The following is a 41,083-nucleotide window of genomic DNA, read 5'->3' on the forward strand; positions in this document are numbered from 1 at the left end:
CCACCGCCCACCGGCACCGCGGCAGATCCCTCCGGCGCCCTCCACACCAGTGGGGCCTAGTGTGCTTGCGTATGGTTCGGCGCGTCGGCTCGTTGTCTGGCCAGGCCCTGCCGCCGCCCATGGGCACCCCAGCCGCGCCCTCCGGTCCTTCTAACGTGGTCTGCTTCGTCGTGCTGAGATTTGGGGATGCCCCGATGCGTGTTGTTACAAACGTCGTCAATCGGAGGTGTTTTTCGTGTGGATTTCTGATCCGTTGTTACAAACGTCGTCAATCCGATGGCTTTTTCGCCGAAAATCAAGGTTTTTGGACGCAGATTGCCGACGTTTGTAACATGAGCACTCGCAAGGGGGTTCAAATTGCTTCGGTTTGACGACGTTTGTAACGCTGGCTGCCCACCGGTCGCTCAGTCAGGCAGGCATGCCTCCTCCACATTCATGAAAGTCCTTGTTACGGCGAGACCTACACCCGATCGGGAAGATTCAACCCCTTCTGATCGGGTTGAATCCTCCCGATGAGGTTGAACCTTCCGAACCTCTGCCGATCTCGATGCCAGTGGTGGGGGTTTTGCACTACACGAAGCCTTCTGGGCCCGTGTCATCGGCGTGTCGGAGCCTCATGTAGTGCAATTCCCCCCGTTTGGTGGCGATGAGGTTGTGACGTGAATCGGTGTGCTCGCCAAACTGCAGACCCATTGGGTGAAAACAGCCGAAAATCGGTCAATTTGAGGCAATGGGTCTGCACTTTGGCGGATTCGGTGTCAATCTCGGCGCGCTGCTCGCACGCGAACCCCTGAACATGCGCGTTAACCCTTTGATACGCACGCAAACCCCTAGACATGCGCCTGGGCGGCGGTGCCCAGGTGCATGTCATCGGGCCCGCGTGCGGGTCATCAGGCCAACGTGCGCAGGATGCGTTCACAGAACCAGAAGAGGGCCTGACAGCTCGCAGGTGTCCCGGCGCCCCCATGGCTCCTCGGAGACGACAGAGGCGGGACCCCGAAGGATCCCGACCCTCGTTGCGTGCGGCGGCCTCGCCGTCGGCACCGAAAAGTCACGCTACCAGCAACACGTAGAGTCCTATGACCCGCGATGTGAGCGTCTCCGCTGTCCGTGCCCCGGCCTCGTGCCAAGGAGAAGGCGCGGGCGCGGTAGGCTTAGTGCAGTCGTATGACCCACTGAACGGAGAGACTATGCCCAGGATGTTCGGCACGGACGGCGTGCGAGGACTGGCGAACGTTGACATCACTGCGGACCTCGCGCTGCAGCTCGGCGAGGCGGCAGCCCGCCAGTTCGGCGGCTCCCTGCGTGCGGACGGCTCTAAGCCCCGCGCGATCATCGGCCGCGACACCCGTATTTCGGGCGAGTTCCTCGACCACGCTCTTGCGGCGGGCCTGGCGAGCGCCGGCATGGATGTGACCCGCATCGGCGTCGTCACCACCCCCACGGTCGCGCATTTGACGGCCACCGAGGACACCGTTGACCTCGGCGTCATGATTTCCGCGTCGCACAACCCGATGCCCGACAACGGCATCAAGTTTTTTGCGCACGGCGGCTACAAGCTGGCCGACTCTGTGGAGGACCAGATCGAGGCGCTTGTCAACACCGAGTGGGATCGTCCCACCGGCGACGCCGTCGGCGAGATCAACGCCGACCACGCGTGGGCGAAGGACTCCTACATTGCGCACCTCGTCGAGGCAATCGGCACCGATCTGCGCGGCATGAAGATCGCGATCGACTGCGCGAATGGCGCGGCTTCCGAGCTGGGTCCGGCCGTGTTCCGGGAGCTTGGTGCGGATATCACCGTCATCAACGCGTCCCCGGATGGGCGCAACATCAACCTGAACGCGGGTTCCACGCACCCCGAGTCCCTGCAGGCCGCCGTCGTTGAGGCCGGCTGCGACTTCGGCGTCGCTTATGACGGAGACGCGGATCGCTGCCTCGCCGTCGACCACGAGGGTAACCTCATCGATGGTGACAAGATCATGGGCTCTCTGGCCGTCAACGCGCAGCAGCGCGGCACTCTCGCCAAGGACACCCTCGTCGTGACCGTCATGAGCAACCTGGGCCTGCTGATCGCCATGCGCGAGGCCGGCATCAAGACTGTGCAGACCGGCGTGGGCGACCGCTACGTGCTTGAGGAGATGCTGGCGTCCGGCTACTCGCTCGGTGGCGAGCAGTCCGGCCACATCATCGCCCGCGACCACGCGACCACCGGCGACGGGATCCTGTCCTCACTTCTGATTTCGCGCATGGTCAAGGAGTCCGGCCGTTCGCTGGCCGACCTCACGTCCTTCATTCAGAGGCTGCCGCAGACCCTCATCAACGTGGGTGGCGTGGACCGCGCGGCCGCCGCGACGAACGAGGCCGTCGCCGATGCCGTGGCAGCCTCCGAGGCTCGCCTGGGCGATACCGGCCGTGTGCTCCTGCGTCCCTCGGGCACGGAGCCGCTCGTGCGCGTCATGGTCGAGGCCGCCACGCAGGAAGAGGCCGATTCCGTCGCCGCTTCGCTGGCGGACGTCGTCAAGGAGAACCTGGCGCTGTGAGCGTCTGAGAGACATACGCAGAGGGCGGGTACCGGCCGGTGCCCGCCCTCTGCGTATGCGTGGTCAACGGACGAGGCCGCCTGTCGCCCTCCTGTGTGGAGTGTGCGGCAGGCGGCCTCGTGCTGGTGTACGACGAGTCGTCAGATCTTGGCGGCCTCGATCCACTCAAGTGGGATGCGGCTGAAGTACAGGCCCTGCATCTCGCGCTCCCACAGCAAGCCCAGTGTGCCATCGGGGAGGATCGTCATGCACTGGTAGACGTAGTGGGCGGGATTGAACGTGCGCGATGCGATCCAGGTGCGGCCACCGTCCTCGGACAGGCGCAGAACGCCGCGTCCGCGGTAGGGACGCATCTGCGAGGCGTTCGCGAACACCACGCGCTCGGGGCAATCCTCCGTCGGCCAGGGAACCGCGTTCGGCTGGCAGAAGATTTCGGTGATCTCCTCGGCGAAGAATACGTCGCTCCAGGTCTCGCCTCCGTCGGTGCTGACGGTCGCTGCCACCTTGCCGCTGGGATGCTGGTTGCGCATGAGCATCAGGAGCGAACCGTCGGCGCGCTCGATGAGCGTGGCCTCGTGCGTCGCGGCTGCTTCGGTGTCGAGCGTGCGCGAGTCGATCTCGCGACCCTCAAAGATTCGCCCGTCGTTGGGAGATTTGCCGCGCTTCCACGTCGCACCGCCGTCATCGGAGTACACGACGGACGCTGAGAAGTGACGCTTGTGGTCCCCGTTGTAGTAGATCGGGATGACGAGGCGTCCGCTGCGCAGCTGAACGCCCGTGCCCGGGGAGGTCCCGCAGAAGGACATCCATTCTTCCTTCACGTCCTGATTGAGGTTGAAGGGGCCGGACCAGGTCTCGCCGTCGTCGTCGGAGTAGATCATCTGCAGGAAGCAGGTGCGGGCCGTCAGCAGAGTCTGGTGGGGATCCACGCCATCGGCGAGGAATACGTTTCCGCCGGGCGATTCGTGCCCGTCCTCGGTGACGGTGACGTCGCCGCGCTCAGAGATCGTGAACGGAGCGGCGTTGCCGTTGGCGTCCGTGACGCTGCCATCCTCGTTCCACGTGTAGGTGGCGCCGTTGGCATCGTGCAGGATGTAGCGGCCCTTCTCATCGACGCCGAGGCCGGCCTCGGCGTTCGGCTGTCCGATGCCGCCCGGGAAGTGGTCGATGAGGATGACGAGACGTCCGTTGCGGCGGTCCTGCACGACACACGAGTCGATGACGGACGCTCCCTTTGCCCCGTGCCCGGGGTAGGTGAGGACCGTCTGGAGGTCACCCCACGTGTGTCCTCCGTCGAACGAGCGGCGGACCGTGAAGTTGATCGAGTTGGGCGAGTCATTTGCGATGGTCTCGCGCTGGTCGGCGCCCGCCACGACCACTCCGGATTCCAGGGTGATCAGTGAGGGGATGCGGTAGCTGATCGAGTCGTGAAACCCGGCATCGAACAGGCATTGCGTGTCGACCGGAGCGATCGAGGAGAGCTTCTTGATCTGCGAATCGTTGAGGACCGACGAGTAGAGTGCTGCGTTGCGGACCTCGCCAAAGAGGCGCGAGCCCGAGGTGTCCTGACCGATGACGACCTCGTCGAGGGAATCGACGGCTGCGAAGAATGCCTGTCCGGGCAGGTGAGCCTCAAGGTAGCCGTCCACGTAGATCTGTACTGCGCCGTGCCCGACGCGAACGACGACGTCGTGCCAGTGTCCCTGGTCCCAGTGCCCGTGGGCCGTAAACGTACGCCACTCGCCCCGTCGCCCGAGGACCTTGTACTCGATGCCTTCTTCCGTCACGGACAGGTTGAGCTGCTCGGTGCCGCCACCGCCCGCCGCGAGGATCGTGCCGTGCTGGCCCGGTCCGCGGACGCGGTAGCGGGCGAAGATCGTGCCCGCGGTGAGCTCAGAGAGTTCGGCGACGTCGTAATCCGACAGGTGAGCGGCAGCGAACTCGATGAGTGGGGTGGGGGCGGGCGAGAGCGCGAGGATCTCTGCGGGGGAGAGAACGGCGTCATGCTCTGTGAAGGATCGAATGTCGATACCGGCTCCCGGCGTGAGTTCGAGAGTAGCCTCGGGGCCGCTGGCAGCGGGGGAGAGGTCTGCGGTCGTGGAGAAGCACTGGTAGCCGTCGAGGAAGATCTTGGAGCCCGCGCTGGTGGCCGTGATCGCGAGAGAATGCCAGGTTCCATCCGTGACGGAAGCGGTGTCTTCCATGTCCAGGGCGAAGGACATCGCGTTTGTTGATCCCTCAAGGAAGAGGGCGCTGGAGCGGATGAACAGTCTCCAGCCTGTGCCATCCGTGCTGTGGAGCTCGATCAGTGCTCCATCGATGCGTGCTCGGAACTGTAAGGTCCAGGAGATTCCCGTGTGACCTGCGTCGATGCTCATGCTTGACACCTTTCTGTTAGTTGCTAATTTCGCCTCGCATCATTGCGAAGCTGAGCGTGTGATCAGTCACAATGCTGAAGTTGTCAGACAGATTAGCACTGCGATCTTTCGTTGGCAATATGCAGAATGAGCCGAAATTTCATCTTGACTCTAGAATGAGAGAGAGCTAACATTACCGCAAGTTGTCTGACAACTTGCTAGTTAGACATCTGGACTCAAAGCCCCTCGTTATTCGACGATGAAATTTCAGGAAGGCACTCATCATGAGTACGTCCCCCGCACAGGCGCTTCCGAAAAAGCCCTGGTATCAATACCTGACCAAAGAAGATCGCAAGGCCTTCTTCGCCGCATGGATCGGCGTGCTGCTGGACGGCTACGACTTCGTTCTGATCTCCTTCGCGCTCCCCGCGATCAAGGAGGCGTTCAGTCTGACGCTGGTCCAGAGCGCATCCCTGATTTCGGCCGCCTTCATCAGCCGCTGGATCGGTGGCCTCGTGCTCGGAGCTATCGGTGACCGCTACGGCCGTAAACCCGCAATGGTGCTGTCGATCTTCATGTTCGCCTTCGGCTCCATTGCCTGCGCTCTCGCACCGAACTTCTGGATTCTGTTCATTCTGCGCCTCATCATCGGCTTCGCGATGGCCGGTGAGTACTCGGCATCTGCAGCCTACGTCATCGAGTCGTGGCCCAAGCACATGCGCAACAAGGCCTCGGGCTTCCTGCTCTCCGGCTACGCCTTCGGCGTTATCGCCGCTGCTCAGGTCGACAAGTACTTCGTGACCTGGGTCGATTCGGTTCACCCCGGTTGGGGCTGGCGAGCCCTCTTCCTCACGGGCATCGTCCCGATCGTCGTCGCCATCTACATGCGGCGCACCCTGCCCGAGGCCGCGGACTGGAGCGAGGCCAAAGAGAAGGGCGATGGGGAGAAGAACGATATGCTCGCCGTCCTCTTCGGTGGGCAGCGTAAGATCCTCAACTACGTAGTCGTTGTCATCGCCTTCGTTGGTTTGATGCTGATCTTCACTCAGCAGGTGGGTGGCATTGTTGCGGTCAGCCTGATCGGTGTCGTGTGCGCGATCGTCTTCATCTACCTGATCATCCAGTTCGACTCGAATCGCTGGATCATCGGCATCGCGATCATGCTGACCATCTTCGCTTCCTTCATGTACACCTGGCCGATCCAGGGCCTTCTGCCGACCTACCTGCACGGTGTTGGTATGGATCAGAAGGTCGTCGCGAACGTCGTGTCTTTCGCCGGCCTCGGCAACGCCGCTGGCTACATCATCGCCGGATTCGCGGGCGACAAGTTCGGCATGCGTCGCTGGTACGTCATCTCCCTGCTGCTGTCGCAGATCATCGTCTTCCCGCTGTTCACGCAGGATGGGAAGTATGTTGCTCTCGTTGCGGGTCTGCTCTTCTTCCAGCAGATGTTCGGCCAAGGTGTTTCGGGTCTGCTGCCCAAGTGGGTGTCCTCCTACTTCCCGGTCGACAAGCGCGCTGCCGGCCTCGGCTTCTGCTACAACGTCGGCGCCCTCGGCGGCGCGGTCGGCCCCGTCTTGGGTGCTGCCATCGCCGATCAGCTCGGCCTCGGTATGGCCCTCGCGATTCTGTCCTTCGGATTCGCCGCGATCGTCATGGTCTCCATCGGCGCAAACATCCCGCGTCTGCTGCAGAAGATGGTGGGACCGGAGTATGTTCGTCCTGAAGATGGAAACGACGAAATCATCAAAGAAGGATGATCACCATGACACTTCCGTTCGTTATCGGCGCGTACGCGTCGCATCCGGCACCGGAGCTGGAAGCTGACTACTACCGACTCCTCGCAGATCAGCCGTGGGTGAGCGGCGTTGAGATGCCCTACCCGGGGCAGCTCGCCACCCAGGGTGAGGTCCTGGCCAGCCACCTGGCGGCTCACTGGGACTTCAATACGATCACCGCGATCCCCGGCACCATGCAGAACGTATGGAAGAACGAGAAGTTCGGCCTGGCCTCGCCCGACGAGGCCGGACGCGCCGCCGCTCTCGACTTCACCCGCGCGCTGCGTGACGACCTTGCCGCCCTGTGTGAGCGGGCGGGTCGTCAGCTGGTCGCCCGCGTGCAGCTGCACTCGGCTCCCACGCGCCTGGCGCAGGTGGACGCCTTCAAGCGTTCGCTCGCCGAGGTGGCCACCTGGGACTGGTGCGGGGCCACGCTCGTCATCGAGCACTGCGACAAGTACATCCCCGAGCAGAACCCCGAAAAGGGCTTCCTCTCCCTCGAATCCGAGATTGACGTCGTCTCCGAGGCCGGCATCGGGATTCACCTCAACTGGGGTCGCTCCGCCGTGGAGGGCCGCAGCGCGGACACCGCTTATGAGCATGTGCTCGAGGCCGGTAAGCGCGGCGTCCTGGACGGCATCATCTTCTCGGGCGCAGGCCCGGAGGAAACCCAGTACGGCTACTCCTGGATCGACGGCCACCTGCCCGCGCAGGCCGACGAACCGACCTCGCTCATGGACGAGGCCGAGATCGCCCGCTGCGCACAGGCCGCCGTCGAGGGCGGAGCCAAGTACCTCGGCGCGAAGGTCTGCGTCCCCAAGGATGCGTCCCTCGAGCAGCGCCTGGCCATGCTGACCAACATCTACCGGGCCTGCGGCCTCGGTGAGTAACGGCGTCGTCGCTGGGCGTCACTCCCGCATTTTGTGAGCGTGCGGGAGGCGCCCTGCGCGAGGTGCATGCAAGCGGGAGGGGCGGATGCCAACTGGCATCCGCCCCTCCCTGCGTTCTATCGAGTGTCGTCCTACGCGCGCCTGGCGACCGACGAACGCCACACCGGGCGCGTCGGGATCGTCGCGATCGGGGTGCCGTCCGTGGCCTCCTCGTCGATGGATGCGCTGGGGTGAACATCGGTCATGGGGGAGCGCCCCTCGATGACGTTGATGATCGAGGCGACGGCGGCCTCGGTCATGTCTTTGAGGGGCCATTCGACGGTCGTGAGGCCGAGCGCGGAGGCGCTCCGGTGGTCTTGGTTGCCGAAGCCGAGGATCGACAGGTCGTCGGGCACGGACAGATCCAGGTCTGCGGCGGCCTGGAAGACGCCGGGGGCCTGCGAGTCGTCGGCCAGGGCGATCAGTGAGATCGACGGGTCCTCGTCGAGGAGGCGCAGCGCGGCCTGGTAGGCAGTGGTGGGCTCCCAGTCGGGTAGCGAGTAGAGGGTGAACTTCGTGCCGAACGCGCTCGCGATTGGGTTCTGGCGCGCGTGATTAGTGTTTGGTCCCGCCAAGAAGACGGCACGCCCCTGACCCGTGCCGGTTGCCGGATCCACGAGTGCGCAGTCGGAGAGAACGTCGCGCACGCCGGCCCCCTCGTCGATGCGAATGAGGGAGGATTCCGAGCCGGTCGGGTTGGCCTCGATCATCGACATGGCGACGACGGGGATGCCGAGATTGGCGAGCAGGCGCGAGGTGAAGGCCTCGGCCGACGTGGTCTCGCGGATGATGCCCGCCAGCTGGGTGTCGCCCAGGACTCCGCGGATGACCTCGGCATCTGAAGCGCCGTCGCCGGACTGGAAGAGGGGGAGGAGCAGGTAGCCGTGGCGCTGGATATCGATCATCGCGGTCGTGAGGACCGTGTGGACGACGGGCACGAAGGGGTCGTCCGGGAGCTCGGCCATGAGGAGAGCGATGAGGTGGGACTTGCCGCGGCGCAGCGACCGGGCGGCTGCGTTGGGGATGTAGTTGAGTTCGCGTGCGGCCTGCTTGACGCGGTCGATGGTGGCGGGCGCGATCTTCACGTCGCGGCCTCGTCCGTTGAGGACGAGCGAGACGGTCGACGGTGCGACGCCTGCTGCGCGGGCGACGTCGGCCCGGGTTGCGCGCTCCATGCTGCGGCTCCCAATCCTCGGTTGCGTTTCGTTGAAACACAACAACTATAACGTGTTAGTCTTATCTCTGACGATCGGAGTTTCGATGATGACATCCGAAAGGCACAGAGACGTGATATCGATACTACCTTCCTATGCTCCCGGCGCGGGCGCGCTTGTGCCTCCGCGCGCGCACCTCGCTGACGACTGTGGGGTTCTCAGCCTCGATGGCATGTGGAGCTTCGCCTATCACCGCACCGACCCCGCCCCCTTCGTCAACGTCGAGCAGCCCTGGGATGAGCCCGCTCCCGCCGGTGACGCGTCCGAGATCGACGTGCCTAGCCACTGGGTCCTGCGCGGCGATGGCGCCTGGGGGCGCCCCGCCTACACCAACGTCGACTTCCCCTTCCCGGTCGACCCGCCGTTCCCGCCCGACGATAACCCGGTCGGCGACTACCGTCGCACCTTCGAGCTCCCCGCTGACTGGCAGGGTGGCCACATTCGTCTGCGTTTTGACGGCGTTGAAAGTCAGGCCACCGTGTGGGTGAACGGCACGTGGATCGGTATGGCGCGCGGTTCGCGCCTCGCCCACGAGTTCGACGTGACCGAGGCCGTGCACCCCGGCGTCAATGCGATCACCGTGCGCGTGCACCAGTTCAGCCCCGGCTCCTACCTCGAGGATCAGGACCAGTGGTGGCTGCCTGGCATCTTCCGCTCGGTGAGCCTGCGCCGCCTCGCTCCCGGCGCCATCGAAGACCTGTGGATCGACACCGACTACGAGGCCGGGGTGGGTTATGTGACCATCGAAGCCCGGGTGCGCGGTGCCCAGGAAGCTCATCTGTCCGGGCATCTCAGCATCGACGGCCTCTGGTCGTTCGCCTGCTCGCTCGAACGCGGCGAGGACGGTCGCTACCGCAGCGGCCGCATCGAAGTGGGCAGCGTGCGCCCGTGGAGTGCGCAGGACCCAGCCCTCTACGAGGCGCGCGTCAGCGTCCAGGGCTCGGAAGGCCTCGACGCGGGGGAGCGGTGCCTGCGCATCGGCTTCCGTCGCGTGTCCATCGAAGGCGGCGTCCTCATGGCCAACGGCGAGCCCCTGACCCTCAACGGCGTTAATCGTCACGAGGTGCGCGCCGACGAGGGGCGCGTCTTTGATGCGCAGTGGGTGCGCGAGGACCTGGCCCTCATGAAGTCCATGGGAATCAACGCGATCCGCACCTCTCACTACCCGCCCCACCCCCGCGTGCTCGACCTGGCCGACGAGATTGGCCTGTGGGTCATGCTCGAAGGTGACATCGAAACGCATGGGTTCGAGGGTGTGGGGGAGTGGATCGATAATCCCTCCGACGACCCGCGCTGGGCCGATGCCTACATGGATCGCACGGTCCGCGCCTTCGAGCGCGACAAGAACCATCCCTCGATCATGAGCTGGAGCCTGGGGAACGAGTCCGGCACCGGTGCGAACCTGGTCGCCTGTGCGCGCTGGGTCCATGAGCGCACGGGTTCCCGGGCGATCGTCCACTACGAGGGCGACCATGCCCTCGAATACACGGACATCTACTCGCGCATGTACCCGACCCTGGAGGAAGTCGCCGCCGTCCTCGACGAGAGCGATCCCCATGCCGAGGTTGCCGTCCCCACGCATGTCGCCGCGCGGGTTGACGACGCCGCGCGCGAGCGTATCCGCCGCGCCCCCTACCTCATGTGCGAATACTTGCACGCGATGGGAACAGGCCCCGGAAACGCCTCCGGCTACGCCGCACAGATGAGTCACCCCCGACACGCTGGCGGATTCGTGTGGGAATGGCGTGACCATGCCCTGTGGCGCACCCTGCCCGACGGGCGACGAGCCCTGTCCTATGGCGGCGACTTCGGCGAGGAGGTCCACGACGGCAGCTTCGTGTGCGACGGCCTCGTCGACGCGCTGTCTCGACCCTACGCAGGCACCTGGGCGTGGGTTCAGGCGATGGCCCCCGATGCGCCAGCCCTTGCTCAGGCCCTGGAACGTGCGGGCAGTGGACGCGACGATGCCCGCCTGCGGTCCCTCACCTCGGCCCCCGTCGAACCCGTGCGTCCCATCGACGAGGTCGACCGTCCCTACGCGCTCGACTCGCGCGGGCGCCTGGTGCGGGTCGGTGACCTGCCCGTGTCCGTCGAGCTGAGCGTCTTCCGCGCGCCCACCGATAATGACCGCGGGCGCGGCCCCGTCGACTACTGGGGGATTGACGAGGACGACCTCGGTCCCCTCGGGGTCGGGCGCGGCGAGCACGGTACTTCGCACGCGGCCCGCTGGGAACAGGCCCGTCTGCACCTGCTGCGTCGACGCCTCGTATCCATCGAGGGGGACGAGCAGTGCCAGCGCGTCGTCGAGCGCTGGTCGCCGCCCGCCGCGCAATTCGGCGCGACACTCACGTGGGAGTACCGCCCGGTACGCGTGGGTGACATCTCCGCGCTCTCAATCTCGGCTCGTGTCGCCCCCTACGGGGCCTGGCCCGAGCGTGTCCCGCGCCTCGGCGTGCGCATCGAGATGCCCGGCTCGCAGTGGGAAGCCTCGTGGCTCGGCGACACCCTCATTGGATACTCCGACATGCGTGTGCCCGGCGCTCGTGGGTGCGGGCATGCCGAGGTCTCGAAGCTGTGGGACGTGTGCGTGCGTCCCCAGGAGGGCGGCCAGCGACTCGACCTGGAGGCCCTCTCCCTGCGAGGCGAGGTTGGGGAGTTCCTCATCCTCCCCACCTCGCCACTGGGGTGGAGCGTGTCGCCGTGGAGCGAGCGTGAATTGGCCGAGGCCTCGCACTGGGAGGACCTGCCTGATAGCGAGCGTACGTTCCTGTGGTTGGACGCCTTCCAGGACGGAATCGGCACACGTTCGTGCGGGCCTGACTCTCGTCCCGAGTTCGCTGGCATGATGCGCGATACGGACATGACATTCGTAATTGCCCAGGTTGGGGGTGATTAAGCCCCAACCTGTTATGTTGCGGCTTGATAACGATGCGCAAAGTTGCTGGCAAATGATGCGAGCTGCGCAACAGGCCGCTATGATTCAGACATCAACTAACACGAGATAGTTAGTGACTCGATCCCATCGATCGACCAACAAAAACGGACCAACGGAGGTTTCGCATGTTGAAGAAGAAGATGGCCGCAGGCGTTGTTGCCCTCGCCATGTTCAGCACCCTCGGCCTGGCTGCCTGTAACGATGGCGGCTCGGGCTCTACCACCAGCTCCAGCGGTGGTTCGGCCGCTACCGGTTCCATTCCCGAGCCCGATGTCGCGTGCGACATCCCCGCGGGCAACCTTGACGATTCGAAGATCGACACCTCGAAGGTCGAAGGCGAGATCACGTTCCAGACCCAGGGTCTGCAGAATGACTTCGGCGACTTCTTCAAGGCCAAGATCAAGGAATTCGAGGACGCCAACCCCGGTGTCAAGATCAACTGGACCGACCAGGGCGGCGGCGCCGAGTTCGACCAGACCGTGACCGCTCAGGCCTCGAACTGCAAGATGGCGGACGTCATCAACGTTCCCTCTTCCACCATCCTCGCCCTGTCCAAGTCCAACCTCCTCATGGACTACGACGTCAAGGCCCCCGGCATCGGCGACAAGTTCGTGAAGTCCATCTGGGACTCCACCGCCCTGGGTGCGAACGACCACCACACGGCTCTGCCCTGGTACTTCGGCCCCTACATCACCACCTACAACAAGGAAGTCTTCAAGCGCGCTGGTCTCGACGAGAACATGCCGCCCAAGACCATGGATGAGCTGTTCGAGGATGCCGCCAAGGTCGGCGCCGACGGACAGGGAGACTACGGCATCTACGGCTCGCCCGAGTGGTACATGATCGCTCAGCTGCACGGCATGGGCGTCAACCTGCTCAACGCCGACAAGACCGCCTTCGACTTCGCCGACAACGAGGCCGCGATTAACTACGTCACCAAGCTCTCCGAGCTCTACGCCTCCGGCGCCATCCCGAAGGACTCCCTGACCGGCGAGCCCGACCCGGGCAAGGCCTACACCGACGGCAACCTCGCCTTCGGCACGCCCAACGCTTCGTTCCTCAAGTCCGTCAAGAAGAACAACGAGACGGTCTACCAGAACACCGGCGTCGGCCCGTTCCCGACCAACCCCGGCATCAAGCCCGTCTTCGAAGGCCAGTACATCGGCGTCTCCGTCACCACGCAGAACGCCCCCCTGGCCATGAAGTTCGCCGAGTGGATCACCAACGCTGAGAACGAGTACGCCTGGACGCACGACGGCGGCGCCATCATCTTCCCGGCTGCCACCGACGCCCTCGACAAGCTCGTCGCCAACCCGCCGGAGATCGCCGACGACCCGGTCTTCAAGGCCGCCTACGAGGAGGCCGCTAAGGCCGCCAAGGACGCCGAGGCCTACACCGACGTCTTCTACGCGACCGGCGCCGTGAAGGACGCCCTCATTGAGAACGTCAACAAGGCCATCCGCGGTGAGGTCGATCCCAAGACCGCCCTCAAGACCGCTCAGGATCAGATGAACGAGAAGCTCAAGGCTCTCGGAGACTGATTGAACGCTCGGGGGCCGAGGCTAGGCCTCGGCCCCCGACGCATTCCTCGCCCAGCGTCGGGCCGCCGGCTCACGACCCCGCGCACCCCTGAAAAAGGACTTTGGTATGCCGATACGTAAGAGCGCACAGGCGCGCTCCCTCAATGGCGCCGCCCGATTCCGCCCGGGCTGGGTTCCCTGGCTGTGGGTGACCCTCCCGGTCCTCGCGGTCATCTCCTTCTACATCTACCCCTTCATCACGACCGTCTACGTGTCGTTCACGAAGACCAAGCCGATGGGGCGCATCGGTCGCTTCGTTGGCATCGACAACTACACCGCGGTGCTGTCGGATCCCGAGTTCTGGCAGTCGCTGACGAACTCCCTCATCTACGCGGTCTGCGTCGTCCCGCTCATGGTGCTCCTGCCGCTGCTGTTGGCTCTCCTCGTCAAGTCGCACGTGCCAGGCATCGGCTTCTTCCGCGCCCTCTACTACCTGCCGGCCATCTCCTCGTTGGTCGTCATCTCCCTGGCCTGGCGCTACCTCCTGGACCAGCGCGGCCCCATCAACAACATGCTGGCATCGTGGGGCCTCGACCCGATTCCATTCCTGTCGAATCAGTGGCTAATCCTCTTCTGCGCCATGATCATCACCCTGTGGCAGGGCCTGCCCTACTACATGATCCTGTACTTGTCGGCCCTCGCGAACGTCGACAAGTCGCTGTACGAGGCCGCCGAGCTTGACGGAGCCGGCCCGATCCGGCGCTTCCTGACCGTCACCGTTCCGGGCGTCAAGGTCATGATGTTCCTCGTCGCCACCCTGACGACGATTGGCTGCCTCAAGATCTTCACCGAGGTCTACCTGCTGGGTGGATCCGCCTCGCCCACGAAGACACTCACGATGTACATCCGAGACCGAATCGTCGACCCGACCTTCGGATCGCTGGGACAGGGCGATGCCGCCTCGGTGTGCCTGTTCCTCATCACGTTCGGCTTCATCATCGCTTCGCAGAGCCTGCAGAGGAAGGCTGAAGACTCATGAGCACCGCAACTTCGAGCACCGCGACCTTCGGTGAGCGCTTCGCCGAGTGGCGCAAGGAACGCCGACTCGAGCGCCAGGGGCGCAACGTTGCCTCGCGTCAGATGCGCGGTGGCGCCCTCGTCGCCCGCTACGCCCTCCTCGTCGTCGTCGCCCTCATCCTGGTCGGCCCCCTCGTGCTGCCCCTTATGGCGGCCTTCAAGGCACCCGGCGAATCCGTCTTCGGTCAGGGCGCGACCATGCTGCCGCAGCAGTGGTCGCTCGACTCCTTCTACGTCCTCTTCGAGCGGACCAACATCCTGCTATCCATCAAGAACTCCGCGATTCTTGCGGCCCTGACTGTCTCCTCGAACGTCATCCTGTCGTGCATTGGTGGCTACATGCTGTCGAGGCGCGGGTGGACCGGCCGCAACATCATGTACTTCGTGGTCCTGTCCGCCATGATCTTCCCCTTCGAGTCGATCATGCTCTCGCTGTTTAAGATGATGGTGCAGCTGGACCTGTACAACACGCTCCCCGGCGTGTGGATGGTCGCCATGATCGGCCCGTTCCAGATCCTCATGATGCGTGCCGCGTTCATGGGCATCCCCGACGAGATCGAGGACGCGGCCCTCATTGACGGCGCGGGCGAGCTGCGCCGCTTCTGGTCGATCTTCCTGCCCCAGGTGCGCGGCACGCTGACCGTCGTCGGCCTGACGTCCTTCATTGGCGCCTGGTCTGACTTCATCTTCCCGCTGCTCATGCTGCCCGACCCGAACAAGCAGACGCTGATGCTGACGCTGACGGCCATCCAGAACTCGCCTCAGGGTGTGACCTACCAGCTCGTGCTGGCGGGCGCCGTCGTGGCGATGATCCCCGTTGTCCTGGTCTTTGCCTTCAGTCAGAAGTTCTTCTTCCGTGGCATCGAAGATGGCGGCCTGAAGTTCTGATCCTTCTCCCCGCGGGTGCTTCTCGCACCCGCGGGGATCTCTTCTACCTGCAAGGAGGTCCCTTCTCAAAAAACTAACACGTGTTAGGTATTGTGGATTTTCGGTCGTCTAACGGCCGATCCCAGTCACCACCCCCATACTGACGAAGGAGTTAAACTCATGGGGACTAGACCCATCATCGGTGCACTCGGAGCCCCGATTCTTGCGGCCACCATGCTTGGCCTCGCACCAGCCGCGGCCGTCGCCGCCACCGAAACCCCGTATCACCCGACCGTCCTGTGGGCGACCTCCGAAGAAAAGGTCGGTGAAAGCGCACCCAACGGCACGATCGCAGCCCTCGTCGACGACGACACGACCCGTACCGACGCGACCAAGACGTTCTGGACCACCAAGTGGAAGGGCGGCCTCGATGAATACCCGCACGCCCTCGCCGTCCAGAACCCCACCCCCGGTACCCAGGTGTGCGGACTCGGCCTGACCCCGCGCCCCACCTACGATTCGACCCTGGGCAACGACCAGTTCCCCGGCGAATACCGCGTCTTTGCCTTCGATGAGGATCCCGGCAACCCGGCCGCAGAAGCCTCCTTCGCCGACTGGAAGACAAACGTCGCAGCGGGGAAGTGGGAAGGTGGCACCGAGGTCAAGCACGGAAGCGACCTCCAGTTCGGAAACAAGGAACAGTACGTCACCTTCCCGGCGACCACGAAGCGAGTCTTCGCTCTGACCGGCCTGCGCTCCCTCGCCCCCGGCAAGAAGGACATGGCGCTGTCCGACATCAAGCTCCTGCCCTGCGACGCCGACGGTAACGCCATCACCTCCTACGGCAACGAGGACACCGGCGGTAACCACGAAGCAGTGCGCCCCGTCGTTCCGCACCCCGACGCCCCCGAGCAGGGATCGGGTGCCTCCGACCTCGTCGTTGACTTCGTCATCGACCAGCTGCCCTACGGCGAGCCCGGCAAGCCCGTTGACTTCGCCCCCGGCACGCACACCTACAAGGCCACCGGTTACTACCACGCTAAGACCGTCTCGGCCCGCATTCGCGCGGTCGAAGGCGCCACCGTCACCATCAATGGTGCGACCCCGGATGCCGACGGACGCGTGTCTAACCTCGACCTCACCACCGGCCTGAACGTCATCACGGCCACGGTGAGCAAGGACGGCAAGGAAGCCACCTACGTCGTCAACATCACCAAGGTGGACACCGACTTCCGCGGCAACGTCATGGTCCCCGTGACGGCCACCGCCAACGGCGGCACCGAGGCCGACAACGCGGCCCTGACCGACCTCGATCCCACGACGACGTGGACCTCCGATCCGCTCGTTCGCGCGAACGAGTGGTCGAGCAGTGTCACCGGCATCGAGCTGCACCTGGGCGAGGCCCGCTACGTGCACCGCGTCAACGGATGGGGCACCCCGACACTGCCCGCCGGCGTGCAGGGATGGCACGGCGGTAACTCCGTGGCCATCGCGGTCCAGGAAGCCGACGGCGGCGAATGGAAGACCATCGTCACCCACGGCTCGCTCACGCGCGACGCGCGCGGCCTGTGGTACTGGGACTTCAACAGCTACCACCTCGCCAAGAACATCCGTATCTGGATGAACGACGAGACCGAGCCCCAGACCCCGCAGAACATCGCCACCGCCGTGACCTTCAACGACGTCGAGGTGTGGGGCCTGCCCGCCGGCGAGACCCCCGTGGCTCCTGCTGTCGACAACTCCATGTACGAGCGCTACTCCGGCTTCAACCCCGGAGACGGCAAGTGGGGTGTCAACCGCGCCCAGGCCCTCGCGCTGCAGTACGGCGTCATGATGCCCGCGTGGGTTCCCTCCGAGGGCTACGGCCGCGGCGGCTTCGACGCCAACGAGCGCGACCTCACGGGCGGCGCGTTCCCCATGTTCTACGACCTGCCCATGTTCAACACCCCCATGATGGAGTCCCTGGGCAAGGGAGCGCCGTGGGCCCTCGCCAAGGCCCCCACCGGCAAGAACAGCATGTGCAACGCGGGCGAACCTCGCGACTTCATGAACGATTACATGAAGCCCTACGCGTCCACGCTGGTCGACATTCAGTACGGCGATGAGGGCGGATTCAACCGCGTCGAGTCGGAGTGCTTCAAGAACTGGTTCTCCTGGTCCAAGCAGAACATCCCCGGCGCCGTCGTCCACGCCAACTCCTGGGACGACCCCTCCTGGTACCGCGACGCGAACCTGAGCTACTACGTCGAGAACGCCAAGCCCGACCTGCTCAGCTGGGACAAGTACTACTGGGGCGCCAACGGCGGCCCGGCTCCGAGCAGGGTCGTCATGGACCTGCTGAACACCAACACCTGGAAGAAGCAGCGCGAATACGGCCTTAAGGGCCTCACCGGTGACGGCTCCAGTCCGATCCTGTACGGCCAGTACCTGGACTACAACTGGGACGCCAACGTGTCCGCCTCCGAGAAGTCGATCGTTCCCTCCCTGGGCCTGGCGACCGGCCAGAAGTGGTTCGGCCTGTTCCGCATGGAGTACAACGGCTACGACCGCTCCTCGATCATCGACCACGATGGCGCGCCGACGCGTTCGTTCTACGAGTTCTCCAACATCTTCGGCAACGTCACCTACATCGGTAACTACACGAAGGCCATGAACTCCACGTTTGTCGCCTACAAGCCCGGCCAGTACGCGGCTCGCGGCACTGCCCCCTCGCTGAGCGGCTACAAGTACGGTGACTTCGCCTCCGGCGACGAGGCCAAGGCCGCCAACGAGGCCGTCGGCCTGGTTGACATGTCGGTGACCAACGTCGGCTCTGTCAATGACGGAATGCCCGGCGACGTCGTCGTCGGCTACTTCGAGCAGCTGGGCGGCCTGGAGACCGCCAAGTCCGCCGAAATCTTCGGTGACTCCACGACGGCCCCCAAGGGCTTCATGGTTGTCAACGCCCTGACCGGCCAGACCCGCTACCCGTCCTACCTCCTCGACCCGCGCACCGACAACGGCTCGCTGGCTGAGACCGCGCAGGACATCACCCTGACCGTCAAGAAGCCGGCTGCGAATGCGCACCTGATGCTCGTCAACCCGGCCGACAAGACGACGCAGGAAGTCGAGCTGGGTGAGGGCGAGACCTCGCAGGTCGTGCTCCACGCTGTTGGTGGCGGCGACTCGCGCTTCCTGTACTGGGTGACGATCGAGAACCCCACCCCCACGCCGGACCCGCAGCCGACGCCCGATCCGCAGCCCACTCCGGACCCGACCCCGGCTCCCGAGCCGACCGTCGATCCCACCCCGGCGCCACAGCCCACCGTGGACCCGACCCCGGCTCCGACCCCGGATCCCGCGCCCCAGCCTCGTACCGGCCAGTGGAAGTCCGGCTACTTCGGCTGGTGGTACAGCTACTCTGACGGCACCTACGCGGCCAACGAGACCCTCGTCATCGACGGGCAGACCTACCGCTTCGACGCGAGCGGCTACCTGAAGATGGGCTGGGTCTACGACGGTGGACACTGGTACTACCACGGCTCCAGCGGCGCCCAGCAGTACGGCTGGATCATGGACCGCGGCTCCTGGTACTACCTCGCACCCGCGACCGGCCAGATGGCGACCGGCTGGACCCAGATCGACGGGACCTGGTTCTACCTGTCCTCCTCCGGCGTCATGCGCACCGGTTGGGTCAAGGACGGCGGCGCCTGGTACTACCTGTCGCCCTCCGGTTCCATGGTCACCGGCTGGCAGCTCCTCGGTGGCACTTGGTACCACCTGGGTGCCAATGGCGCGATGACCACCGGCTGGTACCAGGAAGGACCCGTCTGGTTCTACCTGCGCTCGAACGGCTCCATGGCCACCGGTTGGGAACTCATCGGTTGGTCGTGGTATCACTTCACGCCCTCGGGCGCGTGGATCGGCTAACCGTTAGCTCCACATGAGACGAGGCCGTGGCCGGGTTTTCCGGCTGCGGCCTCGTTTGTGTGTGGATGGGATCAGTCCTTGCGGATCGACAGCGATTCGACGCGGTGGTCGGGGCCCTTCGTGAAGATGAGGGTCGCGCGCTCGCGGGTGGGGCGGATGTTCTCGCGCAGGTTCGGCAGGTTGATCGCGTTCCAGACGACGTGGGCGGTCGAGGCGGCCTCGTCGTCGGTGAGGGATGCGTAGGTCTTGAAGTAGGAGTCTTCGCGGGAGAATGCGGTCGCGCGCAGCTTGAGGAAACGATCGACGTACCACTGCTCGATGAGCTTCTCGTCGGCGTCGACGTAGATAGAAAAATCGAAGTAGTCCGAGACGGCCACCGAGATGGATCCGGGCGCCGAGCGGGGAGGCTGGAGCACGTTGAGGCCCTCGACGATGAGGATGTCGGGGCGATCCACGTCGATGTAGGTGTCGGGCACGATGTCGTACGTGACGTGCGAATACACGGGGGCCTTCGCGTGCGGGTTGCCGGCCTTCACCGAGGCGAGGAACGAGATGAGGGCCGAGCGGTCGTAGGACTCCGGGAATCCCTTGCGGGCGATGAGGGAGCGTTCCTGCAGGATCCGGTTCGGGTAGAGGAAGCCGTCGGTGGTTACCAGGTCCACGCGCGGGGTGGAGTCCCAGCGGGAGAGCAGCAGCTGGAGGAGGCGCGCGACCGTCGACTTGCCGACGGCGACCGAGCCGGCGATGCCGATCACGAAGGGGGTTGAGTGGCCTTCGGGCTCTCCGAGGAAGGCATGGCGCTCGGCGGCGGTGCGGCGGCGCCCGTCGATGTAGAGCTGCAGCAGTGCGCTCAGGGGCCGGTAGATCGTGTCGACCTCGGTCATGTCGATGGGGTCGCCGAGTGAGGCGATGCGGTCGATGTCCTCCTGAGTGAGCGGCAGGGGAGTGCGATCGGCGAGGCGGTCCCACTCGGAGCGATCGAAGCGCGCGTAGGGATTGGGGGCGTTGCGCGCGGCGGCCGGGTTTTGCTCGTCAGGCGAGACGGTCGGCGAGGCCGGGGATGGGATGGGCGAGGGGCTCTCGGTGATGCTCACGCTCCCATTGTGCCCCACTTGTTTGTGGTCGTGCGCACTTAGATCACCACGTGAAGCGACACACGTTACTGACTAGCAGGGGGGTCGGTGTGTTGCAATGGGTGCTATGTGCGGAATTGTTGGACATATTGCATGCAAGGCGTCCCAGCGTAGTCGCGAGGTTGTCCTCGGCGGCCTGGCGCGCCTCGAATATCGCGGCTACGACTCGGCGGGTATCGCCCTGGCGTCCCCGGATCACCTGGACGTGCGCCGCGCGCTCGGTAAGCTCGTCAACCTCTCCGAAGAGCTCGACGCGCAGCCCCCGGCCGATGCCTTTGCGGGCATCGGACACACCCGCTGGGCGACCCACGGCCGTCCCACGGTCGCGAACGCTCACCCTCATTCCAGTCCGGATGGGCGTTTCTCCCTCGTCCATAACGGCATCATCGAAAACGCGGATGCCCTGCGCGCCGCCCTCATCGCCGACGGCGATACCTTCGCCTCCGAGACCGATACCGAGGTGGTCGTCCACCTGCTGGCCCGCGCTTACGACCAGGCGGAGGCGGCCTCGTACCAGGGAGCGGTCGCCGGACTGACCGGAGCAGACGAGGAGGTGGCGCGCCGACTGGTCGTCGCCATGCGCGCCGTCACCGCCCAGCTCCACGGCACCTTCACCCTGCTGGTGCTGAGCACCGAGTCTCCGAACGTCATCGTCGCGGCCCGACGCTCCTCCCCGCTGGTCATCGGCCTGGGGGACGGGGAAAACTTCCTGGGCTCCGACGTCCTGGCCTTCGTCGAGCACACGAACCGCGCCGTTGAGGTCGACCAGGACGAGGTCGTGGTCGTCTCCGCGACCGGCGTGACCGTCATCGACCCCGCGGGTAACCCCGTCGAGCGCGAGGCGTACGAGGTCGACTTCTCCTCCGACCGCGCCACCAAGAACGGCTGGCCGACCTTCATGGAGAAGGAGATCCACGAGCAGCCCGACGCCGTGGGTGCCACGCTGGCGGACCGCATCGACTCCCACGGCCACCTGGCCCTGGACGAGGTACGCATCCCCGAACACGTCCTGCGCTCCGTCGACAAGGTCATCATGATCGGCTGCGGCACCGCGTCCTACGCCGGACAGGTCGCCCGCTACGCGATCGAGCACTGGTGCCGCATCCCTGTCGAGGTCGAGCTCTCCAGCGAGTTCCGCTACCGCGACCCGGTCGTCGGCGAGAAGACCCTGGTCGTCGCCATCTCCCAGAGCGGCGAGACCATGGATACGATCCAGGCGATCCGTCACGCCCGCGAGCAGGGCGCGAAGGTCGTCGCCATCGTCAACACGCCCGGTTCGACGATCTCGCGCGAGTCCGACGCCGTGATCCTCACGCACGCGGGCCCCGAGATCGCGGTCGCCTCCACCAAGGCGTTCACCGCGCAGGTCACCGCCTGCTACATCCTGGGCCTGTACCTGGCGCAGGTGCGCGGCAACAAGTACGCCGACGAGATCGCCGACTACATGGACAAGCTCGCGGCCATCCCCGCCGCGATCTCCCGCGTCCTCGACAATGGTGAGAGCGTGCGTCAGTTCGCCCGCACGATGCAGGATGCGACCTCGGTGATCTACTTGGGCCGCCACGTCGGCTTCCCCGTCGCCCTCGAAGGCGCGCTCAAGCTCAAGGAAATCTGCTACATCCACGCCGAGGGCTTCGCCGCCGGCGAGCTTAAGCACGGCCCGATCGCGCTCGTGGACGAGGGTCAGCCGGTCATCGTCATCGTGCCCACCCCGCGCCGCCCCGAGCTGCACGGCAAGGTCCTGGCCAACATCGCCGAGGTCCGCGCCCGCGGCGCCCGCACGATCATCATCGCGGAGGAGGGGGACTCCTCGGTCGACGAGTTCGCCGAGGTCGTCTTCCGCGTGCCCGCCGTGCCGACCCTGTACGCGCCGCTCCTGACCGTCGTGCCGCTGCAGATTTTCGCCTGCGAGCTCGCCGCCGTGAAGGGCCTCGACGTCGACCAGCCTCGCAACCTCGCCAAGTCCGTGACGGTGGAGTGATCCACCCGCGCGGGGCTGGTACCCCGTGAACGCTCACGGGCCTCGTTCCTCATCCGGGACGAGGCCCGTGCTGTGTTTATGACGCCCCGTCAGATAGAAAAGCGCCCAGGTGTGCTGCGTCATCGAATGGTCCGTCAAGCGTGAATGCGTTCACGAAAACGCTGTGAAACACTAGCCAAAACGGCGATCGGGCGCGCGAGGGTGGGGGAGGGGGTGACTAGCGTGGAAAGGGTGGCGCCGCGCGCGCCGCGCCCAACAATGCAAGTCAGCCCCGGCCTCGTGAAACGACGGCCGCGACCACCCCAGGAGGTGCGCACATGACCCTGTCCATGATCCTTATCGGAATCCTGCCCTCTGTCTTCTTCGGCGTCGCCACGACGCTGATGGGAAAGACCGGCGGATCAGACCGCCAGCGAGTCATGGGCGCCGTCCTCGGCGGCCTGCTCATGGCCGCCGTCGCCACCCCCTTCCTGCACCCCGCGTGGACGCCGCTGAACCTGGGTGTGTCTTTCCTGACCGGCCTGCTCCTGGGTGTCGGCGTGTGCGATCAGCTGCGTTCTTACTCCGTCCTGGGCATGAGCCGCACGATGCCCCTGTCCACCGGCGGCCAGCTGGTCCTCATGTCCCTGGCGGGCATCGCGATCTTCGGTGAGTGGCTCCACGGCGGCGCGCTGCCCTACGGCCTCGCCGCCATCGCCGTCCTCATTGTCGGCATCTGGTTCCTGTCGCGCTCCGAGTCCGGCTCCGACGCTGCTTCCCTCGACTGGAAGCGCGGCGCCGTCCTGCTGACCACCTCCACGCTGGGCCTCGTCGCCTTCCCGCTCATCATCAAGTTCTTTGAGATTCAGCCCGCCGAGTTCCTCCTGCCCCAGGCGGTTGGCTACACCGTCTACTGCGCGATCTTCTTCGCGATCCAGGGTCGCGGAGGCGTCGACCCCGAGGACTCGCTGCGCCACCGCCGCATGATCCCCTCGATCTTCAACGGCGTCCTGTGGGGCACCGCCATCCTGCTGCTCCAGCTCAACTCCAACAAGCTGGGCGCGGGCACCGGCTTCACCCTCTCGCAGCTGGGAATCCTGATTTCCACGCCGCTGGGCATTCTGTGGCTTCATGAGACGCGCTCGCGCAAGGAACTGCGCTGGACCATCATCGGCGTCGCCCTCGTTATCGTGGGCGCGGTCCTGGCGGGAGTCGCCAAGACACTCGACGTCGCCTGACCAGCGCGACGGCGCCGTCGTCGCGCAAGTGCCCGCCCGGGGAGTGCGCGCTGTGACACAATATGGCCCATGTTCACGATTGATGGAGCTGCCCTGTCCTTCGCCGACGCGCGGGAACTGGAGAAAAAGTGCGTTGACCAGGCGGTGTCCGAGGGCGATCCGGACCGCTACATGCTCGATGTCGCGGGCGAGGTCGCGGCCGCGGTCGTGCGCTACGCAGACCTGCCCGTGAGCTGGAACGGCGAGGACACCGATCCCAACGCGGATGCTGAGGAAAGCGGCGACGATGACGGGGTCGACTGGATCGCTAGCCGAGTCACCGCCTTCGTTGGAGGCGGAGACAACGGCGGGGACGCCCTCTACGCCTGCGCGATCCTCGCGCGCGGAGGAATCGGGGCGACCGCCTACCTCCTGAAGAAGCGCTGCCATCGCCGCGCCCTCGCCGCCGCCCAGGAAGCGGGCGTGCGCATCGTCGACCTGGACGGCCAGTCGTTGCGCTCCATTGAGAACACGCCCGCGTGGTCCGAAGTGTTCCTCGCGCACGCCTGGATCGACGGCATCGTGGGCACCGGCGCCCATGGCCCGCTCACGGGTGTGCTCGCGGAATCCGTGGAGGTCCTCAACAGGCTCTCCGCCATCAAACCGCGCCCCGTCATCGCGATCGACGTCCCCTCGGGCCTGACCGACGACGACGGCGCGATCACGGGTCCGATCCTGCGCGCCACCCACACGCTTGCCGTCGGCACCTACAAGCGTGCGCAGGTCCTGCCCCCCGCCGTTGAGTTCACCGGGGACATCAGCCTCGTGACGATGGACTGGGATAGCAACGGGATGGGCCGCACCCAGGGCGATGACGGGGTGATCGGCGCGGACGACCTCTACGTCGTCGACGAGGCCTTCTCCGCCCACGAAGTCGTCCCCGTCCCCGCTTTCTCCGACGACAAGTACGCCCGCGGTGTCGTCGGGCTCGTCGCCGGATCCGACACCTACCCGGGCGCGGGCCTCCTCGCGACGCGCGGCGCACTGGCCGCGGGCGTGGGCATGGTGCGCCTGAACTCCACGAGGCGCGTCCAGGACCTCGTGCTCGCCGACCAACCCGGCGTCGTCACCGTCGGCGGGCGCATCCAGTCCGCCCTCATCGGCCCCGGCCTCGACGAGGAGCGCCGCGAGGACGCGCTCGAGCTCGCGCAATTCTGTGGGCAATCGGGCATGCCCCTCGTCATCGACGCGTGGGCACTCGACCTCGTCCCCGAGCTGGCGAGTTCCATCAAGCCCGACGCCACCGTCCTTACCCCTCACTACGGCGAGGCCGCGCGACTCCTGGGACGCCTCGGCACTCCGGTGACGCGGACCGAGGTTGCTGCTTCTCCTCTGCGCTACGCCCGCGCGCTCCACGAGGCGACCGGCTGTCACGTGATTCTCAAAGGGCCCGTCACGATCGTGTACTCCTTCGAATACGTGGACACGGAGGTGCAGGAGGCCTTCCAACGTGCGCTCAACGCCGCGGAGGCGTGGCCCGACGTAGACACGCTGCCGCAGGGTCGTCTCGTGCGCTCTTACATGCCGACTGTGGGCCAGGTGACGACCTCCTGGGCGGGCGTCGCGGGAAACGGGGACGTGCTCGCGGGATTCCTCGCCGGCATCCTCGCGCGACCGCTTGCGGACGCGGAGACAGTGCCCGGTCCGGACGGCAAAGCGCAGGCCGTTACCCCCGCGCGCCTGTCCGCTGCCGTCGCCCTCCATGGGCGCGCTGCTCAGGTCGCCGCCGAGGCTGCCGGTGGATTCGCGCCCATCCAGGCCGCGGACATCGCAGAGGCGATTCCTCTCGCACTCGCAGACTCCGCCCGCTGACTGCGCGGGGGAGGCCCTGTGACGCCGCAGGCCCGGCGTGGACCCGCGACCGTGAGATACTAGGGGAGTGACTGTCACAGACATTCAAAGCGAGGGACGGGGATACCCGTCGTGCGCGGCCGTCGACCTGGCCGCCATCACGCACAACCTCAGCGTCCTGCGGGCCGCTGCCCCGGGAGCGCTCCAGCTCGCCACCGTCAAGGCGAACGCCTACGGGCACGGGCTCGTTCCCGTCGCGCTCGCGGCCCTCGACGGTGGTGCCGACTGGCTGGGTGTCGCCCAGCTGGCCGAGGCCTTCACGCTGCGCCGAGGCCTCGACGAGGCCGGGGTGCCCCGAGCCGACGCGCCTCTCCTCGCGTGGATTTCCACCTCTTCCTCAGACTTCGCGGCCGCCATCGAGGCCGATATCGACGTGTCTGTGTCGTGGACCTGGGTTCTCGCGGATATCTGTGCCGCCGCCCGAGAGGTTGGCCGCCCCGCGCGTGTCCACGTCAAAATCGACACCGGTATGTCCCGCGCGGGTTCCACCCTTGCCGACCTGCCGGCCCTGGCCTCGGCCCTGCGGATGGCCACCGATGACGGCCTCGTCGATGTCGTGGGTGCGTGGAGTCACATGTCCCGCGCGGACGACCCCAGCGAGGCGGGCAATGCCTCGACCGCCAGCCACGTGCGCATCTTCGAGGAGGGCCTAGCGATCCTCGCCGATGCCGGCATCACGCCGCGCATCCGGCACCTGGCCGCAACCTCGGGCATCCTGTGGCACCCTGAGGCCCACTACGACATGGTCCGCGCCGGCATCGGCCTGTACGGGCTGAGTCCCGACCCCGCGGTGGCCACGTCTGAGCAGCTCGGCCTCATCCCCGCCCTCGAGCTGTGCGCGCCCCTCACCTCCGTCAAGGTCATCGAAGAGGGGACCCCCGTCTCGTACGGCGGAACCTGGGTCGCGCCCACGCGCCGATGGATCGGCCTCGTTCCCCTCGGCTACGGCGACGGTATCTTGCGCGCTGCCTCCAACAAGGCGCGCGTCGTCGTCCACACCGCCTCCGGCCCCCTCAACGCGCCCCTCATCGGACGCGTGTGCATGGACCAGTTCGTGGTTGACTTGGGCCCTGCACAGGCAAGCCCCGGAACGCCGACCGCACGCAGTGGGGATGCCCCTGCTGCCCCCGGCGACATCGCCATCCTGTTCGGCTCGGGTGCAGGCGGTGAGGCCCTGGCCGACGACTGGGCCGAAGCCGCGTCTACGATCAACTACGAAATCGTCACCCACCTGGGTACCCACATCCCCCGCACCTACCGGGGGCACGCAGCGCTCGCGCAGGAGAGGAACACGCATGAGTGAGACCATCACCGCCACGTTCGAGGTAGCAACCCGTGACGCAGACCAGACGCGGGCGCTCGGCGAAGATCTCGGTCGCATCCTGGCGGCCGGTGACCTCCTCATGCTCTCGGGCGGCCTCGGAGCGGGCAAGACCACCCTCACCCAGGGAATCGGCGTCGGCATGGGCGTGCGCGGACGCGTCGCCTCCCCGACCTTCATCGTCGCCCGCGTGCACCCCTCGCTCCACAGCGGCCCGGACCTTATCCACGCAGACGCCTACCGCATCACGGACCTCAGTGACCTGGAGACCCTCGACCTCGATTCCTCCCTTGACGAGGCCGTCACCGTCGTCGAGTGGGGCGAAGGCAAGACCGAGGCCATGAGCGCTGAGCGCCTCTCCATCGAGGTGCGCCGCGCGTCGGGTGGCGAGGCCGACCACGATGGCGATGTCATCGACCTGGAGCACATGGATGACGGTCGTAGGCGCATCATCCTGCGCGCCTACGGTCACCGATGGGACGGTCTGCTCGACGGCGTCGTCGCTGCCCACGGCGGCACACGCATCGACGAGGCCGACGCCGACGAGTAGGATCACACCGTGCGAGAGATAGCCCTGGACACCCAAGCAGCCACCACCGTCGCCATCGTCGATGACGGCCGCGTCATTGCCCGCGCCCACAACGATTCCGGGCGCCACCACGCCGAATCGATCACCCCGCTCGTGCGTGAGGCCCTCGAGGCCGCCGGCCTGCCCGCGCAGCTCGCGGATGCTGGCATTGACCGAGTCCTCGTGGGTACCGGCCCTGCACCCTTCACCGGACTGCGCGCCGGCCTCGTCTCAGCCCGTGTCCTTGCCGCCGTCGCGGGCGTGCCCGCCTACGGTGTGTCCGCGCTCGACGTCATCGCCCGCCAGGGCCTCGATCTCCTGGCTCCCGACGCTCGCGTCTACGCGATTGCCGACGCGCGCCGCCGCGAACTCTACTGGGGTTCCTACCTGGCCGCCGGTCCCGACGATGTGACTCTCGAAGGGCGTCTCGAGGTGGGGGACGTGTCTACACTGCTGGGCGCTATGCGCGCCGCCCCCGGCCTCGTCGTCGCTGGAGCCCCGATTCCCGCGCACAGTGCCGACGCGCTCGCGCACGCGGACATCGGCCCCCAGGTGAGCCTCGATCCCGCCGTTATGAGCCGTATCGTCGCCACGCGCCTATCGCGCGGCGAGGAGGACCGCCTGCACACCGATCCCCTCTACCTGCGTCGCCCCGACATTCAGGGTCAGCCCACCGCGCGCCTGTGAATGCTACGCTGCGCGCCGCAGGGCCGGGCGACCTCGAACTCTTCGCCGCCCTCGAGGCCGAGGTGTTCTCCGAGGACCCCTGGACCCCCTACATGATCGCCGAGGAGCTCTCTTCCCCGGCCTCGCGGTACTGGATCGCCACGGATGACTCCGGAGACGTCGTCGGATACGGCGGCGCCAAGGTAGGTGGAGATCAGGCCGACGTCATGACGATCGGCGTGCGCGCCCACGCCCGCGGACGAGGCATCGGAGCGACGATTCTCGACGCCCTCCTGGCATGGTCCCGCGAGGCCGGAGCACGCGAGATCTTCCTCGATGTGCGACCCTCGAACGAGAGTGCCATCCACCTGTACGAGACACGGGGATTCGTCGAAATTGGCCGCCGACCGCGCTACTTTCGCAACCCCGTCGAAGAGGCCGTCGAGATGAGGGCTTCCCTCATCTGAGGCAGTGCGACGACCGCCACCAAATAGGTATGGTCGGTGTATCAAAAATCGTGTCATTCGAGCCCCGTTGACGGGACCATTGGTCCCACATGTTTCCCTTGCGGCTGCGGGCATGAGAGGTCTCAATAGCCGCGGAAAATAGCGGAAAATGACAGCATGTCGCCACGCGGCGCGCGGGGCGTCGTGCCATGGTCCTACGAAGCGGACGAAAAGCGTCGATATGCTCATGCCATGGCCACTCAAAATGTCGCAACGAAGAAGCGCCGCGCGTGGACCACCAGCGTCTTTATTAAGCAGCTGATGGCCGTCTCGGGCTTCGTTTTCGTTTTCTTCTTGCTGTTCCACTCCTACGGCAACCTCAAGATGTTCCTGGGCGCGGAGGTCTACAACGACTACGCGCACTGGCTGCATGAAGAGGCTTTCGTGCCGATCTTCCCGCACGGCGGATTCATCTGGGTCTTCCGCGCCGCCATGGCGCTGATGCTCATCATCCACCTGTGGGCCGCCGCCTACACGTGGAAGCGTTCGCGTCGCGCTCGCTCCACGCGCTACGTCGTGAAGAAGTCCGCTTCGGCCTCCTACGCGGCTCGCACCATGCGTATGAGCGGTGTCCTCATCCTGCTGATCCTGATCTTCCACATCGCTCACTTCACCACCGTGAGCCTGCCCGCGAAGCTCGCGAACTTCGGCGCTGACGTCACCACGCCCTACGCCCGCATGGTCGCCTCTTTCCAGTCGCCGGTCCTCGTGATCCTGTACGCCGTGTTCGTCGGCTGCGCCTGCATCCACGTCTCCCACGGCTTCTGGTCCATGTTCCAGTCGCTCGGTTGGGTGCGTAACGCGACCCGCAAGCCCCTGGTTCTCCTCTCGGGCGTGGTCGGTCTGATCATCTTCGTGATGTTCATGGCCCCGCCCGTCGCCATCGTCACCGGCTTGATCCACTGAGGAAGGGCACGCAATCATGACCGATACACTCATCCACGGCCTCTACCGTGAAGGCGAGAAGATCGCCGACACGAAGGCGCCCCACGACGTCCCGATCGCTCAGCGCTGGGAACAGCGTAAGTTCAGCGCCGCGCTCGTCAACCCCGCCAACCGCCGCAAGCTGCGCGTCATCATCGTCGGCTCCGGCCTCGCGGGCGGCGCTGCCGCCGCCTCGCTCGGCGAAATGGGCTACAACGTCGACTGCTTCTTCTACCAGGACTCCGCCCGCCGCGCGCACTCCATCGCCGCGCAGGGTGGTATCAACGCCGCGAAGAACTACCGCAACGACAACGACTCCGTCTACCGTCTCTTCTACGACACGGTCAAGGGCGGCGACTACCGCGCCCGCGAGGACAACGTCTACCGCCTCGCCGAGGTCAGCGCCAACATCATCGACCAGTGCGTCGCGCAGGGTGTCCCCTTCGCCCGCGAGTACGGCGGCCTCCTCGACAACCGCTCCTTCGGTGGCGTGCAGGTGTCCCGTACGTTCTACGCGCGTGGCCAGACGGGTCAGCAGCTGCTGATCGGCGCCTACCAGGCGCTCGAGCGTCAGGTCGCAGCGGGTACCGTCACCGAGCACTCACGTCACGAGATGGTCGAGCTCATCGTCGACGAGGGCAAGGCCCGCGGCATCGTCGCCCGCGACATGTCCACCGGCAAGCTCGAGACCTTTATCGCCGACGCGGTCGTCCTCGCCACCGGCGGCTACGGCAACGTGTTCTTCCTGTCCACCAACGCGATGGGCTGCAACGCGACCGCCATCTGGCGTGCGTACCGCAAGGGCGCCTACTTCGGCAACCCCTGCTTCACGCAGATCCACCCCACGTGCATCCCCCAGCACGGCGACCAGCAGTCGAAGCTGACCCTCATGTCGGAGTCGCTGCGTAACGACGGCCGCATCTGGGTTCCCAAGCGCGCTGAGGACTGTGAGAAGGACCCGCGTCAGATCCCCGAAGAGGATCGCGACTACTACCTGGAGCGCATCTACCCCTCCTTCGGTAACCTCGTGCCCCGCGACATCGCGTCGCGTCAGGCCAAGAACATGTGTGACGAGGGCCGCGGCGTCGGCCCGAAGATCGACGGTGTCGCCCGCGGCGTCTACCTCGACTTCTCCGACGCGATCAACCGTATGGGTCTGGCCGCCGTGTCCGCCAAGTACGGCAACCTCTTCGACATGTACGAGCGCATCACGGGCGACAACCCCTACGAGGTGCCGATGCGCATCTACCCGGCCGTCCACTACACCATGGGTGGCCTGTGGGTTGACTACGACCTCGAGTCGAACCTGCCCGGTCTGTACGTGGCCGGCGAGGCGAACTTCTCCGACCACGGCGCGAACCGCCTGGGTGCCTCGGCGCTCATGCAGGGCCTGTCGGACGGCTACTTCGTCCTGCCCAACACGATCAACGACTACCTGGCGCACTGCTTCCACCTGCCCAAGCTGGACGAGAACTCGCCCTCGGTGAAGGAAGCTCTCGAGTCGGCTCAGGGCCGTATCGACACCCTCATGTCGATCAACGGCACCCGCTCCGTGGACTCGTTCCACAAGGAACTGGGCAAGATCATGTGGGAATACTGCGGCATGGAGCGCACCGAGGAAGGCCTCAAGAAGGCCATCGGTTTGATCCGCGAGCTGCGCGCCGACTACTGGAAGAACGTTCGCGTTCCCGGCAAGTCGATCGGTGAACTCAACCAGTCCCTCGAGAAGGCCGGCCGCGTCGCCGACTTCATGGAGCTGGGCGAGCTCATGTGCATCGACGCGCTGCACCGCGAAGAGTCGTGTGGCGGCCACTTCCGCGCGGAGTCCCAGACTCCCGAGGGTGAGGCCCTGCGTCACGACGACAAGTTCCTGTACGTGGCGGCTTGGGAATACGCTGGCGAAGGCGAGCCCCCGATCCTCCACAAGGAAGACCTGATTTACAACGACATCGAGCTGAAGCAGCGGAGCTACAAGTGAACCTGACACTGAGGATCTGGCGCCAAAACGGTCCCGAAGACAAGGGCGCAATTCATGAATACCAGGTGAAGGGAATCTCGGAAGAGTCCTCGTTCCTGGAGATGCTCGACGTCCTGAACGAAGAGCTCTTCGCACGCGGCGAGGAACCCATCGCCTTCGACTCCGACTGCCGCGAGGGCATCTGCGGTCAGTGTGGCATCGTCATCAACGGTATCGCTCACGGCCCGGAGGTCACCACGACCTGCCAGCTGCACATGCGTTCCTTCAACGATGGTGACGTCATCACGATCGAGCCGTGGCGCGCATCGGGCTTCCCGATCATCAAGGACCTCGTGGTCAACCGCAGCGCCCTGGATCGCATCATCCAGGCCGGCGGCTACATTTCCGTGAACACGGGTGCAGCCCCCGACGCGCACGCGACCCCGGTCCCGAAGCAGGACGCGGATCGTGCGTTCGAGGCCGCCGCTTGCATCGGCTGTGGTGCGTGCGTGGCTGCCTGCCCGAACGCCTCCGCGATGCTCTTCACCTCGGCGAAGGTCACGCACCTCGGCCTGCTCCCGCAGGGCAAGCCCGAGAACTACAAGCGTGTCGTCAACATGCTCAACCAGATGGACGAGGAGGGCTTCGGCTCTTGCTCGAACATCGGCGAGTGTGCTGAGGTCTGCCCCAAGCAGATCCCGCTCGACGTGATCGCAAACCTCAACCGCCAGCTCGGCAAGGCCGCCTTCAAGGGCGTCTGATTCGACTGGAGTGGCCTGTTGGGAGGGCCCGGCGCGAAAGCGTCGGGCCCTCCCGCATGTTCGATGCACAAGCGCGTTGGCTCGGCGGCGAGACACGGTGCGTCGACACGGCGAGGCAGCTGCGGTGGAGGGCGTCAAATAGCCCATCGCGGTGGCATGTGCGGCGTATCATGAAAGCATCATCGGCTCAGAGAGGAGTTCTGCCATGCAATTCGATGAGAGCGGCCCGAACACGCACACGCGACGCTACTGGGTCAGCGCGACGATTGGAATCGGCGCGATGCTTGTCTTTGCGATCCTGTCGGTCATTCTGCTCCTGGGAGTCCTCTTCGGATCGCCGTCTATCAAGCCTATTGCCGACTCGCTCTTCCCGTGGTCGCTGCTGGTGCTGGTGGTAGCCGGAGCCGCGATGTTCGTTGCAAACTTGCGCCCCCGCACGCAGGTAGACGCCGACTCCTGAGGATTCGCGCTCCAATCCGCCTGCGCACGCGGCGGCAGAGTTGAGCGCGGCTTAAACTAGGGGACGTGAGTGAACCCCTGGTCCTTGGTATTGAGTCAACCTGCGACGAGACCGGCGTTGGCCTCGTGCGCGGAACGCAGCTGCTGGTCGACCGCACGGCCACGTCGATGGATGAGTATGCCCGCTATGGTGGCATCATCCCTGAGATTGCGTCGCGCGCCCACCTGGAGTCTTTCCTGCCGACGCTCAATGCGGCGCTGGACGAGGCGGGCGTGACCCTCGCCGACGTGGACGCGATTGCGGTCGCGGCTGGACCCGGCCTCGTCGGATCGCTGACCGTCGGTATCTGTGCGGCGAAGGCCCTGGCCTCGTCCCTGGGCAAGCCCCTGTATGGCGTCAACCACGTGATCGGGCACCTGGCCGTCGATAAGCTCGCTGACGGGCCGCTTCCGGAGCACTTCATCGGCCTGGTCGTCTCCGGCGGCCACTCCAACATCCTCGAAATCCGCAACATCGCGACCGACGTCGTCGAGCTGGGTGGAACCCTGGACGACGCCGCTGGCGAGGCCTTCGACAAGGTTGGACGCCTCCTCGACCTGCCCTACCCGGGCGGCCCACACGTCGATCGGCTGTCCCAGCAGGGGGATCGTGAGGCGATCCGTTTCCCGCGTGGCCTGGCTGCTGGCAAGGACAAGGAACGCCACAAGTACGACTTCTCGTTCTCGGGCCTCAAGACCGCCGTTGCCCGCTATATCGAGGGCGCTACTGCCCGAGGTGAGGTCGTCAGCAAGGAGAACGTCTGCGCGGCGTTCTCCGAGGCCGTGAACGACTCTCTGACGGCTAAGGCCGTCCGTGCGGCACTGGACACCGGATGCGACACGATCGTCGTCGGCGGCGGTTTTTCCGCGAACTCGCGGCTGCGCACCCTGCTCGCGCAGCGCGCCGAGGCCGCGGGTGTCACGGTACGCATGCCCCCTCTGCGCTTCTGCACGGACAACGGTGCGCAGATCGCGGCGATCGGCTCCGAGCTGGTCGCGGCAGGACTGCCGCCGTCGGATTGGGACTTCTCTCCGGACTCCGGCATGGAGCTGACGACGACCTACATGCCGCCGCGCGCCTGAGAACGCGGGTCGAGACTAGCGCAGGCCGTCCATGAAGCTCTGCGCGACCGATCCCCACGAGGTGTAGAAGCCGCCCGACATGTTGGCGGCGATGCCGATGAGCATCGCGGCGCTTACCGTGGTGGCCCCGAGTAACGTCAGACGCGCCAGGTATCCGAGTACCCGGAGCACGGGGCGCGGCACAGAGGCGAACAGGTCCGAGTGCTGCGCGCGGTGACGCGCCCGGTGTCGATGGTCGGCCTGATCGCGCTCGTCTTCGTGGCGGCGCAACTGCCAGTGCGGCGCGACAAGCCACGTGAGCACGAGCGAGACGAGTAAGCCGGCAATCAGGAGCCCCAGCGTCAGGTAGCCGTTCGGAGCTGTCGGCGGCACCTCGTGGGTCACGGTGGTCACCGGCACAATGGACGAGCTGGCCTCGGATGACTGAGCGGTGGCCGCCGTCGATGCGGCCCCGACGGCCCGGGAGACCCGGTCGGAGGAACCCCACCACGCCAGCATCGTCGGAATGTGTTCGCGCCACAGCGGGCCCGTGTGTCCGCCGGTCGGTGGTACATCCGTCGTCACCGTGTCGGGTTCCTTGACGGCGGAGGCCATTTTGAGGGCGGTGTAGGCGCCGCCAACGGCGTCGTCGCCGGCGGCCATCGCGTAGATGCGCAGCCCATCCGGCGTGCGATTGGCCAGCATGGTCGACAGCGTGTTGTCGGCCAAGTACTGGTCGCCCTGGTTGGTCATCTGCCCCTCGATCTGCGTGTCATAACCGGACAGCGAGGCGGCGGCGCCGTAGGTCTCGGGCGTGCGCAGGGCCGTCCAGATCGCGCAGTAGGCTCCCGCGGAGAAGCCTCCGATCATCCAGGCGTCGCGATTGGACGTCGTATTGGGGAAGTTGTGTCGGATCATCTCGGGGACGTCGTGGGACACCCACGTGTAGACGGCGGGACGTCCCTCGATGTTGGCGCAGTCGTGGGCCTCCTCGTCGACGTTGAGATCAGGGGCGACGACGATTGTGGGGGGAATGATGCCTGCTGCGATGGCCTTGTCGAGTTCCTCTTGAATGCTGAGGTTTTGAAGGATGCCATCGGGGCCGCCGGGGAAGCCGTGCAGAAGCTCGATGACCGCGTAGGTCTTACCGTCAGTGGGGGAGTAACCACTCGGGGTGATGACGAAGACGGGCAGGGTGATCCCGCTCGAGGGGCCGGTCCATGTGGTCTGGAGCATGCCGTCTTCGGTCTTCGTGAAGGTCGCGTCGAGTTCGGATGTGGCGGCGGACTGCGCGTTGATGTTGGCCTCGCCGCCGGACTGGGCGGTCGTGCCGACGACGGACGACAAGGCGAGTTTTGCTAGATCCCCGCTGGTTTTCACGAGGCCCAGCGAACGATTGAAGACGAGCGCCCCCGCGGACGCGATAAGGATTGTGGGCACGAGGAGGACGACCGTGCGACCGAGCCACCGCCTCGTGCGTCCCGGGCATCGCGAGGGGGCAGATCGGGCGAGAAGGACCGCCCCCGCCAGCAGAGAGAGGATCGCCAGGACGGCGACCACCACGAGGGTCTTGAGCGAGGTGAGGGGGATGCTTCCCAGGGCGCTCATCGGCGCTCCTTTCCGCCACCATCGGACGAGGCCGTGGCAGCGAGCGCATCCGTGTCGGGGCTGCTCTCCCGGGAAGCAGCTCGCGTCGAGCGCAGGTCTCCGACGCCCTTTGCGGCGAGTTTGGCGAGGCCCCCGGCGACCGAGGCGACGAGCGTGAGGGTCTGCGCGGGGGACACACGGGGCACGTACGCGTGCGAGATGGCCAGTCCGACTGTTGCGAGGGATGACGGATCCGGCACCGCCAGGTACAGGGACTGCGTGCGGGGCTTGAACTTGCGCTTGAACGCGTGCAGCGAGGTGAAGCCGTAGAGCGGCTCCATGATGGCGGCCAGCGCGTCGGTGAGGGGGCCAAAGGCCGAGGTGTCATCGGCAGAGCGCGACAGGGGAGCGCCCGACAGTGACAGGATCTCTAGCCCCTCTTCCTGCGCCGCCAGGGCGGCCTTGCCGATGAGGAACTCGATCGCGGGACGCCACCCGGTAGTGCGCCGACGCATGACATCCAGGGTCAGGCCGACGACTGTTCCGTCGCGGTAGATCGGCAACCACGAGGTCACGGCATGGATCGTCGACTCCTCATCGATGGCGACCAGGATGCGCGTCTCAGGGACTGCAAGCTCTCGAACACTGCCGAGCGTAAAGCTCATCTCAGGCAGGGCCTTGTCGGCGCTCCAGGAATCGGAGATGACGGTGATCTGATCGCGCCAGCCCGCCGGGCACTCCTCCCAGGTAGTCCACACGGCCTCAACGCCCTCGCGGGACGCGTGGTTCATCGCGGTGCGCACGTCCTGGTAGGCCTTGCCCTTGAAAGCGAGGCCGGGCAGGTCCAGCAGCGACTCCTCGGCGACCTGCATGATCGTCCAGCCCTCCTCGCGCGCGGCCTGCGCGAGTTCCTCGTGGACCGAGTAGAGCGCGGGGGTCAGGCCCGAGTCGGATGCGAAGGCTGAGAACAGCGCGATCGCCTCGGAGGCCTTGCCTGGCTCGTACGCCAGGTCCGTGACCGTCAGCGCGACGCCGCCCGACCCGCGATAGGCGACCCCGGCCTCGCCGGTAGGGGACACCCACACCTGGTTGCCCTCCCAGGTCTGCATCCACCCGAGGGTGCCTGCACCGTGGGCGCGCAGGAGCGACGTGAGGCTCTCGAGCGGCGAGGACAGCGGGATACGAGGCCGAGCGAGCAGAGCGCTCAGGATGATGGCGAGGGTGCCGACCCAGGCGACGAGTGGCACCCACAGGACGGGCGCCTCGGCGAAGAGGGTCATCGGAACCAGGGACGGCTCGAAGATCGAAGCCGTCGCCGTGGGGAGCAGCGCGAGGGTGTAGTCGTGGAGGATCTGCAGGGGAGTCGCATAGTCGGTGACGGTCAGGTCGTCGCCGGAATTGAGGGCCTCGAGGGGGATGAACGAGTCTTTCGTGAGGAACCCGAGGACGAGGACCGCGCCCGCGCAGCCGACCATGAGGAGCAGCCAGCGCCGCACCAGGGTCGAGGTCGTGGAGGGCTCCGCGTGAATCGTGAAGGAACGGCGCACCCACCACGTGATGACGCACAGGGCGGCGTTAAGGATCACCGGAACGAGGAGGAGCGAGGCCGTGGTGACGAGCTCGGGCCTGGCCATCCCGTTCTCGTCGGTGCCCTGGGCGAGAGCGACACCCGTCGCCGCGACCGTTGACAGACCGAGGACCAGCTGGAGGATAAGAGTGCCGAAGTAGGCGGCGCGCCTGCCCTTGCGCAGCCCGTAGGCGAAGATCAATTGAAGAGTGATGGGGGCCAGGCACAGCAGAGTCGTGATGACGCCGGTGCGGCCCTCGAGCCACCACGCGGGGCCCAGCGACCAGCGCATCTGCGCGAGTGGTCCCTCGGGGGCCGAGGAGACGACGGTCAGCGCGGCAGCGCAGGCCCAGCACAGGGCGGCGACGGAGGCGAGCTGGCGTCCGATCGTGATGTCGTTTCCGGACCCGCTGCGCGCCCCGCGAACCCCCGCCAGCCGCGCGGCCACGATGCCCGCGAGGAGGGCCCACACGCGCGCATACGAGATCGCCGATCCGAGGATAGCCGCCGACAGGAGGAGGATTCCGATGAGGAGGAAATGGGCGCGCCAACGCCAGTGAGAGGCCAGCGACTGCGCTGCGGCGCCCACGAGGGCGACGAGGATGAGGCTTGTACCCCACAGGCTGCCCTCGTCGATCGTTTGCCCCCACATGGAGAACACCTTGGTGAGCAGCGGGAGCGTCAACCAGGTGGCTGCGACACCGACGATCTGTCCCGCGGCCGCAGCGGCTACCCACGCGCGTGTACCGAGGTGTCTCTCGGCGGCGCCGCCCGCAATGATCATAGTGGCGATGCCAAGCACGGCTGTGGCGATGAAATTGCCGGGAACCGCGCCGACGGAGGAGAGAATCGACCACCAGTGAGGGCTGGACGGGTCGGCCTCGAGGGCCGTGAATTGATCGCGCCACACCCAGTAGGTCGCCGACACGATCGTCAGGGCGACCGTAAGGACGGCGGTAGCCGGGCACCGTGACAGCCAGCGGATGGTGAGGCGTGTCAGCGAGGAGAGGAGAAGCCAGATGGTCTGGAGGGTCGTCCCGATCGGGGACATGATCCTGACGAGCGTCGATGGTGCGCCGCCGGTATCGGGTGTCTGTGTTGCTTCCTGTACCACGGGCGAGTGTCCTCTCAGCGTCAGTTTCGAGCCACCTCAAGGATACGGCGGTGTTCTGAGAGTCGCCTGAATGCTATCTGTGAGTGTGTGGTGGTGACGACAGTGCCCCGCGCCGGTGAAGACGCGGGGCAACGGTTTAAAAGCGTCAGACGTTCAGGGTCGCGAACTCGGCGAGAGCCAGGGGGCGCCCCGCGCTCATCTCCGCGCGCATGAGGTCCACCACCGCGTCGAGGCCCTGGCCGGGTCGCGCGGCTGCCGCGACGGCCCGCTGGCGCTCGTAGGAGGCACCGATCGTCAGGATCGTCTCCAGGCCTGCGAACTCGCGCGCGCAGTTCAGGTCGGCGGCCACGGGAGCCAGCTCTTCCTTCAGTCGCGCGATGCCGTCGCGCGCGCTCTCGGTGGCGCCGTCACGAGACACGATCAGCGTCGCGTCCATGCCGTAGCGCGCCGAGCGCCACTTGTTCTCGGCGACGAACCAATCCGGCAGGGAGGGAAGGGGCTCGCCCGCGTCGTACAGGCGCGAGAAGTGCTCGACGAGGACGTGGGTGAAGGCCGCGAAGGTGGCGACCTCGGTCGCGTTGGTCGCAGCGTCATACACGCGGTTCTCGATCGTGCCGAAGGCAGGCGAGGGGCGGATGTCCCAGCGGACCTCGTCGAAGCCCTCAATGACGCCCGTACGGATCATGTCGTCCGTGTAGGCCTCGAGATCCTCCCACGTCGCGAACTGGCGAGGGATGCCGGCGGTGGGCAGCTGCTGGAAGACCATCGCACGGTTGGATGCGTAGCCGGTGTCCTCGCCCGCCCAGAAGGGGGAGGATGCGGAGATGGCCTGCAGGTGGCCCAGATGGGCGGTCAGGGCTGCCTGGATCGGGAGGATCTTCGCGCGGTCTTCGACGCCGACGTGCACGTGGACGCCGTACAAGAGCATCTGATGCCCCCAGTAGGCGGTGCGCTCCACCAGCTGCGCGTAGCGCTCGGAATCGGTGACGCGCTGGCGGCCGGGGCGCGCGAAGGGGTGCGTGCCGGCGGTCGCCAGGTCAATGCGCAGGTCCGAGGCCAGGGGAGTCAGGTAGTCGACGCAGTCCATCAGGTCGGCCATGCACTCGGCGACGGTTGAACGCGGCTTGGAGACGACCTCGATCGTGTTCAGCAGCATCTCGCGGTGGACGCCCGGGTAGAGCTTGCCATCAGTCGTGGCGCGGTCGATGATCGCGTCCGCGCTCTGGCGCAGGTCGTGGGAGTCGCGGTCAACGAGCTGGAGCTCCCACTCGACACCGATCGTGGAACGCTGGGAGGAACCGAAGGGCAAAGACATGTCGATCCTTTCGCTGGCTTCCTCCATTGTGGCAGGGCAGCGAGCGGTGTCGGCGGAGAGCTTCCTTACAGGTTTTTAGCCAACCGTCGGCAGATGATCGCGCGATGGCGCCCGTCCACGCGCGTCGCGATGATGGTCAGCTGCTCGTCGCCTCCGCCCAGTTTCAACGATTTACGCAGGTCGTCGGGGCTGATGTCCGCTCCGCGCTTCTTGATCTCGACGCTGCCCGCGTCTCGGGCGCGCAGCTCGGCGGAAATCGCCTTTGCCCGCAGGTTGGTCACCGCGAGGACCTCGAAGCGGTCGTAGAAGGGGGAATCGGGCAGGTCATCCCCCGTCAGGTAGGCGATCTTCTCGGACACGATGCCCGCGCCGACCTCGTCCGCGAGGCGTCCCAGGAGACCCGATCGGATGACCGCGCTGTCGGGCTCGGCGATTATCGCACCCAGGGGCGCGACCTCCACGCGAGGCGCGGGAGCGTTGGGCGCGTACCCCTCGGGTGTGGAGAGCGAATGGGCGGCCCCGGCCTCGTCCAAGAGGAGGCACGAGCGCCCGCGACCCTCGGGGGACAGCGCGGGGGACCAGAGGGAGGCCTCGACAAGGTCGCCGCCCACGCTTACCCACTGCGCGTGCCAGGAGGAGGGGATGTGCTCGTACGCGATGCCCGGCGCCACCTTGATGCCGACACGGTCGATCGTGGAGGCCCAGCCGAGGGCGAGCGAGAGGGGAGGGGACCACTGCTCCGGGTCCGTGATGCGCGCCGACCCGCGCGAGGCTCCCGTGCGACGGGCCGGGTCGGCGAAGATCGCGTCGACGCCCTCGGCGGCCAGCTCGTCCATGTCGAGGTCCGTGACGTCCCCCAGGCGCACCTCCGCCCCCTCGAAGGCTCGCAGGTTCGCGGCCACGGCGCCGGCGGTATCGGGATCGATGTCGACCGCCAGCACGTTCATGCCCAGGCCGGCGATCGCCATGGCGTCCGACCCGATGCCGCAGCCGAGGTCGGCGACGCGTGTCGCGCCACAATCCCTGAAGCGCTGAGCGTGGCGGGCTGCCACGACGAGGCGCGTCGCCTGCTCGAGGCCGTCGCGCGTGAACACCATGTGGGAGGCAAACGGGCCAAATTTTGAGCGCGCGGCCTGGCGCAGCGCCAGCTGGGTGAGGACTGCGACCACGAGCTCCGCGTCGAGGCCGGAGGCACGCAGGGCGGATCCGAGCTCGGGCAGTGGGATGGGAGTGGTGGCTTGCTTCGCTTGCAGGGACTCCAGCAGCTCCCAGCCGGGGGAGGACAGAATGGGGGTCAGGGCGCTCACCCGCTCATTGTCCCATCTCTTCAGGGACGAGGCCGTGCGGGGCCTGCGGTGCGAAGCGCGGGCGGTGTCTCGCCCAGGGTGAACGCGCCTGGCACTCAGCTTGCCCGAGTGCCAGGGCCGCGCCTACACTCGTGGAGGAAACGCGGGAACACCCGCGACCGGTCCTGCACCTGACCCCCGCGACGGCAGGGAAAGGACGAGCACCTTCGTGACAAAGAAGAAAGGGAGCGACAATGTCGATCTCCATCAAGCCCCTCGAGGACCGCATCGTCATCCGCCAGGTTGAGGCCGAGCAGACCACCGCCTCCGGCCTGGTCATTCCGGACACCGCCAAGGAGAAGCCGCAGGAAGGCGAAGTTATCGCCGTGGGCCCCGGCCGCGTGGACGACAACGGTAACCGTATCCCCGTCGACGTCAAGGTCGGCGACGTCGTCATCTACTCGCGCTACGGCGGCACCGAGGTCAAGTACGACGGCCAGGAGTTCCAGATCCTGTCCTCGCGTGACGTGCTGGCGGTCGTGGAGCGCTGAGCGCTTCGCACACTGAAAGCTACAGGGGCGGCCCGGAAGGAATCCTTCCG

28 protein-coding genes are annotated in these 41,083 nt (G+C 66.1%); 21 read left to right on the forward strand and 7 right to left on the reverse strand.

Annotated elements, in window-relative coordinates; genetic code table 11:
- Positions 1-1,190 precede the first annotated feature (1,190 nt).
- On the forward strand, positions 1,191-2,543 hold the full coding sequence (gene glmM, locus HMPREF1137_RS07520) for a phosphoglucosamine mutase (protein WP_009053911.1): 1,353 nt from the start codon (positions 1,191-1,193) through the stop codon (positions 2,541-2,543).
- A 140-nt stretch (positions 2,544-2,683) separates the two neighbouring features.
- Here the strand turns inward: glmM and HMPREF1137_RS07525 are convergent, their stop codons facing one another.
- A complete protein-coding gene (locus HMPREF1137_RS07525; RefSeq protein WP_009053868.1) occupies positions 2,684-4,921 on the reverse strand; it encodes a sialidase family protein in 2,238 nt (745 codons plus the stop codon).
- 263 nt (positions 4,922-5,184) lie between these two features.
- On the opposite strand from HMPREF1137_RS07525, the gene HMPREF1137_RS07530 reads away from it, so the two are divergent.
- On the forward strand, positions 5,185-6,660 hold the full coding sequence (locus HMPREF1137_RS07530; protein WP_009053873.1) for an MFS transporter: 1,476 nt from the start codon (positions 5,185-5,187) through the stop codon (positions 6,658-6,660).
- A gap of 5 nt (positions 6,661-6,665) precedes the next feature.
- Positions 6,666-7,568: a DUF4862 family protein gene (locus HMPREF1137_RS07535; RefSeq protein WP_009053864.1), complete on the forward strand. Its 903-nt coding sequence runs from the start codon at positions 6,666-6,668 to the stop codon at positions 7,566-7,568.
- Between the two features lie 131 nt (positions 7,569-7,699).
- Here the strand turns inward: HMPREF1137_RS07535 and HMPREF1137_RS07540 are convergent, their stop codons facing one another.
- Complete coding sequence (locus HMPREF1137_RS07540) at positions 7,700-8,782, reverse strand: LacI family DNA-binding transcriptional regulator (RefSeq protein WP_009053860.1); 1,083 nt, start codon at positions 8,780-8,782, stop codon at positions 7,700-7,702.
- An 88-nt stretch (positions 8,783-8,870) separates the two neighbouring features.
- On the opposite strand from HMPREF1137_RS07540, the gene HMPREF1137_RS07545 reads away from it, so the two are divergent.
- The 5 genes from HMPREF1137_RS07545 to HMPREF1137_RS07565 all read left to right on the forward strand — a co-directional run bounded on the left by HMPREF1137_RS07545 (position 8,871) and on the right by HMPREF1137_RS07565 (position 19,129).
- Complete coding sequence (locus HMPREF1137_RS07545; protein ID WP_499091886.1) at positions 8,871-11,717, forward strand: glycoside hydrolase family 2 TIM barrel-domain containing protein; 2,847 nt, start codon at positions 8,871-8,873, stop codon at positions 11,715-11,717.
- A gap of 164 nt (positions 11,718-11,881) precedes the next feature.
- Positions 11,882-13,297 (forward strand): extracellular solute-binding protein, encoded by a 1,416-nt coding sequence (locus HMPREF1137_RS07550; protein WP_009053920.1) that lies wholly within the window; start codon positions 11,882-11,884, stop codon positions 13,295-13,297.
- 106 nt (positions 13,298-13,403) lie between these two features.
- Positions 13,404-14,315 (forward strand): carbohydrate ABC transporter permease, encoded by a 912-nt coding sequence (locus tag HMPREF1137_RS07555; RefSeq protein WP_009053917.1) that lies wholly within the window; start codon positions 13,404-13,406, stop codon positions 14,313-14,315.
- Positions 14,312-15,241: a carbohydrate ABC transporter permease gene (locus HMPREF1137_RS07560; RefSeq protein WP_009053898.1), complete on the forward strand. Its 930-nt coding sequence runs from the start codon at positions 14,312-14,314 to the stop codon at positions 15,239-15,241. Before HMPREF1137_RS07555 ends, HMPREF1137_RS07560 begins: the two co-directional genes overlap by 4 nt.
- A gap of 159 nt (positions 15,242-15,400) precedes the next feature.
- Complete coding sequence (locus HMPREF1137_RS07565; RefSeq protein ID WP_009053866.1) at positions 15,401-19,129, forward strand: cadherin-like beta sandwich domain-containing protein; 3,729 nt, start codon at positions 15,401-15,403, stop codon at positions 19,127-19,129.
- Positions 19,130-19,200: 71 nt separating this feature from the next.
- On the opposite strand, the gene coaA is transcribed toward HMPREF1137_RS07565, so the two are convergent.
- Positions 19,201-20,241: a type I pantothenate kinase gene (coaA, locus tag HMPREF1137_RS07570; protein WP_034497351.1), complete on the reverse strand. Its 1,041-nt coding sequence runs from the start codon at positions 20,239-20,241 to the stop codon at positions 19,201-19,203.
- An 88-nt stretch (positions 20,242-20,329) separates the two neighbouring features.
- Here coaA and glmS point away from each other — a divergent pair, with 88 nt between their 5' ends.
- From glmS to tsaD, 12 genes are all read left to right on the forward strand, one after another.
- On the forward strand, positions 20,330-22,243 hold the full coding sequence (gene glmS / locus HMPREF1137_RS07575) for a glutamine--fructose-6-phosphate transaminase (isomerizing) (RefSeq protein WP_009053858.1): 1,914 nt from the start codon (positions 20,330-20,332) through the stop codon (positions 22,241-22,243).
- Positions 22,244-22,560: 317 nt separating this feature from the next.
- On the forward strand, positions 22,561-23,460 hold the full coding sequence (locus HMPREF1137_RS07580) for a GRP family sugar transporter (RefSeq protein WP_009053861.1): 900 nt from the start codon (positions 22,561-22,563) through the stop codon (positions 23,458-23,460).
- A gap of 69 nt (positions 23,461-23,529) precedes the next feature.
- Positions 23,530-25,311 (forward strand): bifunctional ADP-dependent NAD(P)H-hydrate dehydratase/NAD(P)H-hydrate epimerase, encoded by a 1,782-nt coding sequence (locus tag HMPREF1137_RS07585; protein WP_009053922.1) that lies wholly within the window; start codon positions 23,530-23,532, stop codon positions 25,309-25,311.
- Between the two features lie 67 nt (positions 25,312-25,378).
- Positions 25,379-26,653, forward strand: coding sequence for an alanine racemase (alr, locus tag HMPREF1137_RS07590; RefSeq protein ID WP_009053891.1), 1,275 nt, complete (start codon positions 25,379-25,381; stop codon positions 26,651-26,653).
- Complete coding sequence (gene tsaE / locus HMPREF1137_RS07595) at positions 26,646-27,221, forward strand: tRNA (adenosine(37)-N6)-threonylcarbamoyltransferase complex ATPase subunit type 1 TsaE (protein WP_009053900.1); 576 nt, start codon at positions 26,646-26,648, stop codon at positions 27,219-27,221. The genes alr and tsaE overlap by 8 nt, the downstream gene beginning before the upstream one ends.
- Positions 27,222-27,230: 9 nt before the next feature.
- Positions 27,231-27,926, forward strand: a complete 696-nt coding sequence (gene tsaB / locus HMPREF1137_RS07600) for a tRNA (adenosine(37)-N6)-threonylcarbamoyltransferase complex dimerization subunit type 1 TsaB (RefSeq protein WP_009053895.1) — start codon at positions 27,231-27,233, stop codon at positions 27,924-27,926.
- On the forward strand, positions 27,923-28,372 hold the full coding sequence (gene rimI / locus HMPREF1137_RS07605) for a ribosomal protein S18-alanine N-acetyltransferase (protein WP_009053893.1): 450 nt from the start codon (positions 27,923-27,925) through the stop codon (positions 28,370-28,372). The genes tsaB and rimI overlap by 4 nt, the downstream gene beginning before the upstream one ends.
- Before the next feature lie 231 nt (positions 28,373-28,603).
- A complete protein-coding gene (locus HMPREF1137_RS07610) occupies positions 28,604-29,317 on the forward strand; it encodes a succinate dehydrogenase cytochrome b subunit (RefSeq protein WP_009053897.1) in 714 nt (237 codons plus the stop codon).
- Positions 29,318-29,333: 16 nt separating this feature from the next.
- Entirely contained in the window at positions 29,334-31,313 is a 1,980-nt protein-coding gene (locus HMPREF1137_RS07615; protein ID WP_009053913.1) for a fumarate reductase/succinate dehydrogenase flavoprotein subunit, read from the forward strand.
- The gene (locus HMPREF1137_RS07620; RefSeq protein WP_003790501.1) at positions 31,310-32,053 is read left to right on the forward strand and encodes a succinate dehydrogenase/fumarate reductase iron-sulfur subunit; all 744 of its coding nucleotides are present in this window, start codon (positions 31,310-31,312) and stop codon (positions 32,051-32,053) included. The genes HMPREF1137_RS07615 and HMPREF1137_RS07620 overlap by 4 nt, the downstream gene beginning before the upstream one ends.
- A gap of 205 nt (positions 32,054-32,258) precedes the next feature.
- A complete protein-coding gene (locus HMPREF1137_RS07625) occupies positions 32,259-32,513 on the forward strand; it encodes a hypothetical protein (protein WP_009053903.1) in 255 nt (84 codons plus the stop codon).
- Positions 32,514-32,578: 65 nt separating this feature from the next.
- Positions 32,579-33,634, forward strand: coding sequence for a tRNA (adenosine(37)-N6)-threonylcarbamoyltransferase complex transferase subunit TsaD (gene tsaD / locus HMPREF1137_RS07630; RefSeq protein ID WP_009053924.1), 1,056 nt, complete (start codon positions 32,579-32,581; stop codon positions 33,632-33,634).
- Positions 33,635-33,649: 15 nt separating this feature from the next.
- On the opposite strand, the gene HMPREF1137_RS07635 is transcribed toward tsaD, so the two are convergent.
- From HMPREF1137_RS07635 to HMPREF1137_RS07650, 4 genes are all read right to left on the reverse strand, one after another.
- Complete coding sequence (locus tag HMPREF1137_RS07635) at positions 33,650-35,221, reverse strand: alpha/beta hydrolase (RefSeq protein ID WP_009053869.1); 1,572 nt, start codon at positions 35,219-35,221, stop codon at positions 33,650-33,652.
- Complete coding sequence (locus tag HMPREF1137_RS07640) at positions 35,218-37,881, reverse strand: bifunctional lysylphosphatidylglycerol flippase/synthetase MprF (RefSeq protein WP_009053919.1); 2,664 nt, start codon at positions 37,879-37,881, stop codon at positions 35,218-35,220. The genes HMPREF1137_RS07635 and HMPREF1137_RS07640 overlap by 4 nt, the downstream gene beginning before the upstream one ends.
- 145 nt (positions 37,882-38,026) lie before the next feature.
- Positions 38,027-39,196, reverse strand: coding sequence for a glutamate--cysteine ligase (locus HMPREF1137_RS07645; protein WP_009053857.1), 1,170 nt, complete (start codon positions 39,194-39,196; stop codon positions 38,027-38,029).
- 65 nt (positions 39,197-39,261) lie between these two features.
- Positions 39,262-40,503: a THUMP-like domain-containing protein gene (locus tag HMPREF1137_RS07650; protein WP_009053915.1), complete on the reverse strand. Its 1,242-nt coding sequence runs from the start codon at positions 40,501-40,503 to the stop codon at positions 39,262-39,264.
- Positions 40,504-40,736: 233 nt separating this feature from the next.
- Between HMPREF1137_RS07650 and groES the strand changes: the two genes are divergently transcribed.
- The gene (gene groES / locus HMPREF1137_RS07655) at positions 40,737-41,033 is read left to right on the forward strand and encodes a co-chaperone GroES (protein WP_003790486.1); all 297 of its coding nucleotides are present in this window, start codon (positions 40,737-40,739) and stop codon (positions 41,031-41,033) included.
- The last annotated feature ends 50 nt before the right edge of the window (positions 41,034-41,083 follow it).

This window comes from Actinomyces sp. ICM39, from assembly GCF_000282935.1.
Lineage (GTDB): Bacteria > Actinomycetota > Actinomycetes > Actinomycetales > Actinomycetaceae > Pauljensenia > Pauljensenia odontolytica_B.

Coding starts and splice junctions, on each gene's coding strand:
- glmM (WP_009053911.1), top strand. CDS start 1,191: ATGCCCAGGATGTTCGGCACGGACGGCGTGCGAGGACTGGCGAACGTT.
- HMPREF1137_RS07525 (WP_009053868.1), bottom strand. CDS start 4,921: ATGAGCATCGACGCAGGTCACACGGGAATCTCCTGGACCTTACAGTTC.
- HMPREF1137_RS07530 (WP_009053873.1), top strand. CDS start 5,185: ATGAGTACGTCCCCCGCACAGGCGCTTCCGAAAAAGCCCTGGTATCAA.
- HMPREF1137_RS07535 (WP_009053864.1), top strand. CDS start 6,666: ATGACACTTCCGTTCGTTATCGGCGCGTACGCGTCGCATCCGGCACCG.
- HMPREF1137_RS07540 (WP_009053860.1), bottom strand. CDS start 8,782: ATGGAGCGCGCAACCCGGGCCGACGTCGCCCGCGCAGCAGGCGTCGCA.
- HMPREF1137_RS07545 (WP_499091886.1), top strand. CDS start 8,871: ATGACATCCGAAAGGCACAGAGACGTGATATCGATACTACCTTCCTAT.
- HMPREF1137_RS07550 (WP_009053920.1), top strand. CDS start 11,882: ATGTTGAAGAAGAAGATGGCCGCAGGCGTTGTTGCCCTCGCCATGTTC.
- HMPREF1137_RS07555 (WP_009053917.1), top strand. CDS start 13,404: ATGCCGATACGTAAGAGCGCACAGGCGCGCTCCCTCAATGGCGCCGCC.
- HMPREF1137_RS07560 (WP_009053898.1), top strand. CDS start 14,312: ATGAGCACCGCAACTTCGAGCACCGCGACCTTCGGTGAGCGCTTCGCC.
- HMPREF1137_RS07565 (WP_009053866.1), top strand. CDS start 15,401: ATGGGGACTAGACCCATCATCGGTGCACTCGGAGCCCCGATTCTTGCG.
- glmS (WP_009053858.1), top strand. CDS start 20,330: ATGTGCGGAATTGTTGGACATATTGCATGCAAGGCGTCCCAGCGTAGT.
- HMPREF1137_RS07580 (WP_009053861.1), top strand. CDS start 22,561: ATGACCCTGTCCATGATCCTTATCGGAATCCTGCCCTCTGTCTTCTTC.
- HMPREF1137_RS07585 (WP_009053922.1), top strand. CDS start 23,530: ATGTTCACGATTGATGGAGCTGCCCTGTCCTTCGCCGACGCGCGGGAA.
- tsaE (WP_009053900.1), top strand. CDS start 26,646: ATGAGTGAGACCATCACCGCCACGTTCGAGGTAGCAACCCGTGACGCA.
- HMPREF1137_RS07610 (WP_009053897.1), top strand. CDS start 28,604: ATGGCCACTCAAAATGTCGCAACGAAGAAGCGCCGCGCGTGGACCACC.
- HMPREF1137_RS07615 (WP_009053913.1), top strand. CDS start 29,334: ATGACCGATACACTCATCCACGGCCTCTACCGTGAAGGCGAGAAGATC.
- HMPREF1137_RS07625 (WP_009053903.1), top strand. CDS start 32,259: ATGCAATTCGATGAGAGCGGCCCGAACACGCACACGCGACGCTACTGG.
- HMPREF1137_RS07635 (WP_009053869.1), bottom strand. CDS start 35,221: ATGAGCGCCCTGGGAAGCATCCCCCTCACCTCGCTCAAGACCCTCGTG.
- HMPREF1137_RS07645 (WP_009053857.1), bottom strand. CDS start 39,196: ATGTCTTTGCCCTTCGGTTCCTCCCAGCGTTCCACGATCGGTGTCGAG.
- groES (WP_003790486.1), top strand. CDS start 40,737: ATGTCGATCTCCATCAAGCCCCTCGAGGACCGCATCGTCATCCGCCAG.